Origin of the sequence: Nocardia exalbida NBRC 100660, assembly GCF_000308575.1 — a bacterium.
Lineage (GTDB): Bacteria > Actinomycetota > Actinomycetes > Mycobacteriales > Mycobacteriaceae > Nocardia > Nocardia exalbida.
This window is the reverse complement of the sequence record NZ_BAFZ01000100.1, coordinates 57672-112069: the sequence shown is the minus strand read 5'-3', so window position 1 is coordinate 112069 and position 54398 is coordinate 57672. Positions and strand designations below refer to the sequence as shown.

The following is a 54398-nucleotide window of genomic DNA, read 5'->3' as shown; positions in this document are numbered from 1 at the left end:
TGGTGCGCCCGCCGCTGTCCCGCCGCGCCGATCGCGTGCTGGCGGGCGAGGATCTGCCGCGCTCGCACGCGCACTACTGGTACATCGGCCTGGAGATCGCCAAGGTCATCGCGTTGCTCGGTCTCGCGATCGCGGCCGCACCCTAGGCGCGGCCGACCTCATCGACCGTGACGCGGCGAACCAGACTGCTCCGCGTCAGCCCGCGGCCGAACCCTGTTTCGTTGGCGACTCCCCAGCCGGTTGGACGCGTCGATCCCCGCCGCATGACGGAGCTGGGCGAGGAAGGCCGCCTTGTCGTCGCCTGCGACGAGGTAGTGCGGCACGGCCGGCCGCACGCCGCCGTCGCACGCCTGGAAGGCCGGATCGCCTTGGACGCGATGCTCGACTTCATGCCCGAATACGAGGTGAACAGAGCGGGTTTGCGAAAGGCGACGCAAACCAGCGTCGCGGGCTGGACCAACGTACCGGTACGCGTGCGGAACTGATCGGGGCCACGTCGCCGCCCGGGCAGTCTCGTCGAGGCTGCGCTGGACAGCTCCCCATCGGACGAGGGAGCGTGGTCAGGCCGAGTCTCCGACGTCTTCGTGCAGACACGATCCGTCCTGTGAACCGAGTAGTTCGTGCCTGTTCGAAGGCGTGTCCAGCGCGACCGGACCGGCCGCAGCGGACCGCAACGCGTTCAGCGCTCCTCCCGTGAGGTGTCCGGCTTCATGCGCCCGGCCTCGATGAGCGTCCGCCGGGCCGCCGCCTTACTCGGGCACTGGTCCGCGCGGCATTCCCCGTGCCGCTGCATCGTCTGGTGTGCTTCGGAAACGCTCAGCGGGTGCTCGGGAGCTTCATGCGGGCAACCGGCAGGCCACAGACCGGGGTCGGGCCGCTCGGCGCGAATCCGTTCGCGTTCGCGCTCGGCACGCCACTCGGCGGCTACCCGGTCGATGATCGCTTGCGCGGCCGAAACCAGCCTACTCCGCTGGAAAATCGGCACACACACGGAAGCCGCCGACATACGGCGCACCGCCTTACTCGGACCGGCACCGTGAGCGGCGCGTCTCTGACGGACGCGCCGCTCAGTCGCGCTGCGGGCCCAAGCTGATGCCGCGGGTTGCCAGCCAGGGCAGCGGGTCGACCTTGTCGACGCCGTTCAGCCAGACCTCGAAGTGGCAGTGCGGGCCGGTGGAGAAGCCGCGGTTGCCGATGGTGGCGATCTGGTCTCCGGCGAGCACGCGCTGGCCCTGCGACACCGTGGCGGTGTCGATGTGGCCGTAGATGGTGACGGTGCCGTCGTCGTGCAACAGGCGGACCCACATGCCGAAGCCCGACGCGGGACCGGCCTCGAGCACGGTGCCGTCGGCGACGGCGTAGATCGGGGTGCCGATCGGGCCCGCGATGTCGATGCCCAGATGCTGCACACCCCAGCGGGCGCCGAAGCCGGAGGTGAACGTGCCCGCGGCGAACTTGGTGAAGAGCGGGCGAAGTTTCGCGGACTCCTGGGCGGCGAGGTCCTCGGCGTACTTCTGGCCCTTTTGCAGGATGTCGTTGAACTGGTCGAGATGGGCGGGCGAGGAGACGTTCAGCACCTGGGGGGAGTCCGGCGCCGCCGTCGGATCGGCCATGTTCATCGACTGCGCGGCGATCTCGTGGATCTGCCCCGCGGCTTCGTAATCGACCGCCTGCGACGGCTGTTCGGGCGAGGCGAACGCGGCCTGCCCGGCCGCGACGACCGCGCCCGCGGCGACGGCGGCGACCGCGGCCCGACCCTTGAGAGCTGCGGGCGGCGCCGCTACCCGATGTGCGCCACCGCGCTTGTTCGTGGAGCGGCCCCCACGGATGACGGTCGGGAGGACGGGTGCGCTCGACTGCTCGTCGGCCTCGGCCTCGGCCTCGGGGGTCTCGGTCGCCCAGGATTCCTCGGGAGCCCAGCAGCCGGTGTCGGACACCCAGGATTTCTCGTCGGGCGTCCAGGGCTCCTGCTCGGCCCACGCGTCGCCGGAGTTCCAGGCGCCACCGTCGGACCAGGAGTTCTCCTGTGCCCAATTCTGTTGCGACCACGCGCTGTTGGTGTCCCAGGCGTTGTCGTAGGCCGCGTTCTCGTAGGCCGGCTGGGCGTAGCCCGAATCGTGAGCGGGCTCGGCCGCGAAGCCGTAATCGCCACCGGCGGGACGGAAGTCGTATTCCGCCTGCGGCGCTGCCTCGTACCCGGCGTGATGCTGGTCGAACGAGGGGCCTGCGTGGCGGGCCGCCGGAGCGAAGGGCTCGTCGTCGGGGCGATAACGATGTCCCGACCGCAAGCGATCATCGGAAGCGAAGGTGGAGCTGTGGTTCATCGGCGGTGCCACATCGTGAAGCGGATGGAACTCGGATGCCGCTTGACCAGCGGCGTCGATCGGTCGAATGCGGAGCGGCTCTCCGTCTGCGGAGTGCTGTGCTGCGTCAAGCTTGCCGTCCTCCTAGTCGTGACCGTGTTGTGACATCGACCGCAATGACGGTAACGAAACGATGTCGTGCCCACAAGCGGTGTGCGGGGTCCGTGACAAACATGTGAGATTCATCACCCTAACCCCACGGAATATCTCACTGCTGTATGGGCACTCCGGAGAGGTCGTTCAACGACGATTCGTAGTAGATCGCGGTTCGCTCCCGGGTTCGCCCGCTCTACCTGGCGCGGTGTCAGCAACCTACTCGCCAGTAGCGTTGGCCAGCGGTTTTGCCGCCCTGGGCGGCACTCCGTGACCTGCGCCACTTAGGATGAACGTGGCCGATTGGCCCTCCATGTGACTGATTAGAGTCCGACCCGACCCGCTTCCGACGTCGGGCCGCCAACAAAGACGTTGTCATCACAACGCAGACGAGACGGTGAGTACATGGATCTCTTCGAATATCAGGCGAAGGAGCTCTTCGTTAAGCACGGAGTGCCTTCGTCCGAGGGCCGCGTCACGGACACGGCCGAGGACGCCCGCGCCATCGCGGCGGAAATCGGCAAGCCGGTGATGATCAAGGCCCAGGTGAAGGCCGGTGGCCGCGGCAAGGCCGGTGGCGTGAAGTACGCCGCCACCCCGGATGACGCGCTGACGCACGCGCAGAACATCATCGGCCTGGACATCAAGGGCCACATCACCAAGAAGATCCTGGTGGCCGAGGCCAAGGACATCGCGGAGGAGTACTACATCTCCTTCCTGCTGGACCGCGCCAACCGGACCTACCTGGCCATGTGCTCGGTCGAGGGCGGCATGGAGATCGAAGAGGTCGCCGCCACCAAGCCGGAGCGGCTGGCGAAGGTTCCCGTCGACGCGGTCAAGGGCGTCGACCTGGCGTTCGCGCGTTCGATCGCCGAGCAGGGCCACCTGCCCGCCGACGTGCTGGATTCCGCGGCCGTGACCATCCAGAAGCTGTGGGAGGTGTTCGTCGCCGAGGACGCCACCCTGGTGGAGGTCAACCCGCTGGTGCGCACCCCGCAGGACGAGATCCTCGCGCTGGACGGCAAGGTCACCCTCGACGAGAATGCCGGATTCCGCCACCCGGAGCACGAGGCGTTCGCCGACCGGGACGCGACCGACCCGCTCGAGCTCAAGGCCAAGGAGAACGACCTCAACTACGTCAAGCTCGACGGTGAGGTCGGCATCATCGGCAACGGCGCGGGTCTGGTCATGTCGACCCTGGACGTCGTCGCCTACGCGGGCGAGGGCCACGGCGGCGTGAAGCCGGCCAACTTCCTGGACATCGGCGGTGGCGCCTCGGCCGAGGTGATGGCCGCCGGTCTCGACGTCATCCTGAACGACGACCAGGTCAAGAGCGTGTTCGTCAACGTGTTCGGCGGCATCACCGCGTGTGACGCGGTCGCCAACGGCATCGTGAAGGCGCTGGAGATCCTGGGCGACAACGCGAACAAGCCGCTGGTGGTCCGCCTCGACGGCAACCGGGTGGACGAGGGTCGCCAGATCCTCGTCGATGCCGCGCACCCGCTGGTGACGCTGGCGCAGACAATGGACGAAGGCGCCGACAAGGCCGCCGAACTGGCAGCCGCCCGATAACGACGGCCGAGTAAGGACGAAAAGAATGTCTATCTTCCTGAACAAGGATTCCAAGGTCATCGTCCAGGGCATCACCGGCGGCGAGGGCACCAAGCACACCGCGCTGATGCTGAAGGCGGGCACCCAGATCGTCGGCGGTGTGAACGCGCGCAAGGCGGGCACCACCGTCGCGCACACCGACAAAGACGGCAACGCGGTCGAGCTGCCGGTGTTCGGCACCGTCGCGGAGGCCATCAAGGAGACCGGCGCCGACGTGTCCATCGCGTTCGTGCCGCCGAAGTTCGCCAAGGACGCCATCATCGAGGCCATCGACGCGGAGATCCCGCTGCTGGTGGTCATCACCGAGGGCATCCCGGTGCAGGACACCGCCTACGCGTGGGCCTACAACGTGGAGAAGGGCGCCAAGACCCGGATCATCGGCCCGAACTGCCCCGGCATCATCACCCCCGGCGAGTCGCTGGTCGGCATCACGCCGGCCAACATCACCGGCAAGGGCCCGATCGGCCTGGTCTCCAAGTCTGGCACGCTGACTTACCAGATGATGTACGAGCTGCGTGACTTCGGCTTCTCGACCTCCATCGGCATCGGCGGCGACCCGGTCATCGGCACCACCCACATCGACGCCATCGAGGCGTTCGAGAAGGACCCGGAGACCAAGCTGATCGTGATGATCGGCGAGATCGGCGGCGACGCCGAGGAGCGGGCCGCGGCCTACATCAAGGCCAACGTCACCAAGCCGGTCGTCGGCTACGTGGCGGGCTTCACCGCCCCCGAGGGCAAGACGATGGGCCACGCGGGCGCCATCGTGTCCGGCTCGTCGGGCACGGCCCAGGCGAAGAAGGACGCGCTGGAGGCCGCGGGCGTGAAGGTCGGCAAGACGCCGTCCGAGACCGCCGCGCTGGCTCGCGAGATCCTGGAGAAGGCCAGCATCACCGCCTGATCTCCCCCCGCGCACGAAGGCCGCCTCCGAATTCGGGGGGCGGCCTTCGTCATGTGTGGCGGCGGGCTCTGGCTTGGGCAGTAGCCGAGCATCCGGACCCGCCACGCGCGGAACTGTTCGATGTGCCGGGGGCTCCGTCGTCCCCTTCTCTGTTCACACGAGGCAGCCGAATGGATGGTTCATCGACCTGTCGCCGGAAATTCCCCGCTATTGAGAACCCCCGTGGTGTGAAAAGCGCCATCGCGGGCAACAGTTTCAAGGAGCGGTAGGTGGTCTCGCTAGGTGCTTCGCGCCGGACATGTGCCGCGACCTGCCGGGATACGGGCGGACTCGCCCATTCCGGCCGTCGCGGCGGGGTGACCGGGGCGAGACAGTGCAGTAGCGTCAGAAGTAATCCAGCCGTGAAGACCATGTACGACTCGATTGAGGAGACGACGACATGTCCTACCCGACCGGGGGCTCCGGGTACAACACACCCCAGCCCTCAGCACCATCCAGTCAGAGCCCGGCGACGGGTGGTGCCACTTCAGGTTCGAGCGCTACCGGTTCCGATGCCAAAGGTCTGCCGTTCTTCCTGGTGGTCGGCGTAGCCGCGCTCGGCGTGATCAACTTCCTGCTCGGCTTCCTGCCGTTCCTCGGCAGCAAGCCCATCGATATCGGCGGCCGCAGGGTCAGCGCACCGGAAACGGCCAACTTCTTCGAGGTGGCGTCCGGCACGCCGCTGCTGGGTCTGCTGTTGCTGGGCGGTCTGCTCGCCGCGCTGTCGCTGCTGCCGAAGCAGAACTGGATCGGCGCGGCGGCGGCGGCTTCGACCGCGGGCTTCATCGCGCTGCTGTTCCAGTCGTTCAACTTCGGTGAAGGCAGCGAGCTGAAGGCGGGTGCGTACGTCCTGCTCGTGCTGGCCTTCGCGCAGGCGGCGGTGTCGATCGCCGCGGCGCTGTTCGACGCGGGCATCCTCAAGGCCCCCGCGCCGCGCCCGGCCACCGCGCCGAGCGGATTCGGCCAGGGCGGCTACGGCCAGCAGCCGCCGTCGTACGGACAGGGACAGCAGTCCTACGGCCAGGGCCAGCCCGGTTACGGAGCCGGCCCGTACGGTCAGGCGGGCTACGGCGCTCAGGCCGCGCCGCCGCAGTTCCCGTCCCAGGCGGGGCAGCCCTCGCCCTACGGGCAGCAGCAGAGTCAGCCGGGTTACGGTCAGGCGCAGCAGGGTCAGTCGTACGGCCAGCCGCAGTCGCCCTACGGGCAGAGCCAGCAGACCACGGCCTATGGCGCGTCTCAGCAGCCGGGTTCGCCATACGGCGCGCAGCCGCGCCCGGACGAGAGCGTCACCCAGCACTTCGGCGGCCAGCAGCAGTCCGGTCAGCAGGCGCCTTACGGTACGCCCGGCTACGGCCAGCAGCAGGCGCAGCCGAGCCAGCAGAACAAGCCGTTCGGCGGCGAGCAGAGTGGCGATCCTTCCTCGGATGCCACCCAGGCGTTCCGTCCCTCGTCGGACGACAACAACAACAAGTAGGAACTCAGCGGCGTCCCCCGGCGCGGCGGTCGCGTGCCTGCGGCGCGCCTGACCCGCTCGCGCCGGGGAGGATGCCACGCTGAATTGCCATGAGCTCCTCCAGAAACTCCTCGACCCGCCGGATCGGCGGGTCGCGTGCGTCGCAGCCGCCCACGGACGCGGACGAAGACGGGTTTCTGTCCCTCACCCCCGAGCGGTCCAGGGTGCTCATCGCGGTCGCGGGCCGCCCCTCGGCCTTCGGGCTGACCACCCTCGTCGTCCTCGTCTTCGTCACCCTGCTGGCCTCCGGCAGCGATCTGGACGGCACCTCCGGCGCGATCGCCGCCTCCTGGCTGGGCGTGCACCAGGTTCCGCTGGTGATCGGCAAGACCTCGCTCGGACTGCTTCCGCTGTTGCCGACCGCGCTGCTGGTCTGGCTGGCCGCACGGGAATGCGCGCGCGCCGTGGAACCGCAGTCCACCAGGGCGGATCTCGGATGGATCGTGGGCGCCGCGGTGGGCGGTCCATTGCTGGTCACCTCCGTCTGCCTCGCGGTCACCGAAGACGCTTCCGGTGTCATCGCACTGCAACCGCCGAACACCCTCGCAGCCTTCGCCTGGGTCGCGGTGCTGTATCTGCTCGCAGCGGCCATCGGTATCGCCGTCCGTCTCCGGCGACAGCTGTTCGCGCTGCTGCGCCTGCCCGATTGGGCGGTATCCGGTCTCTACGGCGCGGGGCGTTCGGTCCTGCGCCTGCTGGGCTGCGCGACGGCGGTCGTGGTGATCTCGTTCCTCGCGCACATTTCCCGGCTGGGCGAGATGTATCAGTCGGCGGGCAACTTCGGAGGCGTCCTCGGCCTGACGCTGCTCTCGCTGGCGTATGTGCCGAACCTGGCCATCCAGACCGTCGGTGTGCTGGCCGGTTCCAGCGCGCAGATCGGCGCCGCGTCCTTCGGGGTGTTCTCCGTCGTCGGGGGCCCCATCCCGGCCTTTCCGCTGCTGGCCGCCGTGCCGACCGGTCCGGCGGCGGGATGGTGGCCGGTGTTGCTGGTGGTTCCCGCCGCGGTCGGTGTGCTCGGCGGGCTCGATCTCGCGCGCACCTCCACCGACCGGATCACCGCGCCGTGGGCCACGCTCACCTCCGCCGGGCTCGCGGCGCTCGCGCTCACGCTGGCCGGCGCGGTGGCGGGCGGCGAACTCGGCGCGGTCGGCCGGGTCGGGCTGGACCTGCCGGTGTTCCCCTTGATCACGTTCGCCTGGCTGGCCGTTCCCGGCTACGCGGGCCTGGCGTTCGCGCGGTGGTTCCTCGTGCCGGTCGGCGTTCCACCGGGCGACTACACCGATCCGTACGACAACGACTACCTCGACGAGGACGACGCCGATTACGACGCCTATTACGAAGCGGACGGCGGCGACTACTACGAGGACGACGACTACTACGACGACTACGACCGGCCGGAGCTGGAAGCCCCGCTGGACGCCGAACTCGTCGACGATCCGCCCGCGATCGAGTCCGGCGGCCGATCCGCCCACCACGCCACATCGGACATCGTCGACGCCGAAGTGGTCGAGGCGGACCTGCCGGACAGTGACCGGGTGGACGGTCGTTAGGCTCTAACCCGGCGGTGCCGAATCCATCCGCCATCCGATCGATCAGGGAGTAGAGCGCTGACGTCCCCGCATGCCTCGTGGAAGCCGGCAGCGACGCCGGCCACCGTCGTCGTGCTGGCGTCGGGCACCGGCTCACTGCTGCGTGCCCTGCTGGACGCCACGGCCGCACCCGGCTACCCGGCGAAGGTCGTCGCGGTCGCCGTCGACCGGCTGTGCGCCGCCACCACCCACGCCGACGCCGTGGGCATACCGCATTTCCGGGTGGCGCTGAAGGACTTTCCGGACCGTGCCGCGTGGGATGTGGAGCTCACCGAGACCGTCGCCGCGCACCAGCCGGATCTGGTGGTGTCGGCGGGTTTCATGAAGCTGCTCGGTCCCGCCTTCCTGGACCGGTTCGGCGGCCGGATCATCAACACCCATCCCGCCCTGCTGCCCGCCTTCCCCGGCGCGCACGGCGTGCGTGACGCGCTCGCCTACGGCGCGCGGGTCACCGGCTGCACCGTGCATCTGGTCGACGAGGGCGTGGACACCGGGCCGATTCTCGCGCAGGAGGCGGTGCCGGTGCTGCCGGGTGACGACGAGGCCACCCTGCACGAGCGCATCAAGGTTGTCGAGCGACGGTTGCTGGCGGAGGTCGTCGCCGCCGTCGCGACGCGAGGCATTGTCTCCGACGGACGAAAGGCAGTTATCCCAGATGAGCGAGTTCTCCGGTGAGTGAACGCAAGCCGATCAGCAGGGCGCTGGTGAGCGTCTACGACAAGACGGGTCTCGTGGAGCTCGCGACCGGTCTGCACGCCGCGGGCATCGAGCTGGTCTCGACCGGTTCCACCGCGGGCAAGATCGCGGACGCGGGCATCCCGGTGACGAAGGTCGAGGACCTGACCGGGTTCCCGGAGACCCTGGACGGCCGGGTCAAGACCCTGCACCCGAGGGTGCACGCGGGCATCCTGGCGGACTCGCGCAAGCAGGAGCACGTCGACCAGCTCGTCGAGCTCGGCGTCGAGGCGTTCCAGCTGGTGGTGGTCAACCTCTATCCGTTCACCCAGACCGTGGCAAGCGGGGCGACCCCGGACGAGTGCGTGGAGCAGATCGATATCGGCGGGCCGTCCATGGTGCGCGCCGCGGCCAAGAACCATCCCTCGGTGGCGGTGGTCGTCGACAGTGGCGACTACGAGGACGTGCTGGCCGCGGTGAAGTCGGGCGGTTTCACGCTGGCCGAGCGCACGGCGTTGGCGGCCAAGGCGTTCCAGCACACCGCGAGTTATGACGTGGCGGTCGCGAGCTGGATGACCAACGTGCTGGCCACGGGCGACGCGGCCGAAGATACGGCGATCCGGTTCCCCGAATGGCTCGGCGGAACCTGGGCGCGGTCGGCGGTGCTGCGCTACGGCGAGAACCCGCATCAGTCCGCCGCCCTGTACACCAACGGCGACGGCAGCCTCGGACTGGCGCAGGCGCGGCAGCTGCACGGCAAGGAGATGTCGTACAACAACTACGTCGACGCCGACGCGGCCTGGCGCGCCGCCCATGACCACGAGGCCCCGGCCGTCGCGATCATCAAGCACGCCAACCCGTGCGGCATCGCCCTCGGCGCCGACATCGCCGAGGCGCACCGCAAGGCGCACGCCTGCGACCCGGTCAGCGCGTTCGGCGGCGTGATCGCCACCAACCGTGAGGTCACCGTGGAGATGGCCGAGCAGGTCGCCGAGATCTTCACCGAGGTCATCGTCGCGCCGTCCTACGCAGACGGCGCGGTGGAAGTGTTGCAGCGCAAGAAGAACGTGCGCATCCTCGTCGCCGAGCCGCCGCGGCGCGCGGGCGCCGAGCTGCGCCCGATCAGCGGCGGCGTCCTGCTGCAACAGCGCGACGTGCTGGACGCGCCGGGCGACGACCCGGCCGATTGGACCCTGGCCGCAGGCGAGCCCGCCGACGCCGAAACGCTCGCGGATCTGGCGTTCGCCTGGCGCGCTTGCCGGGCCGTGAAGTCCAACGCGATCCTGCTTGCGCACGAGGGCGCTTCGGTCGGTGTCGGGATGGGCCAGGTCAACCGCGTGGACGCGGTCGGCCTCGCGGTCCAGCGGGCCGGGGACCGCGCCAAGGGCTCGGTGGCGGCCTCCGACGCCTACTTCCCGTTCCCGGACGGTCCGCAGACCCTCATCCAGGCCGGTGTCCGCGCCATCGTGCAGCCGGGTGGTTCGGTGCGCGACCAGGAGACCATCGACCTCGCTCGCGAGGCCGGCGTCACCCTCTATCTCACCGGGGCCCGCCACTTCGCCCACTGAGATCGGTAGTCCTGGAACGCCGCGTCGGATCGAAGGTCCGGCGCGGCGTTTTCGTTCCAGCGGAGATGACGCGGCCGTGGAACATCGGCGCAAGCCGGTAGCTACCCGGCCTCCCATGTGGGAAGGCGGAGGCGAATCCGTGCGGCGCGGAGTCCCCGGCCGTGCCGCACGTCGTCCTAGGCCGCGCTGAGCACGGTGCGGTGGCCGAGCGGCTCTTTCAGCGGCACCTCCAGGGTGCCGAAGACCGCGATCATCGTGCACATCCGGCCCACCGCCTCGGCGCGGCTGCCCGAGCGCAGTTCGACCGTGACCGTCGAGCCGGACTCGGTGACCGTGGCGTCCACGCCGTAGCACTCCGGCGACCCGGTTTCGAAGTTCACCGCTATCTTGTTGTCCGCCAAGCGAGTCCACGATTGGAAGGGGATCGGGTGCGCGCCGACGATGGCCGGATCGGCGGTGAACTCGTTGCCCTGGTTCCCGCGTGGATCCTCGATCGGCGTCTGCGGCGCGGCGCTCGACGTGGCGCTCGTGCTCTGCGGCGCCCCCTCGTCGCCGGAGCCGCCGCAGCCCCCGACGGCGAGGCAGGCGAGTACTACGGCGACAGCTGTGGCGGCGCGTCCGGCCTGGATCCGATCCATACCGACACCCTAGTCCCGGAGCTGGTTCGCCTATCGCCACCGCGGGTGCGTCGTGCACTGGGACGAACCCCACAGTGAACGTTCCGCGAACCCTGCGCGTAACCGCTCCGAAAACCGTTCGGGGGCAGTAAGTTCTGCGGGGATGCGCGCCGGGACGTGGTGGCGCGCGTCCATGTCGGATGCTCTACCAGCTTTTTCTGGAAAGGAAGTATCGTGGTCGACACGCTGCGCGTAGGCGAAGAACTCGGGCGGGGTCAATCGCTCCAGGGCGGGGCCTACACCCTCACTTTGCAGGACGACGGCAATCTAGTGCTGTCCGAGCCGGGCGGAAATGTGGTGTGGGCCACCCAAACTCATGAGCAGGGCGTCGAGCGGGCCGTGCTCCAGGAGGACGGCAACTTCGTGCTCTACAAGGGCGACGGCGCCGCGTGGGCGACCGAGACCAACGGCCAGGCGGCCGATCGGCTCGTCGTGCAGGCCGATCGCAACGTCGTACTGTACGGCGCCGACGGCGGCGCGCTGTGGGCTTCCGGCACCCACACCGACACTCCGCTGCCCGCCCCGGAACCGGAGCAGGCGCCGGAGCCCGAGCAGGTAGCGGCTCCGGCCGCCGAGGAGGTGCCGCCTCCGCCTCCGGCTCCCGAGCCGCGCACCTACACCGTCGAGCCCGGCGACACCCTGTGGGCGATCGCCGAGCGTTTCTACGGCGACGGAAACCGCTACCAGGAGATCGCGGACGCCAGCGGCGTCCCGAACCCGGACGCGATCAACCCGGGCCAGGTGCTGACCATCCCGTGATCCGGCCGGTCCGGTAACCGCGATGACAAAGACCCCCGGTGCGCACGCATCGGGGGTCTTTCCGCTTCGCTCGTCTCGCGCGGTCCGCCTACCGGCTGGTGAACGGCAGCAGGGCCATCTCACGGGCGTTCTTCACCGCGACGGCGACCTGGCGCTGCTGCTGGGGCGTGAGCCCGGTGACCCGGCGGCTGCGGATCTTGCCGCGATCGGAGATGAACGTACGCAGCAGGTTCACGTCTTTGTAGTCGACCGTCTCGATGCCGGCGGCGATGAGCGGGTTCTTCTTCGGACGGCGGGCCTGCTCGGCGCGGACCTTCTTCGACGGTGCTCGCTTGACTGCCATATGACGAGTTCCTTCTCGAGATCAGTGGTTGTCTACCAGCTCGATTTGTGCACACCGGGCAATTCGCCCCGGTGGGCCATCTCGCGCACACGCACACGGGAGAGTCCGAACTTCCGGAGATGACCGCGCGGTCGTCCGTCTGCGGCGTCCCGATTGCGCAATCGTACCGGACTGGCATCGCGCGGCTGCCTCCGCAGTTCTGCCTGGGCCGCCGCCCGTTCGGACTCCGGCGTATCCGGCTTCCGGATGAGATTCTTCAGCTCGGCGCGGCGTGCCGCGTAGCGCGCCACGATCGTCCTGCGCTGCTGATCGCGCGCGATCTTCGACTTCTTGGCCATCTCAGCGCTCCTCGCGGAAGTCGACGTGCTTGCGCACCACCGGGTCGTATTTGCGCAGTACCAGGCGGTCCGGGTCGTTGCGGCGATTCTTGCGGGTCACGTAGGTGTACCCGGTGCCCGCCGTGGACTTCAGCTTGACGATCGGGCGGATGTCGGTCGATTTCGACGCCATGGGTCGCTCCTCAGATCTTGTCGCCGCGGGCCCGGAGCCGGGCCACCACGGCCTCGATCCCGTCCCGGTCGATGGTCTTGATGCCCTTGGCGGAGACGGTGAGCGTGACGCGCCGGCCTTCGCTGGGCAGGTAGTAGGTCTTGCGCTGGACGTTCGGGTTCCAGCGGCGGCTGGTCCGCTTGTGCGAGTGCGACACGGACTTACCGAAGCCGGGCTTGCGCCCGGTGACCTGGCAGTGGGCCGACATCCGGACTCCCTCCAGTAGATGACAATCATTTTCGACAACGGCTGTCCAGCAATGTACCGTTGCCTTACGGCAAATGAAAATCGTTACTGAAAGGAGTTCCGGTGGCGGCGGCAGATTCCCCACCCGAGTCCGACCGCAGAACGCCCGTGGTGGTGCTCGCCGGTTTCGCGGGACTCGCCGCGACGGGCGTCGATCGCGCGGCCGCGGTGCTGGGCATGGCTCCGGGCACCATCGTGGTCCGCCACGATCTGACGCAGCTGCGGGAAGGCATCGTGCATCGCACCGTGCGCACCGCGACGCGGGAGACCTCGGCGGTGCTCGAACTCGCGCACGGCTGCGTCTCGTGCACGCTGCGGATGGATCTGCTTCCGCTGTTGCGCAAGCTCTCCCAGCGTGAATCGGTGGAGCGCATCGTGCTGGCGCTGGACCCGGCGTTCGAGGCCGAAGCGGTGTGCCAGGCCATCGAGCATGTCGTGGTCGCCGGCGTGCACGGCCGCGTCGACGGCCCGGCCGGGCGCGACGTACGGGTGGACGCGGTTGTCACCTGCTTGGACGCGGGCGCCTGGCTCGCCGACGCGACCGGGGACGAGACGCTCGCCGAACACGGCCTCGCCGCCGCCGACGACGACCGCACGGTGGCGCAGGTCGCGGTCGGGCAGGTCGATTTCGCCGATGCGGTCATCGCCTTGGGTGCTGTCACGCCCGAAGCGCTGCTCGCGGACACGGCGGTCGACCGCGGCAAACTCGCCGCCGTCCTGGCCCGGTTGGTCCCCGGCGCGCCGATCGCCTGGGTGGACGAGCCGGGCTCCATCACCCCCGCGCTGGCCGAAACGCTGCTCACGCGCGTCCCCGCCGATTCGCGCCGCGGCAGGATCTTCGACGCGCACGCACCGCTGCTGCGTGGCCGACCGCCCCTGACCGGTGACTACGGCGTCGAACTCGTGGAGTTCGCCGCTGCGCGGCCTTTCCATCCCGCCCGCTTGCACCAGGCGCTCGACGTGTTGCTCGAGGGCGTGGTCACCGCGCGCGGGCGCGTCTGGCTGGCCACCCAGCCCGACGATGTGGTGTGGCTCGAATCCGCCGGTGGCGGCCTGCGGGTGGGCGGTGCCGGGCGCTGGCTGGCCGCGCTGCCGGAAGAGGAACTGGCCGAGGCCGATCCGGAGCGCCGCGCGATGGCCGCCCTGCGCTGGGACGAGCGGTTCGGGGACCGGGACGTCTCGCTGTCGATCCTCGTGCACGACGCCGATCCGGCGGAGATCCGCGAAGCGCTGCACTGGGCGCTGGTGGAGGACGACGAACTGCGGCTGGTCGAGCGTGCGCCGGAGCGAGTCGCCGAGTGGGAGGACCCGTTCGGGGAATGGCACGCCGACCCGTGCGTGAGCGGCGACCAACCGGGACAACCCGTAGAGGACGCGAAAAGCCCGAGAGGAGAGGCGAAATGAAGAAAGGGATCCACCCGGACTACCACTTGGTGGTCTTCGAGGACGTGAACACCGGCAAGCGATTTCTCACCCGGTCCACGGCCACCGGCACGCGCACCGTGGAGTGGGCGGACGGCAACACCTATCCGCTGCTGACGGTGGACGTCACCGCCGACTCGCACCCGTTCTGGACCGGCGCGCACCGCGTGCTGGACACCCAGGGCCGGGTGGAGAAGTTCGAACGCAAATACGGCAAGCGCGCACGGAAGGAATCCTGAGATGGCGGTACCGAAGCGGAGGATGTCGCGGTCGAACACTCGCAGCCGCCGGTCGAATTGGAAGGCCGCGCCGGTGGATCTGGTGCCGGTGACCGTCGCGGGCGTCGTGCACAAGGTGCCGCGCCGGTTGGTCGCGGCCGTACGGCGCGGGTTGATCGACGTCGAGAAGCTCTGAGCGGTACGCGCCCGAAAGCGTCGTGCAGCCCTTCGCCGCGCGAGCGCCTGGTGTCGACGGGCGATTGCTCGGCCGATGCCGACGGGGCTCCGGATGAGCAGGATGCTGGTCAACCGCCCGGGAACGGCCACGTCGATGCCTTCTGAGGAGAAATTAGCGTCAGACATCAGGCAAATTGGCTAATGTCTAGCAAACTATGTGTCCCGCATCACGCCGCACTATTGCGCGTGAAGCGATTGCGACTGGATAGCCAGGCGATGAATCCCGGACCAACGGTTGGTTTTCCCCGGGGGAAAAGTTCACCGAAAATGGTGCGCTCACAGCCCGATACCGGTACCCTCGTCGTCGAGGGCGGGTTCTCTTGGTTTCCAAGAGAACCCGTCCATCGCCAATTCCGGGGCTGTTCGCCGGTTTCCGCTCTCCCGAGTCGCTCTCGTCCACCGGACTGCGCGGCTCCGATCGTCGCGCCGGTGTGCGACTCAGTTTTTCGAGGTCAACGCCGCCGGTCCGTCGTCATCGGCCGGCGCGCGCCGAACGTCACCGTCGTGTCCGGGCAGCCCGGGCAGGTCCGGCAACAGGGCCTCCAAGCGCGCGAGCTGCTCGCCGACCAGCGCCGCGGGACCCTCGATCAGCGACAGCGGCCACGGCCAGTGCCGCCCGTTCCAGCGTTCCACCTGGTCGGTCAGTTCGGCGGTCGTCGCCTCCAGTTCGCTGATCTCGGTGCGCAATTCGCCGACTTGCGTTCGCAATGCGGCGGATTCGCGCTCCAATGCGGTGATTCGCGCCAATGCCGCGGCCAATCCGTCCACCAGCGTCCGATTCCGGCCGTCCGCGTCGGCGCCCAGTTGCGGCCAGCCCGCCAAGCCGGGTCCGCGCAGCTGAATCTGGATGTCGCGCAGCACTTCCTCTTGTTCCGGCGTCACGTCCGGATCCTCCCGTCCCACGAAATCCCACTGGCCGAAATCGGTCGTCTCGGCCTCGTTCACGTCACAAAGCACGCCGCCGACCGTCACCTGGCGCAGCGTCTGATGGATCGCGCGTCTGGTCTCCACGTTCGTGCCGGACCACGCGTCGGTCTGCCATGCCCACGTCGCGTACCCCGCGTCCAGTGCGCGGCTGACCGTCCAGTACCCGCCGTAGATACCGACGTTCGCGCGGCCGAGCACGGTGGCCGCACCGTCCAGATAGGCGTTGACGCGTAGCTGAGCCTGCTGCGAAGCGTCGAAATCCGCCGAGAAATAGATCGGCCGGTCCACCCGGCCGCCGCAGCGCAGTACCTGGGCGAGGGCCGCGCGCGCGTCCACGATGCCCGCACCGTAGCCGTCCAGCATCCGCGCGGCCGTGGTCTCCCAATTCGAGACGATCGAGATTCCGTGCGTCCGCAGATCGTTCGCCTCGGCCGGGGTGAGCAGCTTTCCGGGCAAGCTCGGGCCACCCTCGGGCAGATACCGCACCACGAAGTCGTACCCCGCCGCCCGAATCGCCGCGCCCCCCGGACGTCCCGTGGCGTAGTCGAGACCGAAACGCATGGCCTCCACTGTAAGTGGGCCGGGCGGGTGAATCCGGGGCATCGCCGAATCCGCACCGCCCGCGGGGATCGGTCAGCGCGAAACGGCCGAACTGCTCCGTTCCGCGCCGTGAATCCGAACCGCGGGCCGTGTGATTCGCCGTTGTCGGCGACCGCGGGTCAGCGGACGGGTTGCAGCTTCGGCCGCCGCGCCTTCGGCGGGCCGGCCAGCTCACGGCGATCCGGCGCGATCAGCACCGCGGAGATCGGCACGGTCAACGCCAGCAAGCCGATGACGAACATGGGGAACACGAAGTCGAACAGCTCGACGCCGCCGGGCACCTTCGCCGTCCGGTCCACGTCGAAGTGCAGCGCGGCCAGCGCCGTGTAGTACGTCGCGGACACGCCGACGCCGAACAGCAGCACGGTCGCCGCGCGGGCCAGCGGGAAGCGCATCGTCTGGAACAACCACAGCGTCGCGGTCGCGGTGATCACCCCGATCACGGCGGAGACGGCGGCCAGCCAGGTCGTCACGCCGACCGATCCCTGGATCTCGAGTGAGCCGATGCCGAGGTAGTGCGTGACACCGATGCCGATGCCGAGCACCACGCCGCCGGGCAGCAGCAGCGTCAGCCGAGGCGTGCGCCCGATGATCAGCAGCGCCGCGAAGACGGCCGCGATGGACACCACCAGGGCGGAGATCAGCCTGCCCGGGTCGTACCGCATCGCGCTCCCGGGCACTTTGAGGCCGAGCATGGCCACCGAGGTGGCCAGCCACGCCCCGACGCCGCCGAGCGAGATCGCCGCCGAGACCAGCCACACGAGCCGGAACTGGACCGAGCGCGCGCCGTGCACGATGCAGGCGAGACCGACCACCGCACCGAGCACCGAGATGCCCAGCGAGAGCGCGATCATCCAGTAGCCGAGGGCGAACTGGTCGACGGACGCCCCGCCTGCGGCCAGCACCGCGACCTCACGCATGGCGGGCGGTCCCTTCCAGCTCGCTGGCTTTCAGCTGAGCGATCGCGTACTCGGTGACCGCGGCGAGCGCCTGACGCACCTCCATCGCGTTGCGCGCGTCGATGTCCACGATCGGCACGCCCTCGCGCACCGACAGCGCCTCGCGCAGCTCCGCGATGGGGAAGCGCGGCGCGTCCGGGAAGCGGTTGACCGCGATCAGGAACGGCAGCTTGCGTGCCTCGAAGAAGTCGACCGCGGCGAAGCTGTCCTCCAGCCGCCGGGTGTCGATCAGCACCACCGCGCCGATCGCGCCACGGATCAGGTCGTCCCACATGAACCAGAACCGCCGCTGACCCGGCGTCCCGAACAGGTAGAGCACCAGGTTGCCCGGCAGGATGATCCGGCCGAAGTCCATGGCGACGGTGGTCGTCTCCTTCTCCGGCGTCTCGGCGAGATCGTCGATGCCGTCGGAGTATCGGGTCACCATCGCCTCGGTGCGCAGCGGAACGATCTCCGACACCGCGCCGACGAAGGTGGTCTTGCCCGCGCCGAAGCCGCCCGCGACCACGATCTTCGTCGAGGCGACCCGATTCTCGAAACCGTCCGGTCCGGGGGCGTTTCCCGGTCCGAGATTCGCACTTGGCCCGGGATGTCCACTGGGCCCCAGATTCCTATAGGGCGCGGAGTCCACGCAATGTCCTCTCCATCAGGGAACGGCGCTCGTCATAGCTCGCCTCTTCGGTCAGGGTCGAATGCACGCGCATGGTGCCATCGACGACGAGGTCGCCGATCACCACCCGGACCATGCCGAGCGGCCGGTCCAGATGTGCCGCGATCTCCGCGACCGACAGGCGGTGCGTGCCGAGCCGGAGTATCTCGGTGCGGATATCGCCGGTCGGCCAGTCGAGATGTGCAGTGTACGACAAGGTTTCGATGACCGCCTCCAATGGCAGGTCGATCGCGGGTTCGGTACGCCCCGAGGTCAGGGCGTAGGGCCGGACGCGCGTTGTCGGGCGTGGTCCGGGGCCGTATGGGTTGGACATCTCACGCTCAGACAGCGGTGCGCGCGGTCGCGGTGACCACCGAACCCACCCGATCGACGAGCAGTGCCATCTCGTAGCCGATGCGGCCGATGTCATGCGACTTGTTCGCCAGCACGGCCAGATGCGAGCCGTTGCCGACGCTCATCACCAGCAGGTAGCCGCGTTGCATCTCCACGATCGACTGCATCACCTTGCCGCCGTCGAACAGCGAGGCCGCGCCCATGGAGAGGCTGGCGAGCCCGGCGGTGACGGCGGAGAGCTGTTCGGCGCGATCACTGGGCAGATGCGGACTGGTGGCCTGCAACAAGCCGTCCGCCGATACCAGCACCGCATGGGACACGCCGGGCACATCGCGGGTGAAGCGGGCGACCAGCCAGTTCAGATTCTCGTCTGTGGTGCTGTTGTTCGCGTTGGTCATGCAAGCCCTCCGTCGTTGTACTGCGCATTGGCCCGCCCGCTGCGGACCCCACTGAGATGCCTGGTCAGGTTGTTGCGAATTTCTTCCGGATCACGCGGGCCCGCGTCCTCCACCGGCGCAAGGCCGCCCGGCACCAGCTGGGCGCCCGGCCTGCGGATCGGCAGCCCGCCGACGGTGCGCGCGGTGGTGGTCGGATGACTCGCATCCTCGGCGGCCAGCCAGCCCGCGTCACCAGGCGAGGACCACGAGCTTTCCGGCGATTGCGAAGTCGAGGGCTCGACCAGCCATTCCGAGACCATGCGCTGATAGATCGGGGTCGGGGACGCTCCGGCGACCGGCTGTAGCCGGGAGGAGGTCACCGTCGCGGGTTCCGGTGCCACCTCCTGCGGCGGGTCGACGGGTGCGGCGGGCTTCCGGATCGGAAGACCGGATCGCGCGGTGGTCTGCGGCGCGGGCGCTTGGCTCGGCACGGTCGGCGTGGGGCCGGTCGCCGGCTCGTCGTCCTTCACCTCGGCCCACAGATCGGTGCGCGCCGGCTTCTGCTCCCGTTCGACGGCGTGTTCACCGGTGGTGGTCGCCACCGAGGCGAACGGACCGGTCGGGGTGCGGTCGTCGGTGCGCGGCGTGAGCACCGGCCACGGCTGGGTGGGCGGCTGATCCGCCGGGTTGACCGCCCGGCCGACCGGCGTGGAGACCGTGGGCTGGTCGGGGGCGTCGGCCACGCGGATGGCCGGACGACGCTGCGGCAAGCCGGAACTCGTCACGCCGAAACGCGCGGTGTCGCGCTGCGGCAGGCTCGGCACCGGAACCAGGTTGCGCGAGTGCGCACCGGTGGGCTGCGTGACGTGCGGGGGCAGGTGATGCTCGGCGGTCAGGTCGAGCGGCTTGCCCGCCGGGTCGGTGACATCCATCGGCGGCGCGACCAGCGCGCCGGGCAGGTGCACGCTGGCGGTGATGCCCGGCTGCTGCGCCATCGTGGACGTGCGCCGCAGGCTGACCGTGATGGTGTGGCGCTTGGCCAGCCGTCCGACGACGAACAGGCCCATGCGGCGCGCGGTCTCGACCGTCACCTCACCACCGGAGGCGAGCCGGTCGTTGGTCGTCTGCAGGTCCTCCAGCGACATGCCGAGGCCGCGGTCGGTGATCTCGATCAGGTAGCCGCCGTCCACCGCGCGCGAAACCATTACCGTGACCGGCGTGGTCGGCGGCGAGTAGCGCAGCGCGTTATCGATCAACTCGGCGAGCAGGTGCTCGATGTCGACGGCGGGCTCGCCCGCCACGATGCCATCGGGCACCGCGCCGATCTCGACGCGCTGGTAGTCCTCGACCTGGGAGACCGCGCTCCACAGCATGTCCGACAGCGGCACCGGGTGCAGCTGGCCGCGGCGCAGCGCGGTACCGGCGAGCACCAGCAGGTTGTCGCCGTTGCGGCGCATGCGGGTGGCCAGGTGGTCGAGGCGGAAGAGGCTCTGCAGCCGGTCGGTGTCGTCCTCGTCGTGCTCGAGGTCCTCGATCAGCGCCAGCTGCTGCTCGACCAGCGATTGGCTGCGGCGGGACAGGGTTTCGAACATGTTCCCGATCTGCAGGCGCAAGCGGGCCTGGTCGGCGGCGAGGTTGAGCGCCTGTTCGTGGATCTCGTCGACGGCGCGGGCCAGCTGGCCGATCTCGTCGGTGGTGTGCACCGCGACCGGGGTGATCTCGGGAGTGGTGCCGCCCGCGCGCACCACGGCCAGCTCGTCGGGCAGCTTGATGTGCGCCACCTCGAGCGCGTCCCGCCGCAGGCGGCGGACCGGGACGACCAGGGTGCGCGCCACCGACAGGGCCAGCGCCAGACCGGCGAGCAGCATGCCGATGACGATCGTCGTCTCGCGCAGCGCACCGGCCTGCGCTTCGGTGGTGCGGGCGGCCAGCGCGGCGTCGATGGTGTCGATCAGCTGCGCGGTGGTTTTCTCGTAGGTGTCCGAGCTGACCAGCAGCGAGTCGATGACGGCCGGGTTGGACGCCGGATCGGCGACGTTCTGGCTGAAGGTGCCCAGACGGGTCTGCACCGCGTCCAGCAGCGGGCGCATATTGCCCGCGTAGTCCGGCAGGATCTGCGCGTACTGGTAGATCATCGTGATCTCGGCACCCGCCGCGACCAGCACGCGCGGCCGCACGCTCGGGTTGCGGCCCGCGTCCGGCGAGCCGATCAGCATGCGCTGCTGGGTGAGCACCCGCCGGGCGGTCTGCACCGACGCCAGCTGGAGGAAGTACCGCTGGATGACCAGGTCGTCCACCGACGGCGACAGCGCGAGCGCGTTGCCGATGCGGACCATGATCTCGTCGGACTGCTCGCCGACCATGGCGGGCGAACCGTTGCGCAGGCTGTTGCGCATCGTGGTGCCGGTGGCGATGGCCGAGGCGAGTTCGGAGGTGACCCGGCCGCTGACCTTGGTGGTCTGCAAGGCGCCTTCCAGTTCGGCCAGGGCCTGGTCGAACTTCGTCAGCGCCGCGTCGGTCTGCGGGTCCGCGGTATTGCCCCAGGTGGCGGTCGCGGTGACGCCGAGTTGCTCGGTGGCCGAACCGAACTTGACGATCGGCCGGATGATGATCGCCTGTTCGGTCGCCGCGTCCAACTGCGCCATGGTACGCAGTTCGTTGTTGATTCGGAGCACGGCGAAGACGGTGGCCAGCAGCACCGGAAGCACCAGCACCACGCCAACCTTGCGGGTGACCGACCAGTTCGACAGGCTGAATTGCCAGGACCGCGGTGCAGCTTCCATCCGCTTCCGTCGCCTCCGCTTCACCAGTGACCTCGGGCGCGCGTGGCTGTTCGGTATTGATTCAACCCGCAAAGAACCAACTAGAGGTCTTCTTTTTTACCGCACGGAACATACCGTGCAGAGGGGTCATCGGCAATCCGGGGGAGTCGGTCTTCAATTTACCGAATATGGCTATAGAGAACGTGTTTCGCGGTGGAATGCGTAAGGGACGCGTCAACTTCTCCGCAGGGCCCTGGAAGAGCCTGGTCACCCGGGGTTGACGCGGGCGACGCGCCGAGGGTTCTGGCGCGTGTGCGCCACGGCGTGTCGAGAGCGCCCTCTCAGTTACCTCTCAGTCGGTGCGGTCAAACTGGGGGCATGCGCATTCTAGTGGTCGACGACGATCGGGCGGTCCGGGAATCGCTGCGCCGGTCGCTGACGTTCAACGGCTACTCCGTCGATCTCGCGGTGGATGGTGTGGACGCACTGGAGAAGGCAACCGTCCAGCGACCCGACGCACTCGTCCTGGACGTCATGATGCCCCGGCTCGACGGGCTCGAGGTCTGCCGCCGTCTGCGCAGCACGGGCGATGATTTGCCGATTCTGGTTCTCACCGCGCGGGATTCGGTATCGGAGCGGGTCGCAGGGCTGGATGCCGGGGCGGACGATTATTTGCCGAAGCCTTTCGCCCTGGAAGAGCTGCTGGCCAGGCTGCGCGCGCTGCTGCGGCGGACGACCACGGGTCCGGGTGAGGCATCGGAGGAAATGAAGTTCGCTGATCTGTCGCTGGATCCGGTGACCCGCGAGGTGTCCCGAGGCGCCCGGCCGATCAGTCTCACCCGCACCGAGTTCTCACTGCTGGAAATGCTGATGGCGAACCCGCGCCGGGTGCTGACCCGTAGCCGCATTCTCGAGGAAGTCTGGGGCTACGATTTCCCAACCTCGGGAAACGCGCTCGAGGTCTACATCGGTTATCTGCGCCGCAAAACCGAGGCCGAAGGCGAGCCGCGGCTGATTCACACGGTGCGCGGTGTGGGCTATGTGCTGCGTGAAACACCACCGTAGGTCCCGGGATATGGCACGCACCACACCCAGACGCCCCGCCGTCGCCGCACTCGGCCAGCGGCCGCCCGAGCCCGCGGACATGCGGCCGCCCATGCCGCTGACGCGGTCGGTCTCGCTGCGCTGGCGGGTGACGCTGCTGGCCGCCTCGGTCGTGGCGATCGCGGTGGCGGTCACCTCGATCGCGGCCTACGCGCTGGTGGCCCGCGCGTTGTACGCCGACGTGGACGCCCAGCTGCGCAGCCGTTCCACGGCCGTGATCGCCAGTAATCCGTACGGGTTCAACAACCTGAATCTGATGGTCGCCGCGGCCTTCTACGACGACACCGGCATCGCGCTGATCTATCCCGACCTCCGGCGCTGGCTTCCTCCGCAATCCACCGATCCACCGGTCGGGAACCAGGAGCTGGCGGTGGCGCGCGGCGAGCGGAGTTCGTCGTTGCGCACCGACGGCAACCAGCGCGTGCTGGCGGTCTACACCAACTCGGGTGCGACGCTGGTCATCTCCCAGCGGCTGGACCGCACCAGGGAGGTGCTCGACCGGCTCGCCTGGCTGCTGTTCGTGGTCGGCGGCTGCGGCGTCGTGCTGGCCGCCGCGGCGGGCACGGCGGTCGGGCGGACGGGTCTGCGGCCCATCGCGCGGCTGACGGCGGCCACCGAGCGAGTCGCCCGCACCGACGACTTGACTCCGATCCCGGTCACCGGTGACGACGAACTGGCAAGGCTCACAGAGAGTTTCAACACCATGCTGCGCGCGCTGACCGAGTCGCGCGATCGGCAGCGCAGGCTGGTCGCCGACGCCGGACACGAACTGCGTACGCCGCTGACGTCGCTGCGGACCAACATGGAGTTGCTCATCGCTTCGAGCCGCCCCGGCGCTCCCCGCATCCCGGACGAGGACATGGCCGGACTGCGCGCCGACGTGATGGCCCAGATCGAGGAGCTGTCGACCCTGGTGGGCGATCTGGTGGATCTCGCCCGCGAGGACGCGCCGGAGACCGTCTACGAGCGCGTGGATCTGGGCGAGGTGGTGGAACGCGCACTCGAACGCGCCCGCCGCCGCCGCACCGGCATCGAGTTCGTCGCCGATCTGCGCCCGTGGTTCGTCTACGGGCACGAGGCGGGCTTGGAGCGCGCGGTGCTGAACGTGCTGGACAACGCGGCCAAGTGGAGCCCGGCCGGCGCGCAGGTCCGCATCCTCATGCGGGAGAGCGGCCCGGGCCTGCTCGAGCTGTCCATCGATGACGCGGGTCCCGGTATTCCGGCGGCGGAACGCGAGCTGGTGTTCGAGCGTTTCTATCGCGTCATGTCGTCGCGATCGATGCCGGGCTCCGGGCTCGGTCTGGCGATCGTCAAGCAGGTGGTGACAAAACACGGCGGCACCATCGCTATCGATACCTCGCAACGCGGCGGCGCCGTTGTCCGCATCGTGTTGCCCGGCGAGCCGGGCGCGCCGGTGTCGGATTGACGCAATACCGGGCGACGGAAGTCCATTTCCGACAGAATGTCGAGTGCTGTGCGGAATATTCATCGTCGGCCGGGTATTTCGAACATTGCTTCGATTGGTTTGCCACAGGATTTGAGACATGAAGTAGTCAGTGGTTCTATCGCAGTACCGACTGCACAGCTCTCGGAAAACTGAAAGCACGGTCTCAGTCCGCTCTCAGTCGCCGTGGCCAACCTGGTCGGGACGCGAGGAGAAACGAGGAGTCCATGACCGAGGATTCGAAGGACCGCCGGGAGCCGGGCCCGCAGGCCGCAGGCCCGTTCGGGCCGGGGGACGCGCATGCCGCCGGTTACGGTCCGCAGGAAACGCCGCATCCCACCGCGCAGTACCCGCCGCAGCAACATCCGGCCGCGCCGTTCCCGGGATATCCGGCGTCCTTCGGTCCGCCGAATGACCCCACTCGACCGCACGGCCCGGCCTATGGCGCCCCGCCCGCCCCGCCGCGGCGTCCGTTCCGCGCGGGCCTGGCCGCAGGCGCTGTCGCGCTCGCGCTGGTCAGCGGCGGCGTCGGCGGTGCGGTCGGCGCGCTGGTCACACACGGCGACGATGGTCGCGCCCCGGCCACCAATGCCCTGGACGCTCCCAGGCCGAACGTGAGCAATGCCGTCAACGCTCCGGCCGGCTCCACCCAGGCGGTCGCTCAGAAGGTGCTGCCCAGCGTGGTGATGATCAAGGTGGCCAGCAGTAAGGCCGAGGGTGAGGGCTCGGGGGTGGTCCTGTCCTCCGACGGCCTGATCCTGACCAACAATCACGTGGCCGCGGGCGGTGGGCCGAGCGCGAAGATGGAAGTCGTGTTCTCCGACGGCAGCAGCGCGCCCGCGACGCTGGTCGGCGCCGACCCGGTCTCCGACCTGGCCGTCATCAAGGCGTCCGGGAAGAGCGGCCTGACCCCCATCGAGCTGGGTACCTCGGCGAATCTGCAGGTCGGCCAGCCCGTCGTCGCGATCGGCTCACCGCTCGGGCTGGCGGGCACGGTCACCACCGGCATCGTGTCGTCGTTGAACCGGCCCGTCGTGACCAGCGGCGACGGCAGCGAGCCCGCCGCGGCGGTCAGCCCCGTGATCGACGCGATCCAGACGGATGCCGCGATCAACCCGGGCAACTCGGGCGGCGCGCTGGTGGACGGCAGCGGCAAGCTCATCGGTATCAACACGGCCATCGCGACGCTCGGGCCCTCCGAGACGGCGGGCGGCCAGACCGGGTCGATCGGACTCGGCTTCGCGATCCCCGTCGATCAGGCGCGCCGCGTCGCGGACGAACTGATCAAGACCGGCAAGGCCACCTACGCCCAGGTCGGCATCACGGTGTCGCGCCAGCAGGACCCGGCCCAACAGGTTTCCGGCGCGCAGGTTCGCGACGTCACGCCGGATGGTCCCGCGGCACGCGCGGGCATTCCGCCGGGGGCTGTGGTGACGAAGCTCGACGACCGCCCGATCGATTCCGGGAACGCGCTCGTCGCCGCGGTCCGCTCGCATCAGCCAGGAGACAAGGTGAAAGTCACTTATACCGACGCACAGGGCAACAACCCCAAGACCGTCGAGGTGACCCTCACCGGCGCGCCCGCGGACGGCGGCCGGTGATGCGCTTGGTACCCGGCGGGCGGGGCCCGGAGATCGATGTCGACGCCGACGTTCTCGGCGCGGCCGCCGAGTTGCTGGACGCAGGCGCTACGGTGAGCACCATGGAAATCGATGCTCCTGTGGCGGGGCGTGCTCTGGTGGTGGTCGTCGACGATCGAACGGCGCATGGAGGTATTGACTCGCTCGGTCCACTGGTCACCGAGCTGCTCACCGAGGCGGGTTTCCTCGTGGACGCGTCGGTGTCGGTGCAGGCCGACGAGGTGGAAATCCGCAACGCACTCAATACCGCGGTGATCGGCGGCGTCGATCTGGTTATCTCCGTCGGCGGCACGGGCATGTCCCCGCGCGACGTGACGCCGGAGGCCACCTCGCAGGTGCTCGACCGCGAGTTGCCGGGAATCAGCGAAGCCCTGCGGTCCTCCGGCCGGGTGGCCGGTTCGCTGGACGCCGGGCTTTCCCGTGGTGTGGCAGGCGTGTCCGGCAGCACCCTGGTGGTCAACCTGCCCGGCACCCGTTCCGCCATCCGGGACGGCATGGCGACGCTCGGCCCGCTCGCGAGCCGGGTGATCGGTGAGCTGTCCGGATTGGTCGAGTAATCACCGCCCCCACACCCCCTGAGGACCCTCGCCCGGCGGCGCGCCGGGCGAGGGATGCCGCGCGCTTGGCGAAGATCTTCGGCGACACTCTGCCCGAGACCACCGCGGACGAGCGCGACGAACGTGACGACGTCCGGTCTACCGACGACTGGCTGCGCGCCCAGATCCCCCCGCATCACGGCTGACCGTTATCTACGTAGTAGCTACGTAATCAACCCCCCCAAGTTTGTAACCGGCCAGTGATCATTTCTGCGCGGAAGTAATACCGGCGCGATAATTACGGCCCTGTCCCGTATCCGGACACTGTCGCTCCTGTGCCGTGATCTGCTCCGCTCATCCCGCCCGGCTGTAGCGATCCGGTATTTATGCACGTCAAGCCATATTCAAATGTGCGCAAGTGTGATGCAGGTCACCTTGAACTTTACGAAACGTTACGTTGCGAGCGCCGTTATAAAACGTTTAATCTCCCCATCGAGCCACTCGCAATCGGGCCCCGCAGGCGCGGGTACCGGCACGCATGGAGCCGTTCGGCGGAACCTGGCTCGGTTCCGTTACCAGCAAGTCCGTTGCGCCGAAATAACAACCGGTTACACACCGGCAACAAAGGAGCGACACACTGAGCTGGGCCTGAGAGGACCACTGTCCAGCCTCGATGGTCGAGGTTGACTGTTTGAACCTGATGAGGGGAAGTATGAGCGAGAACCGCACCAAAGGTCTGCGCCGCGGTGCCCGCGTCGCGGGCGTGGGCGCTGCCGCGGCTGTTGCCCTGGGCCTGCTTTCGACCGGTGCCGCCGATGCCGATACCTTCGTGCCGTTGCCGGACGGCCAGAAGGTGGGGCCGGGCGTGACGATCACCCGGAACGGAGAGCGGGCCCTGATTTCGCCATCGCTGGCTGCCAACGGCGCTGGTCGCGTGGTCTGGGTATCGGGCAACGCGGTCGCCGACGTCACCGTGACGCCGGACGGTGAGATCGGCCCCAACAACGGTCCGACCGGAAACCCCGGAACGAACAACTCCTCGACGCACGGCGCGTCGCAGCTGAGCACCGGCTACATCGTCGGCTGCCAGGTCAGCATCGCCGACGACGCCATCTCCGCGGGCGTGTCCGGCAGTGTGAACCTCAGCGGCGCGAGCGCGGGCGGTTCGATCGGTGTCAACCTCGGCCCCGGAGAGGTCAAGTTCGTCCAGATCGATTACAAGGACATCCTCAAGCCCGGGGTGTACTCCGTCGAGTACCAGGATGCCGAGATTCAGATCCAGGGCTGCGCGGGTTACGCGCAGGCGCGTTCGTACACGGTCGTCGAGATCATCGGCGATCACTACTCGAAGACCACCCTCTACGGGATGCCGTTCAGCATCGGCTGACGTCTGTCGACTCCAACGAACCATCCTCCCGCTGAAGCGGACTCAACCCTCGAGGGATATCAACCATGATCAACCGTAAGAACCTGGCGCGGATGGCCGGCGTCGGCGCCGCTGCCACCATCGCCATGGGCCTGTTCTCCACGGGTGCGGCGAATGCCGACACCTTCGTCCCGCTGCCGGGCGGCGAGCTGACCAAGACGCTGTCGGACGGCACCGTCGTGACCATTCGCCTGGTCGGCGAGTCGGCGAACATCAGCCCGTCCATGGGCGCGACGCCGCTGCACCGCAACGCGTGGGTCTCCGGTAGCGCGCAGGTCGAGCTCTCCGGCTCGGCGGGCGGCAAGATCTTCCCGGGCTACACCGTCGGCTGCCAGGTCAACATCGCCGGTGGCGGTGCCACCGGTGGCGTCGACGGCAACGTCGACTGGAGCGACGGGCAGAACGTCACCGGCGGCGTCGGCGCCAACTCCGGCGGCAACCTCTCGCTCGGCCCCGGCCAGTCGAAGTCGTTCTACGTGCTCGATCTGGAGCAGGCCGATGATTTCGGTAACGAGACGCACAAGACCCGTAATGCGTTCAAGGGCACGTCCGGTTCGGTGACGTGGGCCGATGAGACCATCGGCCTGAACGGTTGCGGAGGCTACGCCCAGGCGCGTGCTTTCGTCAGCGTCGAGGTCGAGACCGACAACGTGATCACCTGGGTGACGTTGTGGGGACAGCCTTTCAGCCTCGGCTGAGTGAGCTACGGGTGAAAAACCCGTAGCCATTGATGAAATGGACCCCTCGTATCGCGGCGGGTCCATTTCGTCATGAATTCCATTGCGCCGCAAGGCGGCGCGATCCTAGTCGGATCGTTTATGTTGCGTGACGAATTGCCTGAATTTCCGGAAAAGTCTGGTTGATACCGAATAGCATTGTTTCGTCCGAGATCGCTCGATGACGCGATGGTCGGCGGATCGTCTGGTGGACAGCACATTCCACCGAGCGCGCCGTCGGCTTTGGAGGGACACGTCCGCCTCGACACCCTGGGGTGGGCGGATGCAACCTGATGAGGAAAAACATGAGCAAGTACCGCATCAACGGTCTGTCTCGAGGCGTCCGCGTCGCGGGCGCCGCTGCCGTGGCAACCGTGGCCACCGGTCTGTTCTCGACCGGCGCCGCCGACGCCGATACCTTCGTGCCGTTGCCGGACGGCCACAAGGTAGGCCCTGGCGTGAACATCGCCCGTACGGGTGAGCGCGCCCTGATCTCCCCATCCCTTGCCGCGAACGGTGCCGGCCGTGTCGTGTGGGTTTCGGGGAATGCCGTCGCCGACGTCGCCGTGACGCCGGAAGGTGAAATCGGCCCCAACAACGGGCCGACCGGGAATCCGGGTACGAATAATTCATCCACCCACGGTGCGTCGCAGTTGAGCACCGGCTACATCGTCGGCTGCCAGGTCAGCATCGCCGACGACGCCATCTCCGCGGGCGTGTCGGGCAGTGTGAACCTCAGTGGCGCGAGCGCCGGTGGTTCGATCGGCATCAATCTCGGTCCCGGTGAGGTCAAGTTCGTTCAGATCGATTACAAGGACATTCTGAAGCCGGGTGTGTACTCGGTGGAGTATCAGGATGCCGAGATTCAGATCCAGGGCTGCGCGGGTTACGCGCAGGCGCGTTCGTACACGGTCGTCGAGATCATCGGCGATCACTACTCGAAGACCACCCTCTACGGGATGCCGTTCAGCATCGGCTGAACGCGGGTCGGATCCATCAAATCTCTTTTCGCTGAAGCGAACTCGATTCTCTAGGGGAATTACCATCATGTTCGATCGTAAAAAATTGGCGCGCGTGGCCGGGCTGTGCGCGTCCGCGGCCATCGCGGTAGGTCTGCTCTCCACGGGTGCGGCGAACGCCGACACCTTCGTCCCGCTGCCGGGCGGCGAGCTGACCAAGACGCTGTCGGACGGCACCGTCGTGACCATTCGCCTGGTCGGCGAGTCCGCGACCATCAGTCCGTCCATGGGCGCTACACCCTTGCACCGCAACGCATGGGTGTCCGGTAGCGCACAAGTGGACCTGTCGGGCTCGGCGGGCGGCAAGATCTTCCCGGGCTACACCGTCGGCTGCCAGGTCAACATCGCCGGTGGCGGTGCCACCGGTGGCGTCGACGGCAATGTGGACTGGAGCGATGGACAGAACGTCACCGGCGGCGTCGGCGCCAACTCGGGCGGCAATCTGTCGTTGGGTCCGGGGCAGTCGAAGTCGTTCTATGTGCTCGATCTGGAGCAGGCGGATGATTTCGGTAACGAGACGCACAAGACCCGTAATGCGTTCAAGGGCACGTCCGGTTCGGTGACGTGGGCCGATGAGACCATCGGTCTCAACGGTTGCGGAGGCTACGCCCAGGCGCGTGCTTTCGTCAGCGTCGAGGTCGAGACCGACAATGTCATCACCTGGGTGACGTTGTGGGGAGCGCCTTTCAGCCTCGGCTGAGCGGGAGAGTAACGCGCGCAACGCGAACGGGCTCGTCGATGACGGGCCCGTTTCGCTTGCGGCGCGGGTGAATTGACCGCGCTGGTCCGGCTCTCGGCGAGCAGATCGCGAATCTGCATCAGCACCTCTCAGTGTGGTGCTTCGGCGAAGCATGTCGGCGGGTCAGTGGAAGACGACGGTGAGCGCGGTGCGCAGTGACGCCGCGGCCACGGCGGTGGCGTGCTCGGCGTCCATCGCCACCAACACCACGCGTTCCGCGGCTCCGCGTCCGTCACCCGCGCCGGCGACGAGGATGATGGCGGAATCGGTGGCGAGGGTGCGGGCGGAACGGGTGCCGGGGCCGTTCGCGTCTTCGGCGCCGATCACGTCCACGCGATCACCCGCGCGCAAGATGTCGGCGACCGCAGTGTCGGCGAGGCGGATGGGCACGATGCGCGCCTCGCGCGCGCCGGTCGCCGCCGCGGCCAAACGCGGGCCGACGACGCGTAGATCGGTGAAGACCTCTCCCTGCCGCATGGCGCCGGTCAGCGTCGCGCCGACGAGCACGGCGGGATCGGCGACCGCACCCGCGGGCAGCGTGCCCGCTTCGCGCGGTGCGGGGCGCAGGTCACCTGCTTCGAGGAGTCTTCCCGGCGCCAGATCCCGGCCCGCGACGAGGACCGTCGTGCGTTCGGTATCCGGGTCACCGCGAAGGAAGAGCAAGACCGCGACGGCGGCGAGCGCGGCCGCGAGCAGCCGTCGGGCGAGCACGGCGTCGGCCCAGGGCGGTCGCTGCCACCCGGCCGGATTCCAGCCGTCGGGGCCGAGGTCGGCGAGTACACGAGTCATGGCCGGATCCTATGGCCGGACGCGCGCTCACCCGGCCGGGATCACGGTGGGCTGTGGATAGGTGACTGGCTGTGGAAAACCCGTCGAATCAGCTGGCCACGGCCGTGCTGGTGGATGCGGTTGACCCGCTCGACGACCCGGAACTCGACGACCCGGAGTCGGAAGAGGAACTCGAACCGCTGTCGGACTTGGCCGGCTCGCTGGCGGTCGTGGAGCCGCCCCGGCTGTCGGTGCGGTAGAAGCCGCTGCCCTTGAAGACGATGCCGACCGAGTTGAACAGCTTGCGCAGCTTGCCGGAGCACTCCGAGCACACCGTCAGCGCCTCGTCCGTGAAGGACTGAACGATGTCGAAGCGGTTGTCACACTGGGTGCACGCATACGAGTAAGTAGGCACAGGATCCTCCGCGGTGTTCGTCGATCTGGCACTCTACAGCCGACAGTGCCAACACCGCCAATCGGTGTTTCATTCCCCAGCGTAATGGTCGCCCAAGCGGCGCAGGCCGCCCTGTGGTGTGAGCGCCCAGCCCATGCGCCGATCGTGCGGCTCCTCGGGCAGCCGGTCGACCAGCTCGTCGTCCCGGACCACCGCGACCAGCCGCGCGTCCGGACGCGCGGCGGGCAGCGTGCGGTCGTAGTAGCCCGCGCCACGGCCGAGTCGCACCCCGCGCAAGTCGACCGCGAGGGCGGGGACCAGGATCAGATCGGCCCGGGTCACGGCGTCCGGCGGCAGCACCGCGCCGGTGGGTTCGAGCAAGCCGTAGCGGGCCCGCCGCAGCGCGTCCGCGCCGGTGTACTCGGCCCAGCTCAACGGCCCCGGCGGCCCGGTGACCGGCAGGAGTATCCGCGCGCCACCGGCCAGCAGCGCATCCAGCATCGCCGTCGATCCCGGTTCACCCGCCACCGGTACGTAGGCGCAGACCCACCCCTGGGCTTTCAGGGTGTCCATCGCCGTGGCCAGGGCGAACGCTTCTTTTTCGCGCTCCGTGGCGCGCATCACAGCTCGCCGGGCGAGTAGTTCGATGCGCCATGCATGTTTATCGCGCTCGCCGGGCATCTTCACAGTGATCACCATAGGCTCACCCCGGGACCGAGTCGGCTCGACGCCGATCCGGCGGCGTGATGGATGGATAGGGTATGCGTATGACAGCAAAGTCCGGACAGCCCGGTGGCGCCCCGGCGGAGTCGTGCTTCCGCACGGCCGTGGTGCCCGCGGCCGGGCTCGGAACACGGTTCCTGCCCGCCACCAAGACGGTGCCCAAAGAACTCCTCCCGGTGGTGGACACCCCCGGCATCGAGCTGGTCGCCGCCGAGGCGGCCGGATCGGGCGCCGAGCGCCTGGTGATCGTCACCTCCCCGGGCAAAGACGGCGTGGTCGCGCACTTCGTCGAGGACTTGGTGCTGGAGAGCACGCTGGAAGAGCGCGGCAAGTTCAAGCTGCTGGAGAAGGTGCGCAAGGCGCCGGGGCTGCTCGATGTGACCTCGGTGGTGCAGGAGGAGCCGCTCGGGCTCGGGCACGCCGTGGCCCAGGCCGAGCAGGCCCTCGACGACGACGAGGACGTCATCGCCGTCCTGCTGCCCGACGACCTGGTGCTGCCCCGCGGTGTGCTCGACGTGATGTGCCGGGTGCGCCGCAAGCGCGGCGGAACGGTGCTGTGTGCCATCGACGTACCCAAGGACGAGGTCAGCGCCTACGGCGTGTTCGACGTCGCGCCGGTGCCGGACGCGGTGAACCCGAACGTGCTGCGCGTCAAGGGAATGGTGGAGAAGCCCGCGCTCGCCGAGGCGCCGTCCACGTTCGCGGCCGCGGGCCGGTATCTGCTGGACCGCGCGATCTTCGACGCGCTGCGCCGCATCGAGCCCGGTGCGGGCGGCGAACTGCAACTCACCGACGCGATCGCACTGCTGATCGCCGAGGGACATCCGGTTCATGTGGTGGTGCACCGTGGGTCGCGCCACGATTTGGGCAACCCGGGCGGTTATCTTCGTGCTGCGGTCGATTTCGCATTGGAACGAGAGGAATACGGCCCCGCCCTGCGCGAGTGGTTGCAGCACCGCCTCGGTCCGGACTGGGATCCGCAGCTGACGACCGACGACTGAGGGACCCGGCCGGGGGTTTCGCCGAGCGTGGACCGTCGGGTACGAATGATGGTCACCGCGGTGCGCGCGAATGCGCTTGCGCCGCGGCGGGATCGCGCGTGCCCGCGCAGGCGAGACCGGATGGAGTGCGGAGAGGATCAGGAAGGGCTGGATGCGCTCGGTTGAGGATCAGCAGATCAAGGTGACCGCCGCGGCGGTCGCGCCCCGGCCGGTCCGGGTCGCGATTTCCGAGGCCCAGGGTCTGCTGTGCGCCGAGGACGTCGTCACCGAGCGGCCGTTGCCCGGCTTCGATCAGGCCGCCATCGACGGTTACGCCGTGCGCAGCGTCGACGTGGCTTCCGCCGGGGCCGACATCCGCGACGAAGCGGGCGACCTCGTCGACCTGACCCTCCCGGTGGTCGGCGAGGTGGTCGCCGGTTCGCGTCAGCCGATCCGCTTGCAGCCGCGCCAGACCGTCCGGGTGGACACCGGCGCGCCGATGCCGACTCTCGCCGACGCGGTGCTTCCGCTGGATTTCACCGACGGCGGCCGGGCCAGGATCAAGGTGTACGAGCCGGTGCGCTCCGGCGATTACGTGCGGCGCATCGGCGACGACGTGCAGCCGGGTGACGTGGCGGTGCGGGCGGGGACCATCATCGGCGCCGCGCAAGTCGGTCTGCTCGCGGCGGTCGGTCAGGACAAAGTGCTGGTGCATCCGCGCCCGCGACTATCGGTGCTCTCGGTGGGCGGCGAACTGATCGATATCGATCGCACGCCCGGCCCCGGCCAGGTCTACGACGTGAACTCCTACGCGCTGGCCGCGGCCGCGCGCGATGCCGGCGCGGACGTGAATCGCGTCGGCATCGTCAGCTCCGATCCGCGCCGGTTGCGCGACGTGGTCGAAGGCCAGCTGGTGCGCTCCGAGGTGGTCGTCATCGCGGGCGCGGTCGGCGGCTGGGCCTCCGAACAGGTCAGGGAGGCACTGGAAGGACTCGGCGAGCTCGAAATCACGCGCGTGGCCATGCATCCCGGTTCCGTGCAGGGCTTCGGCCGGCTCGGCCGCGACGAGGTGCCGACTTTCCTGCTGCCGTCCAACCCGGTGGGTGCGCTGGTGGTATTCGAGGTGATGGTGCGGCCTTTGATCCGAATCGCGTTGGGGCGCAGGCAACCGATGCGCCGGATCATCAGCGCGCGGACCATCACCCCGATCAGCTCCATGGCCGGGCGCAGGGGATATCTGCGCGCGCAGCTCATGCGGGACGAAGCGACGGGTGAATACCTCGTACAGCCGCTCGGCAACGGGAACTCCTCCTCGCACCTGCTCGCCACGCTCGCCGAAGCGAACAGTTTGATCGTGATCGACCCGGACGACACCGAGATCCGTACCGGTGACGAAGTCCAGGTCGCCTTTCTCGCACAGCGTGGCTGAGACGTGGACGCGATGAATGTCTTCCGGGCCACGCAGCATCCGGGGTGGCCCGCGCGACTGGGCCCGGTCCGGGTGGCGGCGGGAAAGGTGACCTTGCGTCCGGTGCGGTTGCGCGATGCGGCGGCCTGGAGCCGGATCCGCTTGCGCGACAGGGCGCATCTGGAGCCGTGGGAGCCGACCGGCCGCGGGTCGTGGGAGGCGCGCAACCACGCCTCCAATTGGCCGTCGCTGTGGTCGAGTCTCAAGGCGGAAGCCAGGCGTGGCGCGATGATCCCGTTGGTGATCGAAGTCGACGGCGTGTTCAGCGGGCAGTTGACCGTCGGCAATATCGTGCGCGGCGCCCTGCGCTCGGCCTGGATCGGCTACTGGGTGGCCAAGGATCTCAGCGGGCAAGGTGTCGCGACGGCGGCGTTGGCGATGGGCCTCGACCACTGCTTCGGGCCGGTCGGTCTGCATCGGGTCGAGGCGACCGTCCGGCCGGAGAATCTGGCCAGCCAGGCGGTGCTGCGCAATGTCGGTTTCCGGGAAGAGGGACTGCTACGGCGCTACCTCGACGTGGACGGCGCCTGGCGGGATCACCTGCTGGTCGGCATCACCGTCGAGGAGCTGGCCGGAACGGTCCTGGACCGGCTGGCGCGAGAGGGGCGCGTCACCCTGCTGTAGATCCGGCCACCCGGCCGCGGTGACATTGGTGGAAATGTGACAGGTGTGGCGGATGTGCACGGCGCGCCTGCCGGAACTTGGTGCTACCCGGAATTAGCCTACGGACGTCGATGGTGCGTCTTGCGTCATCGGCACAGAGCCTGCGAGGGGACCGGCGTCCGCGCCGCTGCGTCGGACGGGGGCCGGCCGAGGGCGGAGCGTGTGACGAACCGCTCGCGGGCCGAGCCGGACAAAACCCCAGGCGGGACGGAGGTGCTGACGCGATGCCGAATTCGATCCTGTGGATCGGGCTGGTCGTGCTCTGGGTCTTCGTCCTGTTCCCGATCCTCGCCGATCGCCACCCGAGAATCCGCCGGACCACCGACGCCGCGCTGGCGACCAGGGTCCTGCATCGCGGCGGAGGCAAACGACGTCTGCGGAAAGGCCCGGCCGCCGGGCACGAAACCGATCCCAACTGGCGGCCTCGCCGCGTACCGAGGAAGTATCCCCACAGCGATGATGCGGAGGACCGGATGACGACACCGGCCGACGAGCCCGTCACCGAGACCGACGAGGAGAACATGCCCGCGGCCGACGACGTCGCGGCATCCGACATCGCTGACGCCGAAACGGACGACACCGAGGCCGACGACTTCGGGACCGAGGCACCGGACGAGGCCGAGCCGGACGAGGCCGAGTCGTACGAGGCCGAGTCGGCCGCCGCGCGGTCGGCCGACGCCGAAGCCGCTGAAGTCGCTGCGAAGATCGACGCGGAGACCGATGATGGCGGCGTGGGCGCATACCACCCCGAGACGGTCGCGGCCAGAATCCCGCCTGCGCGCTCCACCGCGCCCGCGCGCGTGGAATACGACGAGTACGACGACTACGACGGCGGAGGCTCGGCGGAACAGGATTTCGTCCCCAGTCGTCGTGGCCGGGGCGGTTACGACCCCGAGGCCGACGCCATCGCGCGCGCGGCCCGCTACACCTTCCGGCAGCGCGCCGTGCTCGGCCTGCTGCTCACCGGCATCCTCTCCGGCGCGCTCGCCTTGGTTCTCACCCCCTTGCTGTGGTGGGCCTGCGGGCTCGCCGCCACCGTGCTGGTGACCTACCTGGCCTACCTGCGCAAGCAGGTGCGGATGGAGGAGGAGATCCGCCGCAGGCGCGCCGCCCGCCTCAACCGTGGCCACCAGGACGAGGCCGATCCGCACGCCCGTCGAACCCGCGCCTCACACGGCACCATGGACCGCGACACCGCCCGCGCCCTGCGCCGCCGCTCCACCCTGGTCGACCCCGACGACGAAGACCCCATGTTCGCCCACCTCGACCCCTTCGACCCCGCCACCGCCCGCGCCCTGCGCACCCGCGCCAACGGCGACATGCGCCGCGCCGCCGGCGCATAGTCCCCACCTGTTCCCGCAGGTCAGGGCACCGATTCGGAGTCTGGGCGGATGGCCTGATACAGTGTCACAGCGCGGTTCCCCGGAACCGCACGGGGCTATAGCGCAGTTGGTAGCGCGTCTCGTTCGCATCGAGAAGGTCAGGGGTTCGATTCCCCTTAGCTCCACCAAAGGTCTTTCAGCGACTCGCCACCTCTTCGGGTGGCGAGTTCTGTTTGCGGCAGGTACCGCTTCAGCACGCTTCGTGCCAGCACCGCGGCTGTGCTGGGTTCTTCACCTCGCTGCGCGGCCGTAGCTCCGGCTTGTACGGCATCCAACTCGGCCATGCCGGTTTAAGCTCATGTCCTGTGATCTAATTGTCGACCCTCGCTCTCGCCATGACCGCGAAGATCGAAGCGAAGCGAGGCGAATCCTGCATCGGCCAGACCTGCGGCCAGGCGAGTGAAGAAGCCGCCCTCCTCGCGGGTGACGCCCCCGCCGTGTACCAGCGGGACGGCACGCGCCGCTGGCTGTTCGGGGGTGACGATGGTTCCTGCAAGGTGGAGGCCGTCGAGTGTGCGGATTCGGGTGGTGGCACCGGCTGAGGGCACCGAATCAGTGAAGCAGAGGTGCGCACCCGCGACCAGGCGGCGCTCACAATTGCTCCGGTCAATCCCGAACTTTGCCGCCAGGTCGTATACCGTCATCCCGCTGCGGTAGTCCTGTGCTAACGATGCCCGCTCCTCCTTCGGCAACCGCCGCATCCGCTTCTGCGAAATCGTGACCGAACAGCTTCCGATGGCCCCGGTTTCGCTATCGGCCGACCGCCGATCGCCGACTCCTCGGTGAAATCCAGTAGGTCCTGTCACGCGCAGGTGGTTCCTGCAGGCGGCACGGCATAGATAATCTAGCTAGAATTCTGTACAGTTACGGCATGTCCATCCTGCGCAACACTCATGAGCTGAGCGTTTCCGACGCCTCGCAGCGAGGTGTCGCTGGACTGGTAGCGGATGCCGAACGGGGCACCGACCTCGTGGTCACCCGCCATCATCGGCCGGTTGCGGCCGTGGTCAGCATGGCTCGGCTCGCCGAGTTGGATCGCGCGGAGTCCGACCTGCGTGATCTCGCACTGGTGCTCGCCCGGGCCGCGACCGACAGCGGGAACCGAACGTCGCTGGACGATGTGCTCGGCGCATTCGGTCACACGAGGGAATCTCTCGCCGAACTCGACGACCACGAGTAAGTCGATGGTCGAAGTCCTCTTCACCGACGCGGCAATCGACGACCTTCGAAAACTCGGTCCCGACGCTGTGCCCAAAATCCTCAAAAAGGTGCTCCTGCTGCTGGATTCACCGCACGCAGGCTATCCACTCGGCGGCGAACTGACCGGGTTCCGCAAGCTGGTCGTCGGCCGCAACACGTGGCGGATCGTGTACCGGGTCGTCGACCAGCAGACGATCGAGATCTGCGAGATCTGGACGATCGGAGCACGCGCCGACTCCGAGGTCTACGCGGAAGCAACTGCCCGTATCGTCGCGGCGGCCGGTCGGCTACCGGAATTCAGCAAACTCGGCGAAGTGGTCCAGCGACTCGGCCGCAGTGCCGAATCGCTCGGAATTCCACCGACACCGATCCGCGAACCTGTCCCCGATTGGCTCGCACAGCGATTGATCCACACGGTCGGCATGGCTCCTGCCGAGGTCGCGGCACTCAGTCTCGAACAGGCGGTCGACCGCTGGGCCGAATACACCTCGCGGCCATCAACATAACTCGGCCGGGCACGGCCGCGTTCACCGATTAGCGTCCAGCACCGCTGCGAGGCCTTCTTGCAGGTCTTTGACGAAATACTCGGGGACCTCCAGCGACGGGAAATGGCCTCCGGTTTCGGGGGACGTCCATCGGACGATCTGTCGGTATCGCTGCTGTGCCCAAGGGCGCGGACACTTCTCGATGTCGCGGGGATACATAGTGAGTGCTGAGGGGACGTCGACCCGGAGTTCGGGGTCGAGCGAGTTGTGGCTCTCGTAGTAGATGCGGGCCGACGACGCTCCCGTCCGCGTCAGCCAATACAGGGTGACGTCGTCGAGAATGCGGTCTCTGGAAATCGTCTCGAACGGGCTGTCTTCGGTATCGCTCCACTCGGCGAACTTGTCGAGGATCCAGGCGATTAGCCCGACCGGTGAGTCGACGAGCGAGTAGCCGATGGTCTGTGGCCGGGTCGCCTGCTGCTTCGCGTACGCCGCGCGGTGGCGCGTCGACGATCCGCTCCAGAAATCGCGGGTTTCCTCGGTCCATTCGCGCTCGGCCGCCGTCAGCCCGTCCGTTGTCATCCCGGGCGGCGCCTGCGCGAATGTCGTGTGGATGCCGAGAACCTGCGCCGGGAACCTGCCGCCGAGAACCGTGGTGATATTGCCTCCCCAGTCGCCGCCGTGGGCTGCGAACTTGCTGTAGCCGAGCCTTCGCATCAGTTCCACCCATGCGGCCGCGATCTTTTCGGTTCCCCACCCGGTGGTGGCCGGTTTGTCGCTGTAACCGAAGCCTGGTAGCGACGGGACCACGACGTGGAACGCCGGCGCGTCCGCGTCTTTCGGATCTGCCAGCTCGTCCACTACATCGATGAACCGAGCGATGCTGTCCGGCCAGCCGTGCGTCAAGATCAGAGGAGTGGCATCCGCGCGCGCGGATCGGCGGTGCAGGAAGTGGATTCCCAGATCGTCGATGGTCGTGCGGAATTGGCCGATCCGGTTGAGACGCTCTTCGAACGACCGCCAGTTGTACCCGGTGCGCCAATAGTCCACGACGTCGATGAGGTCGGCGAGAGGAACGCCCTGGTCCCAGCGGCGAGGGTCGGGGGCGGCGCGATAGACCGTCTCGGCCTCCGGTAGCCGCGCCGCGGCTAATCGCGCGCGCAGCTCGTCGAGGTCGGCGTCACTCGCGTGGGCTTCGAATGCTTGCACGCCGACGGGGTCGGGCGGGAAAACCGGATCGAGGTGGCCGAGTGCGGACATGAGACCTCCTGGTCATCGCGGAACCGGCTACGGCATATCGAGAACCGGCTAAGACGGTTCTAACATGGCTCCGCATCGCCCTGCAACCAGCTAAGGTGGTTCCATGCCTGCTGGGCCTCCTGACTTTCGCCTCGGTAACGTGCTGGCGACCAGCTTCACGGGGACTCTGTCGGAGCGTCATGGCGACCCGGTGGAACGCATTCCCACGCCGCAGCGACTCGTCGACTGGCTGGTCGTGAGCGGCCTGGCCGTGGACTCCTGCACCACCGCTCAGCTCGAACTCGCCCGGGAACTGAGGGAATCGATTCACGCCGCCGCGACAGCGGCCGCGATTCATGACCCTCTGCCCACGTCTGCCGTCCGAGTCATCAATGACCGCAGCATGGCGGGGCGGGCGGCGGCCATTTTGACGCCCGAGGGCGGTCGTCAATGGCGGCTCGGCTCGGCTTCCTGCGTAGAAGATGCCCTAGGCGTGATCGCCGCCGACGCGATCAGCATTATCGCAGGCGAACGCGACGGAAAATTGGCCCTGTGCGCATCGCCGACCTGCCGAGCCGCCTTCTTCGACACCAGTCAGAGCCGCACCCGCAAATGGTGTGACATGAACACGTGCGGGAATCGTCAGAAGAAGGCGCGCTTCAATGCCAATCAGCGCAAAAACAAACGCTGAGCCAGGTGGCTTTCATGCCGGTGCACCCGTATCGGGCAGAGCTGCCCGGTGGCTCAAGCAGTCGCGCTACGCAGGGCGAACCAGCCGGTGCCGGGGTCGGCGAAGCCGTGGTACATCAGGCGGACTCGCTGGTCGACCTCGAAGAGGCGGTAGACCGCGAGCATGGCGCGGGCGGTCGCTTCCTGCTGGAAGTCGTCGATGCGGCGGTAGCCGATGGGGTGTTCGGGGAGCAGGGCCAGGCGGGTCAGTTCGGTGGGATCGGTGAGGTCCAAGCCGATCGGCGCGGCGTCCGTGATGTGGTGGTCGTGCAGGATGTCGTGGACCTGATGGGGATCGGGGCGGCCGGTACGGAACTCGTGCAGTTCGGGACGTAACCCTGGGTCCCCGGCTGCCGGTTCGTTCTCGACCATGTCGATTACCTCGGCGTCGGGGGTCGGTGCGCCGGTGTCGGTGGAGAGCGGGGTCTGTTCGAGTAGGTGCAGCATGTTGCCACCGGGGATCAGCGGCTCCGGTGCGAGGAACAGCGTCACCGTGGGGCAAAGGCAACCTGGGCCGACCAGGCAGACGCGTAGATGGAACGAGTCGGGCATGCGGCCCTCCTGCATGGGGTGGACCGGATGCACCGGCCCTCGCTGGATCGGGACTTCGAGTTGCGCCGATCGCGAAGCTGCCGCGGCGCTTCGACGGTCGACCGTGCCGCAATTCCCCAGTCTAGGAGCCGGGCCCAGCTCGCGCACCGCCATCACCCGCTTTCGTCGGCGAATCCGCCGAACGCCCGCGATGTCCTCGGATTCGGCCGCTCGTTCACGACTGGATATCCCTGCTGTGCGATGGTCGTCATCACGGGGGCGCCCGAGATTCCACTCTCCATCTCGGCAGCTGTGAACGCCTGAGCCGTGACGTTCATCGGGTGATGCACCTGCGCGTCGCTCTGCTCCTGGTAAGAGGCGGCGAGGAGCCGGGGAAAGCTGCCGGTCGTCAGCCGGAAAGATGGCAGAGTGCGAGGGTTTTGCTACGCATGGCTCCGAGGCTGATCTTGTCGCCTCCCGCACCGGTGGCGCGAAGGGGTTCGATGCTCGCGATTCCGGCGGCGGAGGCGTTGTCGTTGAGCGCGTAGGCGGTGCCGTCGGGGGCGATGAACACGGCGAGGTCGCCGGGCCGGCATTCCAGGGTGCCGTGGTCGACGGTGAGCGGCCACAGGTAGCCCAGATTCTCGCCGCTGATCGCCTGACTGCTGGAAGTCGGCGTCGGGATGGGTGACGGAACCGGGTGCGCGGGATTCTTCGGACCTGACCCGCCACCGCATGCGGAGGTCGCCAACGTGCCTGCGATGAGACCGGTGACCAGCATCCGCCGGAGATCCCTGCGGCGAGTATCGAGATCAACGCGCTTTTCCGACACGGACATCCGTGTATCCCCCCTTTTGCGTCGCGCCGACTCGAGGCGCTCGGAACGCAGCCTACTGGCGGAAACCGACGCAGCGCCAGGGATGCGGCGCGGAAGGCGGAGTCGAACCCTCAGTTGATCTTGATCTCGACCGGCGGGGCCGCCACGTGCGGGTAGTCGGTTGTCACGTCGACCTGTACGCGGCCGGGGCCGGTGGGCAGGGCGGCGAAGACGGTTCCCGGTGGTTGGTTCCCAGCCGTGTCGTCGCGGATGGGGACGGCCACGGTGCCCGCGGCGCCGGTGTCGAGGTTGCGCCAGTTGGCGAACGCGGTGAAGGCGCACGGCGTGTCCACCGGGGTCTGATTGGCGAAGCTGATGCCGAAACGGGCCGCACCGGGTGTTCCGGTGGGCGAGGAGACGCCTGCCCGGCCTTCGCCGTAGCAGATATCGCCGAAGGTGTAGACCACCCCGATATTCACGAACGCGGGTTCATCTGCCGTCGCCGGGGCCGCCGACGCGGCGAACCCGCCGATGCACAGCGCCGCGACCAGGGCGCGTCCCGCCGGCTGTCTGCCTAGCACTGTCGATCACGCTCCTTCTTCGTCGAATCGAGCACTCTCGGACGGCCATTGTGCCCCGCCCGGGACCGTTCGCGGTCCGATTCCCGCGCATCGTCGCCGCGGTATGCGCGGGACCGTGACCGGCCTAGCATCGGTACGTGGAGCGAGGATCGTTGCTGAAAGCGCGGGCGGGCGGGAAACTGCACGGCGGTAATCACGGCATCGCGCCGGAAGACGTGGTGGCCGCGCAGCGGGCCCGCCTGCTGGTGGCGATGATCGAGGCGGCCGCGGACAAGGGCTACGCGGCGGCGACGGTGGCCGACGTGCTGAAACGGGCCGAGGTATCGCGGATGACCTTCTATCAGCATTTCGCGAACAAGGAGGCGTGCTTCCTCGCCGCCTACGACATGGCCGTGGAGATCGTGATGACCCGGATCGCGGGAGCGCTCGCCGCCGATGGAACGCCGCTCGAGCGGATAGACCGCGCACTCGACGCGTATTTCTCCACCCTCGCGCAGGAACCGCAGGTCGCGAAGGTCTTTCTGGTCGAGGTGTACGCGGCGGGCAGGGCCGTGCTGGAGCGGCGGCTGGCGGCCCAGGCCGCTCTGGTGGACGGATTCGCCGCGGCGCTCGGCGCGGCCCGGCCGCATCAGCGGCTGGCGGGCGAGGCGGTGATCGGCGCGGTCGTCTCCTTGGCGACCAACCGCGTCGTCGCGGGCGACTTCGCCGCGCTGCCCGGGTTGCGCGAGCCGCTGATGTCGTCGTTGATCAGGAATCTGGTGTGAGACCGGACAGTCGCGCGGCGACCACGGGCAGCCGCTCGAGCATCGCCACGGTGAAATCGCCGAGCAGCGCGATCAATCCGTCCCGGTCGACGTCGAGTCCGCCGTCCAGCCAGACCATGACCAGCTCGGCCGCGCCGCCGGTGATCAGCTGCGAGGTCGCGGCGATGGCGGTGTCCTGCCCTTCGGGCAATTCGAGTACCAGGCGCGTCTGCTCGATGATGACGTCGGCGACCTGGCGCATGCCCGCGAACCTGCTGCGCATGAGCGCCTCGGCGCCGTAGGTCTGGGCGAAGGCCACCTTCGCCCGGCGCGGATCGTCGGTGAGTTCGACGATGAGGGCCGCGACCCCGGCGCGGATCCGGTCGGCGGGCGTGCCCGCGGTCTCGGCGATGGCGGCCTTCGCCCGGTCGAGCGCCGCCTGCTGGATCTCCACCAGCACGCCGGAGGCGAGCGCGTCGCGGTCGGGAAACGCTTCGTAGAAGAAGCGCGGGCCGACTTTGGCCTGTTCGCAGACCCCGCGCACGGTCAACGCCGACAGTCCCTGGGTGCCGATGATCTCGAGGCCGGCGTCGAGCAACCGCCTGCGCCGGTCCTCACGGCGCTCGGCCGTGGAGGCTCCGCGGTAGGTGCCGCTGACGGTTCGGGTCACCACGCAAGCTTGGCACAGTCAAAATTGGGAAACAAACGTTTACGGAAACGTATGTTTCCTCTATCGTCGGACTACCGCAGTGTCGCGAAGGGAAGCCGGTCATGAGTCTGCTTGTGCCCCAGTCGTTCGATGAGGTCTCCGGCACGATCCGCCGAGCGCGGACCACCTGGGCGTGGCATGCGCAGCGGGCGGCCGCGCGGGCGGTCGCGCATTACCCGGCGCCGGTGCGGCCGCTGGCCGATCCGCCGCAGGGTAGCGGACTGAAACCGGTGCTCGGCGACTTCGGGCTTCCCGGTATCGGGTACACCGTGCACGCCTTGGCCGATCCGATCGGATTCGCGCGCACCCGCTTCGATCGCTTCGGTCCGGTGCAGTGGTTCGGCATGCTCGGCAGGCGGATGGTCACCTTCGGCAGCCCGGAGGGGTACGAGGCGGTGATGCTGGACCGGAACAAGGTGTTGTCGGCGCAACGCGGCTGGGAGTGGCTGATCGGCCCGTTCTTCCGCGGCGGCTTGCTGCTGCGCGACTTCGACGACCACCTCTTCCACCGGCGCGTCATGCAGCAGGCTTTCACACGTCCGCGGTTGATCGGCTACCTCGAAATGACCACGCCGCGGATCACCCGCGGCATCGCGCAATGGGAGCCGGCCGACGACTTCCGCGTCTACCGCGCGATCAAGAAGCTGCTGCTCCAGCAGGCCACCGAGGTCTTCGCGGGCGCGCAAGCCGGCGTCGGCGCCGCACGGCTGGAGCGCGCCTTCGAGGATGCGGTGCGCGGTGGGGCCGCGCTGATCCGGGCGAACGTGCCGGGCGGGGTGTGGGCCCGCGGCTTGCGCGGGCGCCGGGTGCTGGAGGAGCACTTCCGCCGCGAGCTGCCCGCCAAGCGCGCGGGCGACGGCAACGATCTGTTCAGCGTGCTGTGCCGGGCGAGCACCGCGGAGGGCGAGACCTTCACCGACGACGAGGTGGTCGAGCACATGATCTTCGTGATGATGGCCGCTCACGACACCAGCACCATCGCGGCGTCCATGCTCGTCTACGAGCTGGGCAGGCATCCGGAATGGCAGGAGCGGCTGCGCGCGGAATCCGTCGCGCTGGGCAAGCCCGCGCTCGACTACGACGACCTCGACCGCCTGCCCTCGCTCGACCTCGCGTTCAAGGAGGCGCTGCGGGTCTACTCGCCGGTGGCTCAGCAGGTCCGCGAAACCATCGCCGACACCGACATTCTGGGCTACTACCTGCCGAAGGGGACGTTCATCCTGTGCGGGACGTACGGGCTCATGCGCAACGAGGAGTATTGGCACGACGCCGACACATTCGATCCGGAGCGGTTCGCCGACCACCGCCGTGAGGACAGATCGCACCGCTTCGCGTGGGCGCCCTTCGGCGGCGGGGCGCACAAGTGCATCGGCCTCTACTTCGGCGGCATGACGGTCAAAGCCGTGGTGCACCAGATGTTGTTGCGGTATCGCTGGAGCGTGCCGGACGGCTACGAGCTACCGCTGGTCGCCGGGACCGGACCGGTGCCCGCCGACGGCCTGCCCCTCCGGTTGGAGCGGATCGGCCGATGAGGATCGTCGCCGACCGCATCGTGTGCGCGGGCCATGGCATGTGCGAAGCGCTGGCGCCGGATCTGTTCCGGGTGGGCGAGGACGGCATCGTCGTGCCCGCGGACACGGTCGCGCCGACCGAACGGGAGCTGCTCGAACTCGTCGTGGACAGTTGCCCGGTCCAAGCGCTGCGCCTGAGCTGAGGTTTCCCGATTCGTTTTGCGTCGACGGCGCTGGGTACCGCGAACTGCGACGCGCTAGTCCATTCGACGCGAGAGGACCGGTGAGACCAGATGGCCACCTGCGAAACCTGCGGAAACGAGTACGACAAGACGTTCACCATCACCCGCGACGGGGAGTCCGCCACCTTCGACAGCTTCGAGTGCGCGATCAACGCCATGGCGCCCACGTGCACGCACTGTTCCTGCCGCATCCTCGGCCATGGGGTGGAGGCGCGGGGAGACTACTTCTGCTGCGCGCATTGCGCCCATGAAGCAGGTCACCCGGCCCTGGTCGATCACGTCTGAATCGCGCGACAGCGGCGATGCGGGAGCGATCACCCGCGCGGTGCGTGGCTTCGCCGTACCTCGAGCCCGGCGGTTTCGGCCGCGTCGGCGAGGACCGCCTCGAGCATGGCCGGAGTGAGTCGTCCGGTGAAGGTGTTCTGCTGACTGACGTGATAGCAGCCGAACAGGTGCAGCGGGTTCCGCTCGGCGTCGGTCGCGGCCAGTTCCACGTGCGCGCCGTGGCCGAAGCGCGGGCGCGGGCGCGGCACCACCCAGCCCGCCCGTGCCAGTACCGGGAGCAAGGCTTGCCAGCCGAACGCGCCGAGTACCACCACCGACCGGACGGTGGGCGTCAGCAACCGCAACTCGGTATCCAGCCAGTGGGCGCAGCGATCCCGTTCCTCGGGCGTCGGCTTGTTGTCCGGTGGCGCGCAATGCACCGGAGCGGTGATCCGCACGCCGTCGAGCCGCAGGCCGTCGTCGAGGCTGATCGCGGTCGGCTGGTTGGCGAGGCCGACCGCGTACAGCGCCGCGTAGAGCACGTCGCCGCTACGGTCGCCGGTGAACATCCGCCCGGTCCGGTTACCGCCGTGCGCGGCGGGCGCGAGTCCGACGATCAGCATCCGCGCGTCCGCCGGGCCGAAGCCGGGGACCGGGCGGCCCCAGTAGGTCTGGTCGCGGAAGGCGGCGCGCTTCTGTCTCGCGACGAGCTCTCGCCAGGCCACCAGACGCGGGCAGGCGAAGCAGTCGGCGACCGCCGCGTCGAGTTCGGCGATGGTCCGGCACATGTCAGTACCGGTTGTTCGGGTCGGCGGCGTGCTCGCGGGCGTGCCCGGGCGCGGCGCGGCGGTGCCGGTCGGAGATCGGCGTCTCGTTCATCAGAACTCCGTTCGGGGGTGCCCGAGGGGCGAACCGGACGATCATGCCCACTATGCATCAGCGCGACCCGCCGGTGCCGTCGGCCGCCCATCGCCTCCGTCCGGACCGTACCGCTTCGGACATCTGTCCAGTTCAGCGGGGTGATCGCGCGGTCGTCGGGGGCGATGTGTGATCGGTACCACCCGGTCCGGGTTGGTAGCATGGCGATTCCGACCGACCGGACGCGGTGGTTCACCTCCGGCTTTCTCCGAAAGAGTCTTTCCATGCAGTTTGAAATCGTCGAGCGGGACGAGACGTGGGTTGCCGGGCTGCCGGTGCGTAGCCCCAAACGTGCGCTCGGGGAACTGCGTGACCGTGATCTGGAGGCCGCCTGGGCCGCGGTGTTGCACCAGGAACTCGGCGGCCCGCTGGCCAGCGCCTACACCGATTACACCGGCGAGCTGGGCACCTACAACACACAGATCGTCGGCTATCAGTGCGCCTCGTTCGACGAGGTCACCCGCGGCCACCTGGTCGCTCGGCTGCCGGGCGGGGCCTACGCCCGGTTCTCCTCGGTCGGCAACTTCCCGCAGGTGATGACCGACCTGTGGACGCAGATCGCCTATGCCGAGGAGCACAACCAGATCAAACGGACCTACACCGGCGATTTCGAGTGCTACCCGCACGCCTACAAGATCGATCTGTACCTGGCGGTCGACGCGCGATGAGCTATGCGATCGTGGTGCGTGCCGAGGCGATCTACGGCGGGCTGGTGGTGCCGCGGGTGCGCCCGAGCTTCAAGGTCAGCAACAGCGACCTGATCGATTTCCTCAAGGACCGGCTGCGCGACCGGGCCGGCGACGACCATCCGATGTACACGGTGTACGTGCCGGATCCGGCCGGGAACTACAACGCGGTGGTCTGCTTCGAGTACCCGTCCCCGGACGCTGTGCCGGTGGGCGACGTCTTGGTGCGGGTGCCGAAAGGCGTTTATGCCCGTTTCGCGCCGAATGGCGACTATCACGATCCCGTCGAGGACGTCTGGGCGCAGGTAGATGACGCGACGGCGTCCGCCGAGATCACCCGGGCTTACCGCGAGGAGATCGAGGTCTGGCACGGGCCGGAGTCGGTCGAGTTGTTCATTTCCATCCTCGTTTAGCTTGCTAAATAGTAACTACCCTCGAACCGACTGGTCTCCACGTTATTTCCGATTGCGATTGCGCCGGGTTTGACCTGCAAAAATATTGCATGTACCGCAGAGTTTTCGGAAGATTAGCCGGACGGCTGGTCAATTCCTCTCCGATGACGGATACTGCCCTGGGCAACTTCGTCTCGGCTCGGGGCCGTGGGGGGCTGCATCGGGCTGGACTATCGCGCAGGGCAGCGCGGCGATGGAGTGGAACAACATGACTGTGGATCTGATTGCAGTCGTGCCGAGGAACTCCCGTGGACGGGGAGTGCAACGGTATTACGACGCGCAATCCGAGTGTGCGTTCTTTGTCTCCGAACCGAGTGGTCAACCGGAACTCTGGCACCGGTATCTGAACGGGGCGCGCGACGTTTACCGGCGATTCGGAGTCGAACAGGCGCTCGAATACGACGCCGTCGCCGACGGTGCGTCGACGTCGCTGTTCTTCGCCGCGCTCGACGCCGACGGGAACATGGTCGCCGGAACGCGGATGCAAGGGCCGTACACCGACGCGCGGCAGGCGCACGCGCTGCTCGAATGGGCCGGTCATCCGGGCGCGGAGGACTTGCGCCGGATGATCGCCGAGCGGATACCGCACGGCGTGGTCGAGGCCAAAGGGGCATGGGTCGCCCGCGACGCGGCCCACCGGGCCGAACTCGGTGCCGCGATCTCGCGCACCGTGCTGCACGGCGCGCGCCTGCTCGGGGCGCGGTACGGCTTCGCGACGGTGGCCTCCTTCACCGTGTCCCGGCACGAGGCGTGCGGTGCGGTCGCGGCCGAGCGCATCCCGGCGGTGCCGTATCCGGACGAGCGCTACCGAACCGTTCCGCTGTGGTGGGACACGCGAAGCTATGGCGCGTTCGCCGAGGAATCCCAGCGGGCCGCGACGCGAGCCGAGCAGGACGCGCTCGGCTTGCCCACCGCGCGTCCGCTCGACATGCGGTGCGGGGCCGGCCGGGCGACGGAGGGCCGGCGCGGCCATGGGCGATGACCCGAACCGAGTGGCGGAATACCGGCCGCTGATCCTCGACCCGGCCGATCCGGCGGACGCGCGGACCCTCGCGGGCCTGCGCGACGACCCGCACGTCGAGTTCCGCGACCTGCGTATGTCGTTGCGCGCCGAGCGCCGCAAGATGGTCGCCGCGCCGGATATCCCGGAGGGGCCCGAAGCGGATCGCTGGATCTACTATCCGTGGCGCGCCGCGGTGGTCGGATTGCCGGGGCCGGGTACTTTCCGGTCGATTCGGCTGGATCGCAATCGAAACAAATTGACCAGAGCCGAACAGGAGCGTCTGGCCGAAGGCGCCATCGGGATAATCGGACAAAGCGCGGGAAACGCGATCGCGCAACTGCTCGCCCTCGAGGGCGTTTGCGGCGGGCTGCGCTTGGCCGATCTGGACGAAATCGAATTGTCGAATCTCAACCGGGTGGCGGGAACGCTGTTCGACGTCGGCGTCAACAAAGCGGTGGTGACCGCCCGCCGCATCGCCGAGTTGGACCCCTATCTACCGGTGGAGATCTTCGCTACCGGTGTAGACGAGAATTCGGCGGATGAATTCTTGGACGGCCTCGCGATCGTGGTCGAGGAATGCGATTCCCTCGATATGAAACTGGTGATTCGCGAGGCGGCGGCTCGGCAGCGCATTCCGGTGCTGATGGAAACCAGCGACCGCGGTTTGCTGGACGTCGAGCGTTTCGATCTCGAACCGGGGCGCCCGGCGTTTCACGGATTGCTCGGCGAGATTCGCGCGCAGGATCTGCGCGGGCTGACCTCGCGCGAGAAGGCGCCGTTCGTGGTGAAGCTGCTCGGCGCCGCCGGCCTGTCGCCGAGGCTGGGTGCGAGCCTGGTCGAAGTCGGCGAGACGGTGACCAGCTGGCCGCAGCTGGCCGGTGACGTCACCCTCGGCGCCGCGAGCGTGGTCGCCGCGGTACGGCGCATCGGACTGGGAATGAAGCTGGCTTCCGGTCGCGTCCGGGTCGATGTGGAGCGGCATCTCGACGAGCTGGCCGACCCTCCGCCGAACGACGAGCCGGCGTGGGCCGAAGCGCCGCCCGAGCCCGTCGGCGGACCCGTCGAAAGCGTCCTGGCCTGCGCCCAACGGGCGCCGTCCGGGGGAAACATGCAGCCGTGGTCGCTGCGCGCCGAGGCAGGGGCGATCTCCATCGAACTGGCGCCACAGCACAGCACGGCGATGGACATCGGCTATCGCGGCAGCGCCGTCGCGCTCGGCGCGGCCGTGTACAACGCGCGGGTCGCCGCCGCCGCGCACGGGATTCTCGGGCCGCACGAGTTCGTCGAGGGCCCGCCGGGGTCCGGTCGTCTCCTCGCCCGCCTGCGCCTGGGAGACGACCGCAGTGCCGAGCTGGCCGCCGACTATCCCGCTGTGCTGCGCCGCGAGACCAACCGAAGGATCGGCACCGGGGCCGCGCCTGCCGACGGCGTACTCGACACGCTCACAGCGGTCGCCGAATCGGCCGGGGCGCACGTGCGCGCGGTCGTTGATCGGCAGGACATCGAAGAAGCTGCACGTTTGCTGGGCGATTCCGATCGAATCCGCTATCTCACGCCGCGCTTATACGAGGAAATGCTCGCCGAGGTCCGCTGGGCCTCCGACGACGACCCGGAGACCGGAATCGACGCGCGCAGCCTGGAGCTGACCGACGACGAGTGGGCGGCATTCGAGATCACCACACGTGCCGACGTCATGGCGCAGGTGCGGTCCTGGGCGGGCGGTTCGGCGCTGGGCAAATACACCGGTGACCGGGTGCGCTCCAGCTCCGCCATTCTGGCGGTGACATTCGACGGGATCGACCCGCGATTGACCGACTACGCCGCGGCCGGAGCGGCGGTCGCGCGGGTTTGGGTGCAGGCCGAGCGCCTCGGATTGGGTGTGCAACCGATTTCCCCCGTATACCTCTACGCCCGACGCCATGGCGAACTTGCTGCGATTTCCCCCGACTTCGCGGATACACTAGCGTCACTTCAGGGCCGTTTCCTGGACCTGCTGGAAGTGCCTGAGCATGAGACCATGGCGTTGGTGCTTCGCCTGAGCTACGCCTCCGCCGCCACCGTACGCAGCAGGCGGCGTCCGGTGCTCGGCGTGGACACCAGTAGTTAGCGCGATCGGAGACAATGTGCCACGGCGGACACTCGACTCGTTGGTGACCCAGGTCGCCTCTGAGCTCATGGGTGTGGACGCCACGACCATGGTCGCCGCCACCGAACGCGTGCTCGCCCAACTGGTCGAGTACTTCGACGTGGATTTCAGCTACGTGCGGCACACCGACCGCGAACGCCGGGCAACCGTGCTCGTCGCGGAGTGGCCGCACCGGCAGAACGTCCCCGATCCCGACCCGCTCGGCGTGATCTACTTCGACGGGGCCGATCCCGTGTTCCGTGCGCTGGAGAACGCGACCGAGCCGATGGTCGCGCGCCCGACCCCGGAGTTCGCCGATTACCAGGAGACCGTCCGCCGCGGGTCCGGCATCGTGGGGGTGACCTCGGCCGCCGTGCCGCTGCTGTCGCGGGGCGAGCCGACCGGCGTGCTCGGCTTCGTCAAGTCCGGCGATCGCGAGTGGAGCACTCGCGAACTCAACGTGCTGAAAGCCATCGCGGCGCTGTTCGCGCAGCTACAGGCGCGGGTGGTCGCGGAGGAACGTCTCCGATATATCGCGCTGCACGACGACCTGACCGGCCTGGCGAATCGGCGTGCGCTGCTCGAGCACATGGAGGAGCGATTACGCTCCGGCAGTCCCGGCCCGGTGGCCGCCTTCTTCCTCGACCTGGACCGCTTGAAAGCCCTCAACGATTTCCTCGGTCACACGGCCGGGGACAACTTCATCCGCACGTTGTCGACGCGGTTGCGCGAGAACCTGGACCCGAACGACATGATCGCCCGGCTGGGTGGCGACGAATTCGTCATCGTGCCCGCCAAGCCCATGGACGCGGTGGCCGCCGAATACGAGGCCAACCGCATCCAGCAGTTGATCGCCCGGCGCGTCACCGTCGGCGGCGAGTCGGTCAGCCGGGGCGCGAGCGTCGGCGTAGCGCTCGGCTTCCCCGGTGAGACCACCGTCGCCGACGTGCTGCGCCGCGCCGATCACGCCTTGTTGTCGGCGAAATCGGGCGGCGGCAACGGCGTCGCGGTGTTCACCGACACCATGCGCGCGCAATTCGAACTCCAGGACGACGTGGAGCTCAACCTGCGCGGCGCGGTGTCGGACGGCTCGCTGCTGCTGCACTATCAGCCCGAGGTGGATCTGCGCACGGGCCGCATCGTGGCATTGGAGGCGCTGGTCCGCTGGCTGCATCCGACCAGGGGGCTGCTGCCGCCCGCCGCGTTCGTCACCGTCGCGGAGGCCACCAACCTGGCCGGGGAGCTGGGGCGCTGGGTGATCCGTTCGGCGTGCGCGCAGTTCGCCGAATGGCGCAGGCGGGGCTTGGCGGGCAACGTGGTGATGCGGATCAACGTGTCGCCGGTGCAACTGGTCAGCCTCGACTTCGTCGAACGCATCGAGGACATCCTCCGCCTGTTCGGCATCGATGGCAGCTCGGTGTGCCTGGAGATCACCGAGCACGTCGTGGTGCAGGACCTGGCCCGGACCCAGGTCACGCTGCGCGGACTGAAGCGGATGGGTGTGCAGATCGCCATCGACGACTTCGGCACCGGATACAGCTCGCTGTCGCATCTGAAGGCGCTGCCGGTGGACGCGGTGAAGATCGATCGGGGGTTCGTGCAGCGGCTCGGCGCCAGCACCGACGATCTGGCCATCGTGAAATCCATCATCGGCCTGGCCGGCTCGTTCGGGCTCGGCGTCGTCGGCGAGGGCGTCGAGACGGCGGTCGCCGCGCGCACCCTGGTCGGCCTCGGCTGCTACCGCGCGCAGGGCTTCCTGATCGCCAAGCCGATGCCCGCCGAGCAGGTCGAAACGCACCTCACCGCGGGCCGCATCCCGCTCGATCTGGATCTGCCCCGGGCCGGGCGCGGGTTGCCCGCGCACTGAGATCACGGCCGCAGCCGCCGGTTATCCGGGTCTTCCACGGCCGTTCACGCACCGTTGGGCACGGGTGCCCCGATGCGCTGCACGATCGGCCGCGTGCGCATAGTTCAGCTTGCGAACTTCTACGGCCCGCGTTCGGGTGGGCTGCGCACCGCGCTGCACCACCTGGGAGAGGGATACGTCGCCGCCGGACACGACGTGGTACTGATCGTGCCGGGTCCGCGCCGGTCGGAGGAGATCCTGCCCACCGGGGTCGCGCGGATCACGCTGCCCGCGTTGGCCATTCCGTGGACCGGTGGCTACCGTGCGGCTGATCCACGCCGGGTGGCCGATGTCCTGGACGGATTGCGGCCCGACGTGCTCGAGGTGTCCGACCGGCTGACACTGCGCGGCTTCGGCCGCTGGGCGCGACGGCGCGACGTGACCGGCGTGATGATCTCGCACGAGCGGCTCGACCGGCTGCTCGGTCAGGTGCTGCCCGGTCCGCTGGCGCGGCGCTGCGCCGACGGGGCCAACCGGCAGACCGCCACCGACTACGACATGGTCGTGTGCACCACCGAGTTCGCCCGCGAGGAGTTCCTGCGCATCGGCGCGGCGAACGTGGAGCTGGTCCCGCTCGGGGTGGACCTCGAGCTGTTCAGCCCGCACCGGCGCGATCGCAGGCTGCGCGCCGACCTCGGCGTGCCGGGTCGTCCGCTGCTGGTGCACTGCGGCCGGTTGTCGGTCGAGAAACGGGTGGATCGCAGCATCGAGGCGATCGGCGCGCTGCGGGAGGTGGGTGTCGAGGCGCGGTTGGTCGTCGCCGGGGACGGTCCGCGCCGGGACGCGCTGCAACGGCGGGCCCGCGCGCTGGCCCCGCTGCCGGGCGGGGTGCCCGCCGTGCACTTCACCGGCTTCATCTCCGAGCGCGCGATGGTCGCCAAGCTGCTCGCCACCGCGGACGTCTCGCTGGCGCCGGGCCCGCACGAGACCTTCGGCCTCGCGGCGCTGGAAGCGCTCGCCGCGGGCACACCCGTGGTGGCCAGCCGATCCTCCGCCTTGGCCGACATCGTGACCGCCGACTGCGGCGCGGTGGCCGCCGACCATCCCTCCGCGTTCGCGGCGGCGGTCAGCGACGTGCTGGCCATGCCGCAGGCCGGTCGCCGCCGGGCCGCCCGCAGCCGCGCCGAGCAGTTCACTTGGCCGCGAGCCGTCGCGGGCATGCTCGCGGTCCTGGGGCGATAGCGGCGTCCCGGTCGGCGACGGCCCACTGGACTACCCTGCGGAGAACCGATTCGGCGATTCGAGATGGGATGCGCGGTGCTGGGTAGAGGTCGTGGGCGAGCGGGGCGAACGACGGTGCGCGATGCGAAGGTTCTGGTCACGGGCGCGGCGAGCGGTATCGGCCGGGCCACCGCGCTGGCCACCGCCGCGGACGGCGCCGAGCTGGTGCTCACCGACATCAATGCCGAGGGCCTGGACGCCACGGTGACCGACATCCGCGCCGCGGGCGGTCGCGTCGCCCTGGCCGAAGCGCTGGACATCACCGACTACGACGCGGTGCGCGTCTTCGCCGACCGGGTGCACGCCGAACTCTGCAGTCTGGACGTCGTCATGAACATCGCGGGCACCTCGGTGTGGGGGACCGTGGAGAACCTGGAGCACAAGCACTGGCGGCGCATGGTGGAGGTCAACCTGATGGGCCCGATCCACGTCATCGAGACCTTCGTGCCGCCCATGGTGCGCGCGGGCAAGGGCGGTGCGCTGGTCAACGTGTCCTCGGCGGCGGGGCTGCTCGCGCTGCCATGGCACGCGGCCTACAGCGCGGGCAAATACGGCATTCGCGGCGTGTCGGAGGTGCTGCGTTTCGATCTGGCGCAACACGGC

At 68.6% G+C, this 54398-nt stretch carries 60 protein-coding genes, 1 tRNA gene and 1 pseudogene (2 of these 62 cut by a window edge); 39 read left to right on the top strand and 23 right to left on the bottom strand.

What is annotated here, in order from left to right; all coding sequences use genetic code 11:
- On the top strand, window positions 1-146 hold the 3' portion of the coding sequence (locus ON29_RS24680) for a hypothetical protein (protein WP_040869892.1). It extends 280 nt beyond the left edge of the window; 146 of the gene's 426 nt are visible here — the last part of the coding sequence; the start codon falls outside the window, past its left edge; it ends in the stop codon at window positions 144-146.
- Between the two features lie 189 nt (window positions 147-335).
- Window positions 336-485: pseudogene (locus ON29_RS24675) on the top strand (cytochrome P450); the annotation flags it as partial.
- Window positions 486-679: 194 nt separating this feature from the next.
- Here the strand turns inward: ON29_RS24675 and ON29_RS24670 are convergent.
- Window positions 680-1006 carry a hypothetical protein gene (locus ON29_RS24670; RefSeq protein WP_040869890.1) on the bottom strand — a complete coding sequence of 109 codons (327 nt, stop codon included), beginning with the start codon at window positions 1004-1006 and terminating at the stop codon, window positions 680-682.
- 61 nt (window positions 1007-1067) lie between these two features.
- Window positions 1068-2324 (bottom strand): M23 family metallopeptidase, encoded by a 1257-nt coding sequence (locus ON29_RS24665; RefSeq protein ID WP_040869887.1) that lies wholly within the window; start codon window positions 2322-2324, stop codon window positions 1068-1070.
- A 537-nt stretch (window positions 2325-2861) separates the two neighbouring features.
- Between ON29_RS24665 and sucC the strand changes: the two genes are divergently transcribed.
- The 6 genes from sucC to purH all read left to right on the top strand — a co-directional run bounded on the left by sucC (window position 2862) and on the right by purH (window position 10352).
- Entirely contained in the window at window positions 2862-4028 is a 1167-nt protein-coding gene (gene sucC, locus ON29_RS24660; protein WP_040869886.1) for an ADP-forming succinate--CoA ligase subunit beta, read from the top strand.
- A 25-nt stretch (window positions 4029-4053) separates the two neighbouring features.
- Window positions 4054-4968 carry a succinate--CoA ligase subunit alpha gene (sucD, locus tag ON29_RS24655; protein WP_040869884.1) on the top strand — a complete coding sequence of 305 codons (915 nt, stop codon included), beginning with the start codon at window positions 4054-4056 and terminating at the stop codon, window positions 4966-4968.
- 439 nt (window positions 4969-5407) lie between these two features.
- On the top strand, window positions 5408-6481 hold the full coding sequence (locus ON29_RS24650; RefSeq protein ID WP_040869883.1) for a DUF5336 domain-containing protein: 1074 nt from the start codon (window positions 5408-5410) through the stop codon (window positions 6479-6481).
- A gap of 89 nt (window positions 6482-6570) precedes the next feature.
- Window positions 6571-8070, top strand: a complete 1500-nt coding sequence (locus tag ON29_RS24645; RefSeq protein WP_040869881.1) for a cell division protein PerM — start codon at window positions 6571-6573, stop codon at window positions 8068-8070.
- 57 nt (window positions 8071-8127) lie between these two features.
- Window positions 8128-8784, top strand: a complete 657-nt coding sequence (gene purN, locus ON29_RS24640) for a phosphoribosylglycinamide formyltransferase (RefSeq protein ID WP_051175557.1) — start codon at window positions 8128-8130, stop codon at window positions 8782-8784.
- A complete protein-coding gene (gene purH / locus ON29_RS24635; protein WP_040869878.1) occupies window positions 8781-10352 on the top strand; it encodes a bifunctional phosphoribosylaminoimidazolecarboxamide formyltransferase/IMP cyclohydrolase in 1572 nt (523 codons plus the stop codon). The genes purN and purH overlap by 4 nt, the downstream gene beginning before the upstream one ends.
- Before the next feature lie 176 nt (window positions 10353-10528).
- On the opposite strand, the gene ON29_RS24630 is transcribed toward purH, so the two are convergent.
- A complete protein-coding gene (locus tag ON29_RS24630; protein ID WP_040869877.1) occupies window positions 10529-10990 on the bottom strand; it encodes a hypothetical protein in 462 nt (153 codons plus the stop codon).
- Window positions 10991-11203: 213 nt separating this feature from the next.
- Here ON29_RS24630 and ON29_RS24625 point away from each other — a divergent pair, with 213 nt between their 5' ends.
- Window positions 11204-11788 carry a LysM peptidoglycan-binding domain-containing protein gene (locus tag ON29_RS24625; protein WP_040869876.1) on the top strand — a complete coding sequence of 195 codons (585 nt, stop codon included), beginning with the start codon at window positions 11204-11206 and terminating at the stop codon, window positions 11786-11788.
- Between the two features lie 88 nt (window positions 11789-11876).
- Here the strand turns inward: ON29_RS24625 and rpsR are convergent, their stop codons facing one another.
- From rpsR to rpmB, 4 genes are read right to left on the bottom strand one after another with little or no spacing between them, the layout of a single operon-like run.
- The gene (gene rpsR, locus ON29_RS24620; protein WP_011211513.1) at window positions 11877-12131 is read right to left on the bottom strand and encodes a 30S ribosomal protein S18; all 255 of its coding nucleotides are present in this window, start codon (window positions 12129-12131) and stop codon (window positions 11877-11879) included.
- Between the two features lie 32 nt (window positions 12132-12163).
- Window positions 12164-12469, bottom strand: a complete 306-nt coding sequence (rpsN, locus tag ON29_RS24615; protein WP_040869875.1) for a 30S ribosomal protein S14 — start codon at window positions 12467-12469, stop codon at window positions 12164-12166.
- A gap of 1 nt (window position 12470) precedes the next feature.
- Window positions 12471-12641, bottom strand: coding sequence for a 50S ribosomal protein L33 (gene rpmG / locus ON29_RS24610; protein WP_019049259.1), 171 nt, complete (start codon window positions 12639-12641; stop codon window positions 12471-12473).
- Between the two features lie 10 nt (window positions 12642-12651).
- The gene (rpmB, locus tag ON29_RS24605; RefSeq protein WP_039801141.1) at window positions 12652-12888 is read right to left on the bottom strand and encodes a 50S ribosomal protein L28; all 237 of its coding nucleotides are present in this window, start codon (window positions 12886-12888) and stop codon (window positions 12652-12654) included.
- Between the two features lie 101 nt (window positions 12889-12989).
- On the opposite strand from rpmB, the gene mrf reads away from it, so the two are divergent.
- Genes mrf through rpmF form a run of 3 tightly spaced genes read left to right on the top strand, consistent with a single transcriptional unit; the run spans window position 12990 to window position 14762 of the window.
- Complete coding sequence (gene mrf / locus ON29_RS24600; RefSeq protein ID WP_040869873.1) at window positions 12990-14330, top strand: ribosome hibernation factor-recruiting GTPase MRF; 1341 nt, start codon at window positions 12990-12992, stop codon at window positions 14328-14330.
- A complete protein-coding gene (locus tag ON29_RS24595) occupies window positions 14327-14587 on the top strand; it encodes a type B 50S ribosomal protein L31 (RefSeq protein ID WP_040869871.1) in 261 nt (86 codons plus the stop codon). The genes mrf and ON29_RS24595 overlap by 4 nt, the downstream gene beginning before the upstream one ends.
- A 1-nt stretch (window position 14588) precedes the next feature.
- Window positions 14589-14762 carry a 50S ribosomal protein L32 gene (rpmF, locus tag ON29_RS24590; protein WP_040869869.1) on the top strand — a complete coding sequence of 58 codons (174 nt, stop codon included), beginning with the start codon at window positions 14589-14591 and terminating at the stop codon, window positions 14760-14762.
- Window positions 14763-15241: 479 nt separating this feature from the next.
- Here the strand turns inward: rpmF and ON29_RS24585 are convergent, their stop codons facing one another.
- The 6 genes from ON29_RS24585 to ON29_RS24560 form a co-directional block, all read right to left on the bottom strand.
- Window positions 15242-16291, bottom strand: coding sequence for a DUF1906 domain-containing protein (locus tag ON29_RS24585; RefSeq protein WP_157172884.1), 1050 nt, complete (start codon window positions 16289-16291; stop codon window positions 15242-15244).
- Between the two features lie 158 nt (window positions 16292-16449).
- Window positions 16450-17250, bottom strand: coding sequence for an MHYT domain-containing protein (locus ON29_RS24580; protein WP_051175555.1), 801 nt, complete (start codon window positions 17248-17250; stop codon window positions 16450-16452).
- Window positions 17243-17800 carry a GTP-binding protein gene (locus tag ON29_RS24575; protein ID WP_040870011.1) on the bottom strand — a complete coding sequence of 186 codons (558 nt, stop codon included), beginning with the start codon at window positions 17798-17800 and terminating at the stop codon, window positions 17243-17245. The genes ON29_RS24580 and ON29_RS24575 overlap by 8 nt, the downstream gene beginning before the upstream one ends.
- Window positions 17801-17900: 100 nt before the next feature.
- Window positions 17901-18272 carry a DUF742 domain-containing protein gene (locus tag ON29_RS24570; protein ID WP_040782732.1) on the bottom strand — a complete coding sequence of 124 codons (372 nt, stop codon included), beginning with the start codon at window positions 18270-18272 and terminating at the stop codon, window positions 17901-17903.
- Between the two features lie 7 nt (window positions 18273-18279).
- A complete protein-coding gene (locus ON29_RS24565) occupies window positions 18280-18690 on the bottom strand; it encodes a roadblock/LC7 domain-containing protein (protein WP_039801134.1) in 411 nt (136 codons plus the stop codon).
- Window positions 18687-21452 (bottom strand): sensor histidine kinase, encoded by a 2766-nt coding sequence (locus tag ON29_RS24560; RefSeq protein WP_040869867.1) that lies wholly within the window; start codon window positions 21450-21452, stop codon window positions 18687-18689. The genes ON29_RS24565 and ON29_RS24560 overlap by 4 nt, the downstream gene beginning before the upstream one ends.
- Before the next feature lie 357 nt (window positions 21453-21809).
- Here ON29_RS24560 and ON29_RS24555 point away from each other — a divergent pair, with 357 nt between their 5' ends.
- The 8 genes from ON29_RS24555 (at window position 21810) to ON29_RS24515 (ending at window position 30016) form a co-directional block, all read left to right on the top strand.
- Window positions 21810-22496, top strand: coding sequence for a response regulator transcription factor (locus ON29_RS24555; protein ID WP_040869866.1), 687 nt, complete (start codon window positions 21810-21812; stop codon window positions 22494-22496).
- 10 nt (window positions 22497-22506) lie between these two features.
- Entirely contained in the window at window positions 22507-23961 is a 1455-nt protein-coding gene (locus tag ON29_RS24550; protein ID WP_040869865.1) for a sensor histidine kinase, read from the top strand.
- A 245-nt stretch (window positions 23962-24206) separates the two neighbouring features.
- The gene (locus ON29_RS24545; protein ID WP_083864046.1) at window positions 24207-25580 is read left to right on the top strand and encodes a S1C family serine protease; all 1374 of its coding nucleotides are present in this window, start codon (window positions 24207-24209) and stop codon (window positions 25578-25580) included.
- 101 nt (window positions 25581-25681) lie between these two features.
- Entirely contained in the window at window positions 25682-26176 is a 495-nt protein-coding gene (locus ON29_RS24540) for a MogA/MoaB family molybdenum cofactor biosynthesis protein (RefSeq protein WP_181719529.1), read from the top strand.
- A gap of 691 nt (window positions 26177-26867) precedes the next feature.
- Window positions 26868-27542: an MspA family porin gene (locus ON29_RS24530; protein ID WP_040869862.1), complete on the top strand. Its 675-nt coding sequence runs from the start codon at window positions 26868-26870 to the stop codon at window positions 27540-27542.
- Window positions 27543-27607: 65 nt separating this feature from the next.
- A complete protein-coding gene (locus tag ON29_RS24525; RefSeq protein WP_040869860.1) occupies window positions 27608-28279 on the top strand; it encodes an MspA family porin in 672 nt (223 codons plus the stop codon).
- Between the two features lie 323 nt (window positions 28280-28602).
- Window positions 28603-29277, top strand: a complete 675-nt coding sequence (locus ON29_RS24520; protein WP_040870007.1) for an MspA family porin — start codon at window positions 28603-28605, stop codon at window positions 29275-29277.
- A gap of 67 nt (window positions 29278-29344) precedes the next feature.
- Window positions 29345-30016 (top strand): MspA family porin, encoded by a 672-nt coding sequence (locus ON29_RS24515; protein WP_040869858.1) that lies wholly within the window; start codon window positions 29345-29347, stop codon window positions 30014-30016.
- A gap of 162 nt (window positions 30017-30178) precedes the next feature.
- Here the strand turns inward: ON29_RS24515 and ON29_RS24510 are convergent, their stop codons facing one another.
- The 3 genes from ON29_RS24510 to ON29_RS24505 form a co-directional block, all read right to left on the bottom strand.
- Window positions 30179-30844: an SAF domain-containing protein gene (locus tag ON29_RS24510; protein WP_040869857.1), complete on the bottom strand. Its 666-nt coding sequence runs from the start codon at window positions 30842-30844 to the stop codon at window positions 30179-30181.
- Between the two features lie 88 nt (window positions 30845-30932).
- Window positions 30933-31238 carry an FmdB family zinc ribbon protein gene (locus ON29_RS35025; protein WP_083864045.1) on the bottom strand — a complete coding sequence of 102 codons (306 nt, stop codon included), beginning with the start codon at window positions 31236-31238 and terminating at the stop codon, window positions 30933-30935.
- Between the two features lie 69 nt (window positions 31239-31307).
- Entirely contained in the window at window positions 31308-31916 is a 609-nt protein-coding gene (locus tag ON29_RS24505) for a 5-formyltetrahydrofolate cyclo-ligase (protein WP_040869855.1), read from the bottom strand.
- A 68-nt stretch (window positions 31917-31984) separates the two neighbouring features.
- Here ON29_RS24505 and ON29_RS24500 point away from each other — a divergent pair, with 68 nt between their 5' ends.
- The 5 genes from ON29_RS24500 (at window position 31985) to ON29_RS24480 (ending at window position 36561) form a co-directional block, all read left to right on the top strand.
- On the top strand, window positions 31985-32941 hold the full coding sequence (locus ON29_RS24500) for a UTP--glucose-1-phosphate uridylyltransferase (RefSeq protein ID WP_040869854.1): 957 nt from the start codon (window positions 31985-31987) through the stop codon (window positions 32939-32941).
- A gap of 151 nt (window positions 32942-33092) precedes the next feature.
- Entirely contained in the window at window positions 33093-34349 is a 1257-nt protein-coding gene (gene glp, locus ON29_RS24495) for a molybdotransferase-like divisome protein Glp (protein ID WP_040870005.1), read from the top strand.
- A gap of 12 nt (window positions 34350-34361) precedes the next feature.
- A complete protein-coding gene (locus tag ON29_RS24490; RefSeq protein ID WP_040870003.1) occupies window positions 34362-35012 on the top strand; it encodes a GNAT family N-acetyltransferase in 651 nt (216 codons plus the stop codon).
- A 263-nt stretch (window positions 35013-35275) separates the two neighbouring features.
- Window positions 35276-36394, top strand: coding sequence for a divisome protein SepX/GlpR (gene sepX, locus ON29_RS24485; RefSeq protein WP_040869853.1), 1119 nt, complete (start codon window positions 35276-35278; stop codon window positions 36392-36394).
- Between the two features lie 91 nt (window positions 36395-36485).
- Window positions 36486-36561, top strand: a tRNA-Ala gene (locus ON29_RS24480).
- A 168-nt stretch (window positions 36562-36729) separates the two neighbouring features.
- On the opposite strand, the gene ON29_RS35020 is transcribed toward ON29_RS24480, so the two are convergent.
- The gene (locus ON29_RS35020; RefSeq protein WP_245549096.1) at window positions 36730-37077 is read right to left on the bottom strand and encodes an alpha/beta hydrolase; all 348 of its coding nucleotides are present in this window, start codon (window positions 37075-37077) and stop codon (window positions 36730-36732) included.
- Window positions 37078-37304: 227 nt separating this feature from the next.
- Here ON29_RS35020 and ON29_RS24470 point away from each other — a divergent pair, with 227 nt between their 5' ends.
- Window positions 37305-37613 (top strand): type II toxin-antitoxin system Phd/YefM family antitoxin, encoded by a 309-nt coding sequence (locus ON29_RS24470; RefSeq protein WP_040869849.1) that lies wholly within the window; start codon window positions 37305-37307, stop codon window positions 37611-37613.
- 4 nt (window positions 37614-37617) lie between these two features.
- Window positions 37618-38139 (top strand): type II toxin-antitoxin system RelE family toxin, encoded by a 522-nt coding sequence (locus ON29_RS24465; protein WP_040869847.1) that lies wholly within the window; start codon window positions 37618-37620, stop codon window positions 38137-38139.
- Between the two features lie 21 nt (window positions 38140-38160).
- Here the strand turns inward: ON29_RS24465 and ON29_RS24460 are convergent, their stop codons facing one another.
- Window positions 38161-39378 carry an epoxide hydrolase family protein gene (locus ON29_RS24460; protein ID WP_051175552.1) on the bottom strand — a complete coding sequence of 406 codons (1218 nt, stop codon included), beginning with the start codon at window positions 39376-39378 and terminating at the stop codon, window positions 38161-38163.
- Between the two features lie 103 nt (window positions 39379-39481).
- Between ON29_RS24460 and ON29_RS24455 the strand changes: the two genes are divergently transcribed.
- Window positions 39482-40048: a CGNR zinc finger domain-containing protein gene (locus tag ON29_RS24455; protein ID WP_040869845.1), complete on the top strand. Its 567-nt coding sequence runs from the start codon at window positions 39482-39484 to the stop codon at window positions 40046-40048.
- Between the two features lie 53 nt (window positions 40049-40101).
- On the opposite strand, the gene ON29_RS24450 is transcribed toward ON29_RS24455, so the two are convergent.
- From ON29_RS24450 to ON29_RS34005, 3 genes are all read right to left on the bottom strand, one after another.
- A complete protein-coding gene (locus ON29_RS24450) occupies window positions 40102-40638 on the bottom strand; it encodes a hypothetical protein (protein WP_040869999.1) in 537 nt (178 codons plus the stop codon).
- Between the two features lie 388 nt (window positions 40639-41026).
- Complete coding sequence (locus ON29_RS24445) at window positions 41027-41398, bottom strand: DUF2511 domain-containing protein (protein ID WP_040869843.1); 372 nt, start codon at window positions 41396-41398, stop codon at window positions 41027-41029.
- A gap of 167 nt (window positions 41399-41565) precedes the next feature.
- Window positions 41566-42015: a hypothetical protein gene (locus tag ON29_RS34005; RefSeq protein WP_051175551.1), complete on the bottom strand. Its 450-nt coding sequence runs from the start codon at window positions 42013-42015 to the stop codon at window positions 41566-41568.
- Between the two features lie 137 nt (window positions 42016-42152).
- Between ON29_RS34005 and ON29_RS24435 the strand changes: the two genes are divergently transcribed.
- Entirely contained in the window at window positions 42153-42779 is a 627-nt protein-coding gene (locus ON29_RS24435) for a TetR/AcrR family transcriptional regulator (protein WP_083864044.1), read from the top strand.
- On the opposite strand, the gene ON29_RS24430 is transcribed toward ON29_RS24435, so the two are convergent.
- Window positions 42763-43428: a TetR/AcrR family transcriptional regulator gene (locus tag ON29_RS24430; protein WP_040869841.1), complete on the bottom strand. Its 666-nt coding sequence runs from the start codon at window positions 43426-43428 to the stop codon at window positions 42763-42765. The genes ON29_RS24435 and ON29_RS24430 overlap by 17 nt on opposite strands.
- Window positions 43429-43529: 101 nt before the next feature.
- Here ON29_RS24430 and ON29_RS24425 point away from each other — a divergent pair, with 101 nt between their 5' ends.
- The 3 genes from ON29_RS24425 (at window position 43530) to ON29_RS24415 (ending at window position 45505) form a co-directional block, all read left to right on the top strand.
- Window positions 43530-44999, top strand: a complete 1470-nt coding sequence (locus ON29_RS24425; RefSeq protein ID WP_040869840.1) for a cytochrome P450 — start codon at window positions 43530-43532, stop codon at window positions 44997-44999.
- A complete protein-coding gene (locus ON29_RS24420) occupies window positions 44996-45181 on the top strand; it encodes a ferredoxin (RefSeq protein ID WP_040869838.1) in 186 nt (61 codons plus the stop codon). Before ON29_RS24425 ends, ON29_RS24420 begins: the two co-directional genes overlap by 4 nt.
- A gap of 90 nt (window positions 45182-45271) precedes the next feature.
- The gene (locus ON29_RS24415) at window positions 45272-45505 is read left to right on the top strand and encodes a metallothionein (RefSeq protein WP_040869836.1); all 234 of its coding nucleotides are present in this window, start codon (window positions 45272-45274) and stop codon (window positions 45503-45505) included.
- A gap of 29 nt (window positions 45506-45534) precedes the next feature.
- Here the strand turns inward: ON29_RS24415 and ON29_RS24410 are convergent, their stop codons facing one another.
- Window positions 45535-46272, bottom strand: coding sequence for a uracil-DNA glycosylase (locus tag ON29_RS24410; protein WP_040869834.1), 738 nt, complete (start codon window positions 46270-46272; stop codon window positions 45535-45537).
- 354 nt (window positions 46273-46626) lie between these two features.
- Between ON29_RS24410 and ON29_RS24405 the strand changes: the two genes are divergently transcribed.
- The 7 genes from ON29_RS24405 to ON29_RS24375 all read left to right on the top strand — a co-directional run.
- Window positions 46627-47070 carry a GyrI-like domain-containing protein gene (locus tag ON29_RS24405; RefSeq protein ID WP_040869994.1) on the top strand — a complete coding sequence of 148 codons (444 nt, stop codon included), beginning with the start codon at window positions 46627-46629 and terminating at the stop codon, window positions 47068-47070.
- Entirely contained in the window at window positions 47067-47501 is a 435-nt protein-coding gene (locus tag ON29_RS24400; protein WP_040869832.1) for an effector binding domain-containing protein, read from the top strand. The genes ON29_RS24405 and ON29_RS24400 overlap by 4 nt, the downstream gene beginning before the upstream one ends.
- 247 nt (window positions 47502-47748) lie before the next feature.
- Window positions 47749-48522, top strand: coding sequence for a hypothetical protein (locus tag ON29_RS24395; protein WP_040869992.1), 774 nt, complete (start codon window positions 47749-47751; stop codon window positions 48520-48522).
- On the top strand, window positions 48512-50650 hold the full coding sequence (locus ON29_RS24390) for an Rv1355c family protein (RefSeq protein ID WP_040869830.1): 2139 nt from the start codon (window positions 48512-48514) through the stop codon (window positions 50648-50650). Before ON29_RS24395 ends, ON29_RS24390 begins: the two co-directional genes overlap by 11 nt.
- 67 nt (window positions 50651-50717) lie before the next feature.
- The gene (locus ON29_RS24385; RefSeq protein ID WP_051175564.1) at window positions 50718-52535 is read left to right on the top strand and encodes a putative bifunctional diguanylate cyclase/phosphodiesterase; all 1818 of its coding nucleotides are present in this window, start codon (window positions 50718-50720) and stop codon (window positions 52533-52535) included.
- Window positions 52536-52628: 93 nt separating this feature from the next.
- The gene (locus ON29_RS24380) at window positions 52629-53756 is read left to right on the top strand and encodes a glycosyltransferase (protein WP_040869990.1); all 1128 of its coding nucleotides are present in this window, start codon (window positions 52629-52631) and stop codon (window positions 53754-53756) included.
- 63 nt (window positions 53757-53819) lie between these two features.
- On the top strand, window positions 53820-54398 hold the 5' portion of the coding sequence (locus ON29_RS24375) for an SDR family oxidoreductase (RefSeq protein ID WP_083864043.1). The gene runs 312 nt beyond the window's last position; the window shows 579 of its 891 coding nt (coding positions 1-579); its start codon is at window positions 53820-53822; its stop codon lies beyond the right edge, outside the window.

What these genes read in the sequence shown, in the direction of transcription:
- ON29_RS24500 (WP_040869854.1), top strand. Translation starts at nt 31,985, where the DNA reads ATGACAGCAAAGTCCGGACAGCCCGGTGGCGCCCCGGCGGAGTCGTGC.
- ON29_RS24670 (WP_040869890.1), bottom strand. Translation starts at nt 1,006, where the DNA reads ATGTCGGCGGCTTCCGTGTGTGTGCCGATTTTCCAGCGGAGTAGGCTG.
- ON29_RS24460 (WP_051175552.1), bottom strand. Translation starts at nt 39,378, where the DNA reads ATGTCCGCACTCGGCCACCTCGATCCGGTTTTCCCGCCCGACCCCGTC.
- ON29_RS24580 (WP_051175555.1), bottom strand. Translation starts at nt 17,250, where the DNA reads ATGCGTGAGGTCGCGGTGCTGGCCGCAGGCGGGGCGTCCGTCGACCAG.
- ON29_RS24505 (WP_040869855.1), bottom strand. Translation starts at nt 31,916, where the DNA reads ATGGTGATCACTGTGAAGATGCCCGGCGAGCGCGATAAACATGCATGG.
- ON29_RS24630 (WP_040869877.1), bottom strand. Translation starts at nt 10,990, where the DNA reads ATGGATCGGATCCAGGCCGGACGCGCCGCCACAGCTGTCGCCGTAGTA.
- ON29_RS24420 (WP_040869838.1), top strand. Translation starts at nt 44,996, where the DNA reads ATGAGGATCGTCGCCGACCGCATCGTGTGCGCGGGCCATGGCATGTGC.
- ON29_RS24665 (WP_040869887.1), bottom strand. Translation starts at nt 2,324, where the DNA reads ATGAACCACAGCTCCACCTTCGCTTCCGATGATCGCTTGCGGTCGGGA.
- ON29_RS24455 (WP_040869845.1), top strand. Translation starts at nt 39,482, where the DNA reads ATGCCTGCTGGGCCTCCTGACTTTCGCCTCGGTAACGTGCTGGCGACC.
- ON29_RS24520 (WP_040870007.1), top strand. Translation starts at nt 28,603, where the DNA reads ATGAGCAAGTACCGCATCAACGGTCTGTCTCGAGGCGTCCGCGTCGCG.
- ON29_RS24650 (WP_040869883.1), top strand. Translation starts at nt 5,408, where the DNA reads ATGTCCTACCCGACCGGGGGCTCCGGGTACAACACACCCCAGCCCTCA.
- ON29_RS24385 (WP_051175564.1), top strand. Translation starts at nt 50,718, where the DNA reads ATGGGTGTGGACGCCACGACCATGGTCGCCGCCACCGAACGCGTGCTC.
- rpmF (WP_040869869.1), top strand. Translation starts at nt 14,589, where the DNA reads ATGGCGGTACCGAAGCGGAGGATGTCGCGGTCGAACACTCGCAGCCGC.
- ON29_RS24405 (WP_040869994.1), top strand. Translation starts at nt 46,627, where the DNA reads ATGCAGTTTGAAATCGTCGAGCGGGACGAGACGTGGGTTGCCGGGCTG.
- ON29_RS35020 (WP_245549096.1), bottom strand. Translation starts at nt 37,077, where the DNA reads ATGACGGTATACGACCTGGCGGCAAAGTTCGGGATTGACCGGAGCAAT.
- ON29_RS24560 (WP_040869867.1), bottom strand. Translation starts at nt 21,452, where the DNA reads ATGGAAGCTGCACCGCGGTCCTGGCAATTCAGCCTGTCGAACTGGTCG.
- ON29_RS24445 (WP_040869843.1), bottom strand. Translation starts at nt 41,398, where the DNA reads ATGCTGGTCACCGGTCTCATCGCAGGCACGTTGGCGACCTCCGCATGC.
- rpmG (WP_019049259.1), bottom strand. Translation starts at nt 12,641, where the DNA reads ATGGCGTCGAAATCGACCGACATCCGCCCGATCGTCAAGCTGAAGTCC.
- ON29_RS24510 (WP_040869857.1), bottom strand. Translation starts at nt 30,844, where the DNA reads ATGACTCGTGTACTCGCCGACCTCGGCCCCGACGGCTGGAATCCGGCC.
- ON29_RS24425 (WP_040869840.1), top strand. Translation starts at nt 43,530, where the DNA reads ATGAGTCTGCTTGTGCCCCAGTCGTTCGATGAGGTCTCCGGCACGATC.
- ON29_RS24540 (WP_181719529.1), top strand. Translation starts at nt 25,682, where the DNA reads ATGGAAATCGATGCTCCTGTGGCGGGGCGTGCTCTGGTGGTGGTCGTC.
- ON29_RS24415 (WP_040869836.1), top strand. Translation starts at nt 45,272, where the DNA reads ATGGCCACCTGCGAAACCTGCGGAAACGAGTACGACAAGACGTTCACC.
- ON29_RS24530 (WP_040869862.1), top strand. Translation starts at nt 26,868, where the DNA reads ATGAGCGAGAACCGCACCAAAGGTCTGCGCCGCGGTGCCCGCGTCGCG.
- rpsN (WP_040869875.1), bottom strand. Translation starts at nt 12,469, where the DNA reads ATGGCCAAGAAGTCGAAGATCGCGCGCGATCAGCAGCGCAGGACGATC.
- sucC (WP_040869886.1), top strand. Translation starts at nt 2,862, where the DNA reads ATGGATCTCTTCGAATATCAGGCGAAGGAGCTCTTCGTTAAGCACGGA.
- ON29_RS24400 (WP_040869832.1), top strand. Translation starts at nt 47,067, where the DNA reads ATGAGCTATGCGATCGTGGTGCGTGCCGAGGCGATCTACGGCGGGCTG.
- ON29_RS24465 (WP_040869847.1), top strand. Translation starts at nt 37,618, where the DNA reads ATGGTCGAAGTCCTCTTCACCGACGCGGCAATCGACGACCTTCGAAAA.
- ON29_RS24595 (WP_040869871.1), top strand. Translation starts at nt 14,327, where the DNA reads ATGAAGAAAGGGATCCACCCGGACTACCACTTGGTGGTCTTCGAGGAC.
- sepX (WP_040869853.1), top strand. Translation starts at nt 35,276, where the DNA reads ATGCCGAATTCGATCCTGTGGATCGGGCTGGTCGTGCTCTGGGTCTTC.
- ON29_RS24490 (WP_040870003.1), top strand. Translation starts at nt 34,362, where the DNA reads ATGAATGTCTTCCGGGCCACGCAGCATCCGGGGTGGCCCGCGCGACTG.
- ON29_RS24585 (WP_157172884.1), bottom strand. Translation starts at nt 16,291, where the DNA reads ATGCGTTTCGGTCTCGACTACGCCACGGGACGTCCGGGGGGCGCGGCG.
- ON29_RS24390 (WP_040869830.1), top strand. Translation starts at nt 48,512, where the DNA reads ATGGGCGATGACCCGAACCGAGTGGCGGAATACCGGCCGCTGATCCTC.
- glp (WP_040870005.1), top strand. Translation starts at nt 33,093, where the DNA reads ATGCGCTCGGTTGAGGATCAGCAGATCAAGGTGACCGCCGCGGCGGTC.
- ON29_RS24565 (WP_039801134.1), bottom strand. Translation starts at nt 18,690, where the DNA reads ATGACCAACGCGAACAACAGCACCACAGACGAGAATCTGAACTGGCTG.
- rpmB (WP_039801141.1), bottom strand. Translation starts at nt 12,888, where the DNA reads ATGTCGGCCCACTGCCAGGTCACCGGGCGCAAGCCCGGCTTCGGTAAG.
- ON29_RS24525 (WP_040869860.1), top strand. Translation starts at nt 27,608, where the DNA reads ATGATCAACCGTAAGAACCTGGCGCGGATGGCCGGCGTCGGCGCCGCT.
- ON29_RS24395 (WP_040869992.1), top strand. Translation starts at nt 47,749, where the DNA reads ATGACTGTGGATCTGATTGCAGTCGTGCCGAGGAACTCCCGTGGACGG.
- ON29_RS24570 (WP_040782732.1), bottom strand. Translation starts at nt 18,272, where the DNA reads ATGTCCAACCCATACGGCCCCGGACCACGCCCGACAACGCGCGTCCGG.
- ON29_RS24545 (WP_083864046.1), top strand. Translation starts at nt 24,207, where the DNA reads ATGACCGAGGATTCGAAGGACCGCCGGGAGCCGGGCCCGCAGGCCGCA.
- rpsR (WP_011211513.1), bottom strand. Translation starts at nt 12,131, where the DNA reads ATGGCAGTCAAGCGAGCACCGTCGAAGAAGGTCCGCGCCGAGCAGGCC.
- sucD (WP_040869884.1), top strand. Translation starts at nt 4,054, where the DNA reads ATGTCTATCTTCCTGAACAAGGATTCCAAGGTCATCGTCCAGGGCATC.
- ON29_RS24470 (WP_040869849.1), top strand. Translation starts at nt 37,305, where the DNA reads ATGTCCATCCTGCGCAACACTCATGAGCTGAGCGTTTCCGACGCCTCG.
- ON29_RS24450 (WP_040869999.1), bottom strand. Translation starts at nt 40,638, where the DNA reads ATGCCCGACTCGTTCCATCTACGCGTCTGCCTGGTCGGCCCAGGTTGC.
- ON29_RS24555 (WP_040869866.1), top strand. Translation starts at nt 21,810, where the DNA reads ATGCGCATTCTAGTGGTCGACGACGATCGGGCGGTCCGGGAATCGCTG.
- ON29_RS24410 (WP_040869834.1), bottom strand. Translation starts at nt 46,272, where the DNA reads ATGTGCCGGACCATCGCCGAACTCGACGCGGCGGTCGCCGACTGCTTC.
- ON29_RS24550 (WP_040869865.1), top strand. Translation starts at nt 22,507, where the DNA reads ATGGCACGCACCACACCCAGACGCCCCGCCGTCGCCGCACTCGGCCAG.
- ON29_RS24645 (WP_040869881.1), top strand. Translation starts at nt 6,571, where the DNA reads ATGAGCTCCTCCAGAAACTCCTCGACCCGCCGGATCGGCGGGTCGCGT.
- ON29_RS24515 (WP_040869858.1), top strand. Translation starts at nt 29,345, where the DNA reads ATGTTCGATCGTAAAAAATTGGCGCGCGTGGCCGGGCTGTGCGCGTCC.